This window comes from Lacisediminimonas sp., assembly GCF_030645335.1.
GTDB lineage: Bacteria > Pseudomonadota > Gammaproteobacteria > Burkholderiales > Burkholderiaceae_D > Lacisediminimonas.
In genome coordinates this window covers 1-48,427 of sequence record NZ_JAUSNH010000047.1, presented here as the reverse complement: position 1 = coordinate 48,427, position 48,427 = coordinate 1, and the positions used below count along the sequence as shown (strand labels likewise).

Genomic DNA, 48,427 nt, shown 5'->3' with positions numbered 1-48,427 from the left:
GTGGTCTGGCCGTAATTGCGGCCTGAAATCGTGTTATCGGCTGGCAGCTTCGTGAATATGATCAGTGCCGCCGTTTCACTGAGCTTGTCAGCGGCCTGGACCAGTTCTGACACCGTCAGGCATTTTTCAATGACCAATTCTTCCAGGTCGAAAAAAAATATCCCGACATCAGACCGGAAACGTTCAATGGCAGGCGTGATCCAGCGATTGCCGGGACCGGCGCCTGGCGTCGGCGAGCGCAAGTCCATCACGGCGACCGCCATGCGGCCAGGCGCGCTCTGGTAGAGCTGGTCTATCAATGCCTCGTCAGGGGACACCACCAGCAGCGTGCCTGTTGCTGCGGCGTGAATGTGATCCACAGTTTTCCGGCTGGCGCCGAACACAAGCAATCGTTGGGACGGATGCTGGTCATTCAGCGTAGCAATGGCTGCAGTCGCACCTGCGCTGAGATCAGCACCGGTTTCGACAGCTGTCCTTGTCATGCGCCGGGCGATGCGTGATCGCATCCGCTGGAGATGCCGGTCCAGCGTGCCCAGATAGGCGGACTTGAGCCTGATTTTCCGGGATGCGGACGCGGTCGGGGTAAAGAGTCGCCATGCCGCCCGGAAAATGAAGGTTTGCAGCCGGATGGCGAGAAATGACAATAGCAGTGCCGGATTTTTCAGAAGCAAAAGCGCCGTATCGGATCCGGGAAGCGGGGTCCAGTCCGTCAGCGCCCGACGAACATAATGCGCCCTGCCCGCTGCCGACAGCGCAACGACGTTGAGGAAAAATGCGTTGAATACGCTGCTGGCGGGCCAGATGCCGGCGTCCGATTTGGCTGACCAATGCAGGCCGGTACCGGCTACGTTGAATGCCCCCATATCGACGATATAAGGCGTTCCCTCATCAAAAAGAATATTCCACGGGTGGGGGTCGTCAACGGTCATTCCCTGTGCGCACAGCGCCTGCTCTGCCCTCAATATCAACAGTGCGGCATCGGCGAACATCGTCGGCGACCATTCAGACGGGACGATGGCCGGCCGTATTCTCTTTTGAACCAGGAATACATAGTTGTCCTGCCTGCCGCGCACGACCCTGGGTGGAAGGATGGCTTGCGCGGCGACCAGGATATCCAGCAGGTCGGACTCGATCAGGCGGCGCACAAGTTCATCGCCGCTGCGCCTGATCGCCCGGATTGCCCGTGAGCGCGACAAGACCGTGTAGCCGTATCGGTCCCGGCGATCGGGGTAAACCCTCTCCAGGTGTTCTGGCAATGACACTTTATCGGTCAAGTGGCGAGCTTTTTTGCAGCACGAGGACCATGGAAATGTGGCAGCCGGATTCGCCCATCAAGTGTGCATTGTCCCGGAAGTCAAAGCTGTCCTTCATGTGAAAGCCATGCTGCGCAAAGGTGGAAAGAATGCGCGACAAGGGGTGGGCGTAAGTCACGTCACAAAACGTGTTTTGCTTGTGCTGGTTGGCGGGAGCGGCCTTCTTGGGACCGATCAGTGCAGCCCCCAGCGCTCTCATGGTGCGATAGACGTACTTCAACTTCCTGACAACGCCGATTTCGCCTGAGCCGAGCGCATGCAGCACGCGCCCTGCGACCCGCCCGGGATTGAAATCCTTGACGTTAAATACCTGCAAGAAAATGGTTTGCGAAGGTATCGCAGCCAGCCCTTTCACGACGCCGTTCAGGTTGCTGTCGGAAATCAGATGCAGTAGCCGGAAACAGATCAATGCTTTTGCAAGCGCTTGCTCCAAGCCCATGCCGGAAGCGTCAGCCTGGATCAATTCGACCCGCCCCGTCAAACCCGCGGCTGCCACTTTCTTGCTGGCCTCATCGAGCATGTCACGGGAGATGTCGATGCCCGCGACGCGCAGGCCATGCCGCGCGTAGATGTCCATGAACCGTCCCGTTCCAACCGGGCAGTCCGCAATTTGATCACCGACCTGGAACGTGCGCAGGCAATGGTCGACGATTTCATTCTCCCAGGCCCAATACCGGTCGTTCTGCCGCAGCGCTTCGTACTGCGCCGCTACTTCGCGCGTGTAGAACTTTTCGCCGGGGCTGTGTTCCCGCTCGCTTTCTGTTTTCACCAGCTTATCGCTCATCGATTGGCATCCTATTGTTTCTTTGACTTGCCAATTGCCCGGTCAGGATGCTCCTGACAAATGCCTTGGCACTACTTTCGAACATCTGTGCCCCCTGCCAACTCCGCGTAGAGCTGCATGTAACGAGCCGATACGACGTCGATGGCAAACTCCCTTTCGACTTTTTCACGGGCATTTTTCCCTGGCGAGAAATCCGGACCGGACTGCTCCAATGTCCATGTGATTCCGCGGGCCAGGTCCGCCGTGTCGAACCGCTCGGCCAGATAGCCGGTCCGGCGATGCTCGACCAGGTCGGGAATGCCGCCGGTGCGAAATGCCACCACCGGCGTGCCGCATGACATCGGCTCCATGATCGTGTTGGGCAAGTTTTCCTGCATGGAGGGAACCACCATCACATCGGCGGCGCAATACAGCACCGACAGTGCGATATCGTCAGTCAGTGTGCCAATGAAGCGCACTTCGATATCCAGGTCCGGCAGGTCGAGTCGCTGCGCGCCGAATACCACCAGCATGCAGTCCTTGCCGGCTACCTGTCGCGGCAGTGCGGCCAGTGCCTGGCGCAGCAGGGCAAAGCCCTTGTTTTCGTCCGTGATGGCGCCCATTGCCCCGAACAGGATCAGGTGCTTGTCGGAAGGCAGGTTCATCATCTGCCGGCACACTGCGCGGTCCGCCGGCTTGAAGACATCGGTATCGATGCCGTTGGGTATGACTTCGACGCGGCGGCCGGCAAGCAGGCTGCTGCTGCGCGCGCTCTCTGCCATCCAGTTGCTCGGCGTGACGAAGATGATGTCCAGGTCTTTCCACGCGTGCTGCTTGCGATGCCAGTTCAGGCGAGTCAGGTCGACTTCGCGCCTGGACGCCAATTGCGGGCAACTGCCGCAGGCCTGCTGGTAACGGCGGCAATCCGCCGGCAGATGGCAGCCGCCCGTGAAGGTCCAGGAGTCATGCATGGTCCAGACGATAGGACGGCGCGCCTTGCGCAGGAACTGGATATTGATGAAGCCGTGGACGACCCAGTGCAAATGCAGCACATCGGCTTGCGCTACGGCGTCCTTGACGCGACGCGCCACGGGTACGTAGGCGGTCGAAAAAGGCAGCCGCATATCCCGGCGCCGGTACATCTTCATCGGAATCATGTCGGCCAGCGGGCGCAGCAGCGCCAGCAGCTTCTGGAAGCGCGTGGTGCCGCAAACGATATCGGGGTTGCGCTGCTGGTTGTACTGGGTCACGAAGCGTGACGCCACCCCTTTTCGCAAGAGTCCCTGGTGCAGGCGATAGGCAGAGCGGGCTGCGCCGCCGCCACTGTCGAAGGTGTTGAGCATCGCAATTTTCATACGGTGACCACGCGCCCGCGCGAGAAGCGCCTGAGCGACTGCCGGCGAAAGCCGTTCCAGTCAAATGCATTGGTCAGCGGAACCCGCGGCAGTCCATGCAGGTGCTTGCGGTGCCTGGGGAAAATATTGCCCCAGCGGGTCGTGGTGGCCGTCTTGAAGCCAAGCTGCCGCGCCAGTTCGAATTCCCTGGCGCCGACTTCGTTGCGGCTGCCGAACGGGTAGCAGAAGTGCGTGACGGGGGCGCCGATATGGGCCTCGATGCGCTCCCGGCCATCGCGCATTTCAGCGCGGACCTGTTCCTCGGGGAGCGCGCACAGCACCGGGTGGCTTACCGTATGCGCACCAATCGACACCAGAGGATCGCTGGCCAACTCGTCGATATCGGTCCAGCGCAATGCCTGCGCTGCGCAAATATTTCGCCAGTCGAAACTGGCGTGCTCGAACAGGGCATTGACGCGATCGCCGAGCCGGTCGACGGGCAGCGCCATGATCAACTGCCTTAATGAGACAAAGGCGTCTAGTTTTTCCTGGCTGGACCGGCAGGGCAGCACGCTGCCATCCGCCAGGGCGATCTCGTCTTGCTGCTGCAGCATCTGTTCGATCGCATACCACCACAGGATTGCTTCGTCGTCCGGAAACGAGGTGGTGACATAGACCGTGAAGGGTATGCCCAGTCGTTTGAGCATGGGGTAGGCAAGCGTGAAGTTATCCCGATAACCGTCGTCGAATGTCAGCGCCAGCAGCTGTCTTCCTGTACCTGCTTGCAATGCATCGCAGATCCGGTCAAGACTGACAAATGTATGGCCGCGCTGCTGCGCATCAGCGATGAAGCGCTCCAGAAATTCCGGGCTGACCGCCATGTCGCGGTTCGGGCGGAAGTCCTCCCTGGAATCGGCTTGTACCCGATGCAGCATCAGTACGCTGCCTATGCCGTAAAGAAGGCTCATGGACAGGGCCTGGTCCTGTTTGGCTGGGCCGGGCAAGTCCGCAGCAGTGCTTTACAGGACACTGCGCCCGCCATCCATCACGATGTTCTGGCCATTCATGTAGGCAGACGCATTCGAGCACAGGAACTGCACTGCCGCGTGGTACTCGTCCTTGTCGGCCATCCGCCCCAGCGGAATCAGCGAGGTCAGTCGCTGGACGAATTCTTCCCCCTGGCCGTTGTAGACCCCGCCCGGCGACAGGGCATTGCAGCGCACCCCCTGGGTGGCCCAGTAGGTCGCGAGGTAGCGGGTCAATCCGATCAGCCCGGCCTTGATCACCGAGTAGGTGACCGGCTTGACCGGTTGCAGCTCGTCGGGCAGGCCATCCTTGCGGTAGAGGCGCTGGTCGGGGGCGAACACCGAGAGGTCGGACGCGATGTTCAGGATGACACCACCTTTCCCGTCCGTGGCCATGGCGCTGCCAAACACCTGGCTGCACAGGAACGCGCCAGTGAGGCCGACAGCGACCTGCAAATTCCATTGATCCAGCGGAAAGTGTTCTAGGCGCGAAGTTTCCACGATGCCCTGGTCGCCCTGGACCTTGGGATCGATGGCGGCGTTATTGACCAGGATGTCGACCCGGAAGCCCTGCTTGGCAAGCGTTGCCGACACCGTGGCCAGGCTCGCCGGATCGGTGACGTCCATCACTGCCGTCAGAATGCGGGCCGGTTCGTGATGCTCGCTCAAACGCTGCTCTGCCTTTGAAAGCGCATCTGGATTCATGTCGGTCAGCACCACGGTCGCGCCGCATTCCAGCAAGGCGGCTGCATGTTCCATTCCAAGCAGCCCGGCCGCGCCGGTGATCAGGGCGGTCTTGCCGGCGAGATCGAATTTTTTCAACAGGTCGCTCATGTGTCTATCCAGGCAATCAGGGTGTCGCAACGGCCCTGGCTGGCCAGCGACGCAGCATAAGCTTCATTCAAGGCGGGTGAGTCGAGGAAGGACCAGGCAGCGTGGCCACCGGGGCGATTTTCAGCCAGCCACATCAGGTGGTTCGACAAGGGATAGCGCTGAAACTGGGAAATGGAGAAACGCCCCCGCGCAAGCCCGGCCTTTTCCAGCAGGCGCGCCAGGGTGCCGGGGTTATACAGGAACAGGTGCGGGCTCCAGTACGTGAATTCTGAAAATGCCTTGTTTCGGTACAGGCTCAGCAATGCGTCGTCGGCATTGGGCACCTCGATCAGGATGCGGCCGCCCGCTGCGGATTTGCTCACCAATTCGCGCAGGAATGGCACCGGATCCGGAATGTGCTCAAGCACATGAAACAGCGAAATGACGTCCTGGCTGGCATCCGGCACATCCGCCAGTGAGGCAACTGTGCTGACGCCGGCATCGGTGAGCACACCGCGCCATCGCGACTGGGGCTCAACACCCATTGCCTGCTTGCTGTGTTCGCGCGCCAGCAGGAGAACGCCGCCGGCGCCACAGCCGACATCCAGGAAATTCCGGTTGGCGATCAGTGGACGCAACTGGCCGAATCGCCGCTCGTCATCCTGGCGGCAATCGTTGAGGAAAGCGCGCCAATCATGTTCTGCGTGGTTCTCGTCGGTGTAGTCGGTGTCATAAAAAGACTCGTGCACATGCGAGAAGCTGCCTAAAAATACCAATCCACACGAAACACAACGCAAGATGGGAATCTCGGGACGATCCCGAACCTTGCCGGGAACGGACTCGATATTCTCGCCGTCACAAAGCTGACATTTCATTCTGATTTTTCCTTACGAGCGGACCTGACCGCCATCGGTTACAAAAATACTGCCCGTAGTAAAGTTCGCCGCCGGCGAAGCCAGCCAGATTGCCAGGTTGGCGACATCTTGCGGCGTCCCCAATCGTGCCAGCGCGACATCGCGTTCGAGGATGCCTGCAACGGAGGCGGCATCTTCATTGAGTTTGCGGTCCCAGACAGAACCTTCGAACAGAATGTTGCCCGGTGCAATTGCGTTGATGCGAATCCCCAGTTTGCCCAAGGGGCGCGCCGAGCCGCGCACATAGGCGTTGAGTGCGGCCTTGGCGGCAGAGTAGGTGACCGGGGCACCCGGCACCACTTCCTGGCCGCAGATCGACGACACACAGACGATTGCCCCTTGCGTGCGGGCCAGGGCCTGGCGGCAGGTTTCGACCATGGTGGTCGCGCTCCACAGGTTCAGCTCGAATACCCGTCGCCATTCATCGAGGTCTTCCTGTCCGGGCGGGACGGAGCGCCCGCTGCCGACGTTGCACACCAGGATGTCGAGCTTGCCGAAAGCCTTGAGCACCTGGTCAAGCATGGCTTGGGCCTCAGTGGGCTGGCTGGCATCACCGGCAACCGCAATCACATTGTCGCCACGGATGTCGGCGATGGCCTGCTCAAGTTGATCGGGGTTGCGGCCATTGAACGCCACCTTGCATCCCTCGGCAAGGAATGACTCGGCGATCGCCCGGCCAATGCCGCGCGATGAACCCGTGACCAGGACCGACTTGTTCGCCAGGTTCAGTTGCATATCAAGCAGCCTTCGAAATCCAGGACTCGATCTGTTGCATGTAGGCCTTCAGCGCGCCTGCATGGTCGTCGTCGCGTGCACGGGCTGTCTGCATGATGTAGTTGCCCTGGTAGCCCTGTTTGCGCAGCAGGGAAAAAACGGTGGGGAAGTCGGCGTTGCCGGTGCCCAATGGCACGGTGGTGCCGCCCAGGACGCGGTCTTTTACATGGACATTGACGATGCGCGCTGCGTAGGCCGCAAATTCTTCAACCGGATCGAAACCGCATCCGGCGCTATTGCCGATGTCGTAATTGATGCCAAACAGAGCCGGATCGAGGCGGTCGATGAAGCGTGCAAGTTCGGGCGGCTCAAAATCGCTTTCGAACACAATCCGGATCCCGAGTCCGCGCAGCAAGCCGGATTGCGCGGTGAGGTATTCCACCAGGATATCTTCCTGCTCGACGCTGTCGATCCGGCCATTGTCGACCAAGGGCACGACCACCATCCCGATACCGACTGCGGCGCAGGCACGGACGATGGCGATGAAGTCGGCCTCCAGGGCTGCCCTGGTTTCTCCCTCTGCTTTCCAGAATGGCGCCTGCATGAAACAGTCTCCCGTCAGGGAAGGCAGTGTCAGGTCGAACTGCTTGCACAGGGCGATGATTTGCGCCTGGCCTTGAATCGTCATCAGCGGGTTTTCATAGAGACGATCCTGGTCGAGCGTCCATTCCATCAGGTGCAGGCCGATCCGATTGGCAGCAGGGAATTCCTGCTGCCAGGCGTGCCACGGGAAGGCCTGGATTTTCCCGTCTACCATTGGCGATAAACGTCCCTGCATGAAACCGATTCGATGGCTGGTTGACTTCATTTGAGTTCGGCTTCTGGGGTGACGGGTTTGCGGGAGCTGGAAATCAGCATGATCTCCTTGGAGAATCGTACCCACTTGCTGTGCGGCTTCAAGAACTCGGGCGTGAGTAGCCGGGTCAGTTCGCAGGCGGGCATCAGCCACGGATTTTTCCACACGATGGGCAACTGCCTGAATAAACCGACTTCGATCTGCTCGAACCCGACCATGCGCTGGATGTCGCGCAGCGACGATTGCATGAATGGCGTACGGTGGGTGAAGTCCTCGAAGTAGATTCGATAGTTGTAATACCAGTCAGGGCACAGCGTAATGGCCAGTCCGCCCGGTTTCAGGACGCGGTACATTTCCGCTGCCAGCGTTTCCGGTTTATGGAAATGCTCGATCACGGATTTCGAGTAAACGACATCGAAGCTGTTGTCATCGTAGGGAATCGGCTGGTTTTCCAGGTCCGCTGTTTTCAGCACGGCTTGTGGACAATAATTTTCCGCAGCACGTGACTGGTCGACGCCGTAACCCTCGACGCCGCATTCGATGAAGCCGCGCAGGAATTCACCGCGGCCGCAACCGATGTCGAGCAGCTTGGTACCCTTTTGCAGCCCGTATTTTTCAAACAGATATTGCGCCAGCTTTTGCGGATACTGCGTCAGGGGCCTGTGGGCTTCGTCATAAATCACGCTCACATAATCGCGGCTCTTGGGATTCATCGTTTCAGTACCTCAACCAGCTCAAGTAACACGCCCTCGGGACCTTTGGCATAAATCACCTTGACGCCACCGTCAGGGGAATATTGCGGCGGCGCCGGGAAAGTGACGCCCAGGGGCGCAAGTTTACCGACCAATGCGTCGAGGTCATCAACCGTCAGGGCGATATGGGTGAACCCGGTCGAATAAGGCGCGCCATCCCACTGCGGCCGATCGGGATGGGAGTGAAACTGCAACAGCTCGATCAGGTTGCCGTCTGGCGCCGCCAGTTTGGCGGTGGTCACACGGACATCGTGCAGGCCCATCATGGCGTCGATATGGGGTCCTGACTCTTCCATCTGCCTGACCACCCTGAAGCCGAGCGCATCGCACCAGAAGTGCAGCGCCCGTTCAAGATCGGCTACCACCAGGCCGGTATGCCGGATCGCACTGATCATTCTGCGTTCACTTCCGCGATCACTTCGGCGATTGCCTCGCCCAGTACGTCGACGCCTTCCATCAATGCCTGGTCCGAGATGGTCAGCGGCGGGCCGATCTTGATCGATTCCCGTCCGGTATGCACCACCAGCAGGCCCTTCTGCATGCAGCGCTCGGCGACCCGGCTGGTGAAGGCGCCATCGGCGGCGCCGGTGACCGGGGAACGGAACAGCACGGCCGCAATCAGGCCCTTGCCCAGCAAAGTGGAAATGCGGTCGGGGAAGCGCTGTTGCAGGGCGTTCAAGCCATTGAACAGCAGTTCTCCCTTACGGGCCGCTTCGCTGACGAGCGACCGCTGCTCCAGTTCCTCGATCACTGCCAGGCCGGCGGCGCACACCAGCGGATTGGCCGAGTGGGTGCTGCTCATGTTGCCAACGTCCGGCAAGTCCATGATCTCGGCCCGACCCAGCACGCCGGAAAGGGAAACACCGCCGCCCATGCCCTTGCCGCAAGCGATCAGGTCCGGCGTGACTTCGTAATGCTCAAACCCGAAGCGGCGGCCGGTGCGGCCGAATCCCGCCTGCATTTCATCGAAGGCGAGCAGGATATTGTTCTTGCGGCACAGCTTTTCGATCGCCTGGACAAACTCTTTCGGATAGAACACCGCGCCCCAGCCCTGGAATGTTTCCAGCATGAAGCCGCACACATCGTTCTCGATGTCGATGCCGGATGCGGCCAGCCGCGCCAGGCCGGCTTCGAGGAAGGCTTCAGGACTGGCGCCATTCAGGGCCCAGGCATACGGGAACGGAATGTGATGGATGTCGCTGTCCTGGAAACCGATCCATTCGCGCTGGGCCAGGTTGCTGCTCATCATTTGCGCGCCCATGGTGCGGCCATGCCAGTTGCCCTCGATGCAGACGATGCCGCGGCGGCGCTTGCCGATTTTTTGGCCATGCATGCGCATCAGTTTCAGCGCGGCTTCGGTGGCCTCGGTGCCGGCCGACAGCAGGAAAGCCTTTTCGAAGGGCGGGCCGGCGAATTCGATCAGCTTCTTCAGGTATTCGGCGCGCTTGGTGTTCGGGTAGGCATAGCAACTGTAGATCGGGGCGTCCATCATCGCCTGCATGGCGGCCGTTACCCTGGGGTTGGAATGGCCGACATTGGCGACGAATATCGTCGACGTGAAATCGATCCAGCGATTGCCGGCGATATCGAACACGCTGGAATCCACGGCCCGGTCCCAGATCAAGGGAAACTGGCCATGCATGGAACGCGATTCGTAGCGATCCAGGGTGGCGAGTATCTGCTCGGTGCCGGGCGCAGGAATCGCGGTCTTGATGGTGCGATGTTCGGTGCTTACAAACGGAACCTGCTGTGGGCTCCGGGAAAATTCATGTCCAGCCATAAATTACCTCAGGCAAATAGTTTGTCGAAGAATGCGCGATTGCGGTCAAGCAAGAATTCAAGATGAACAAAGTCGTCGATCGTGTCCACTTCAATCACGGTGGGGGTGATGAAGGGCATGACCCAGTCGCCATGGATCAGGCCGTTGCTCCTGATGAAACGGGAAGAAAGCACGTCCACGTAGCCGTTGGCCTGGTAGGTGGCTGGAAATTGCTGGCGGGCGTTATTGGCGGCGTCGAGCGCAGTACTGTCGCTGCCCAGGCGCTTGAGCTGGCCTGCCGGCGCGATTTCGAAGGTCTTGTAGGCCGACTCGGACATTTCGTGCACCGAGCGCAGGGCCGTGGCCCTGGGTTCGCTACGGAAGGCATTGATCGCCTGGTCGACCAGGGCCGGATCGCGGTACGGCGTCGTGGGACGGATGTGCACCACATGCTGCGGTTCTCCGCCGTTGGCAGCGAGCCAGTCCAGTGCGTGCACAATGAAATCGTAATCAGTCGAACGGTCGGCGGAAATTTCCGCGGGCCTCAAGAAAGGCGCCTCCGCCCCCAGCTTGATCGCCAGTTCGGCGTACTCGGGTGAATCCGTGGAGACAATGACGCGGTCGATCAATCGGGATTTCAGGCAAGCCTTGATCGACCATTCAATCAGCGGACGTCCGCCCAGGGGCTTGATATTTTTATGGGGAACCCCCTTGGAGCCGGCACGGGCGGGGATCAGGGCGACGATACTGCTCATGGGGCATTTTTCCCTTCTGGAAAATAAATCTGCTCGACGAGGCCGCAAATAATGTGGCCGACAGTGATATGGGCTTCCTGGATGCGCGCTGTGTCATCGGACGGCATGCGCAGGCAATTGCACAAGGCGAGCAGCTTGCCGCCGGAGCGGCCAGTCAGGCACGTCGTGGCGATGCCCAGCGCTGTGGCCTTGTTGACGGCAGCAAGGATATTCGGGCTGTTGCCGCTGGTGCTGATGCCGATGAACACGTCGCCCGCCTTGGCGACGGCTTCCAGCTCGCGTGAAAATACCTGGTCATAGCCATAGTCGTTACCGATTGCGCTGATGGCGGAATTATTGGTGCCCAGCGTCAGCGAAGCCAGCGGCGCGCGGTCGAATTTGAAGCGCGACACGAATTCGGCGGACAAGTGCTGCGCGTCGGCGAAACTGCCGCCGTTGCCGGCAAAAATGATTTTGCCGCCGGCGCGCAGCGCAGCCACGCACTGCCTGGCCAAGGCCTCGACCTGTGTCAACAGCGCCTCGTCCTGCAGCAGCGCCTGCTTGACGGCGATGGACGCCGCCACTTCGGCGCGGATAGTCGAAAGCAGGGACATTACAGCCTGCCCTCCAGCCGCTCCATGGCGATCCAGAATCCCTCGCCGCTGTTTTTATGGCCCTGCCAGATCTCCGGGATGAATGACGCGTCGGGGCAACCCTGGCGCAGGATCGCGCCCAGGCGGTCGAAGTCGATGGTGCCTTCGCCGACCTGCAAGCCTTCGCCATTGAGTCCCTTTGCATCACCAAGATGGAGATGGGCGGTCCACGGCGCGACCAGCTGGCTGAACTGGTAGAAATCGTAGTTCAGGTGATTGCAGGTCAGCGCGCTGTGCGACACGTCGTAGCACATGCGCAGCTTGAGCCGCTGGCACCATTCGACGATTTCCTCGATCTTGACGAACAGGTTCTGATAGCGCTGGCCGCCAAAATGCCACGGGAATGGCGCCATGGTCTGCGGAATCAATTCCACGCCGTCCAGGTCCAGTTCGGCCAGGCTGCCGGCAAAGCGCTCGTAATAGCTTTGAATCACGTTGGCCGGAAGCGGCTCGTCCATGGTGAAGCCGCCGATGTTGGCAACGATCAGGGGCCTTTTGGTGCGCGGGAAAAACCGTTTGAGTCCGCGCGTGATATCGATCACGCGCTGCGTTTCGCGCAAGGATTCCCGACGATAGCTTTCGTCGGGGCTGGCCAGGTCCATCAGGCGGCTGCCGGCGAACAGTTCGGGGGCATGGACAACGAAATCACCGGGATGGCTGCCCTGCAGAAAGTCGGCCGGGTTGAGTTCCATGTCGGAATAGGACAGGTGAAACTCCCACACGTCCGGCTGGATGCGCGCATTGTATTCGGCGAAGTCGTGATACCGCACCGGGACGCCCCACGGCCGGGCAAACTTGTAGGGCCGGGGTTCGACCCGTGTATCGCGCAGGTCGGACGGGTAGAAAAAATCTTCCTCTGCCATGTCGTGCTGCAGCGTGCGCCCCAGCAGTTCCTCGTAGCGCTGCGGGGAAAGGCCTTGTCCCGGGCTGCGGACCTTGACGTTGTCCGGCGTGAGCACCGTGCCTTTGGTCAGGGCGGTCGCGGCCACCAGGCTCTTGCCCAGGTTTTCGCGATTGATCATTTCACCCTGGGAGACGACACGAACCTGGCCATCGCCAAGCGCTTCTTCGATCTCGCGGATGCCTTCGATCAGGCGCGCAAGTTCCGGGAAGGTCAGGCTGGCCGCATGGTCAGGGCCTTCCATCCCGCGATCAAGCGTGAAATGGCGCTCGATGATGCTGGCGCCCAAAGCAACTGCGGCCAGCGAAACATTGATTCCCCGCTCGTGGCCGGAATAGCCAACCAGCGGATGTATCTCGCGCAGCCGGTCGATCCACTTCAGGTTGATGTCGTGGAGCGGGGCGGGATAGGTGCTATTGCAATGCAGCATGGCGAACTGCACATTGCGCTTGTTCAGGAAGGCTGCCGTGGCCCGCACCTCGTCTGGGGTACTCATTCCAGTGGACAGGATAAGCGGCTTCCCGGTCTGCGCCAGGCGGTCGAGCAGCGGGAGATTGGTCAGGTCGGCGGACGCAACCTTGTAGGCCGGCACGCCCATCGACTCCAGCACTTCGACACTGCGCCCATCCCATGGCGTGCAAAGGTAGAGCGCGCCCTTCGAGCGACAATAGTCGGCCAGTTCGCGGTGCTGGTCGATGCTCAGTTCAAATCGAAGCAGCAGGTCCAGCACGTACTCGGTGCCGAGGTCTTCGCCATCCTTGCGCAGCGTTCGCTGCCGATAGATCTGGTCGAGATGCCGCATCTGGAACTTGACGGCGTCAGCGCCGGCTGCGAAAGCCTGGTCGATGAGCTGGATGGCCCGCTCCATGCTGCCATTGTGGTTGTTGCCTATCTCGGCGATGAAATAGGTGCGGCCCTTGCCGATTTCATGTTGCCCGATCTTCATCGTCATGCGCTCTCGATTTTGATGTTGTTCTTACGCTCGCGCACGGTCCACGCACGCAAACCTTCCTGTTCAAAGCGGAACGGCCGGACCTGGAGTTTCGACGCTTCCAGATGCTGGATCAATTCATATTTCCGGAACGGCGGGACGTAGAACAGGAAAAAGCCGCCGCCCCCCGCACCCAGCAGTTTTCCGCCAAGCGCGCCATGCGCGCGGGCCTCGTCATAAATCTGGTCGAGGCGCGCGCTTGAAATCTTGCTGCTGAACTGGCGCTTGTACTGCCAGGCTTCATGCAGCGAATGGCCAAAATCGTGCAGCTTGCCGCGCAGCAGCTGGTTGCGGATCCGGTAGGACAATTCCACATTGGTGTTCACGCTCTGGCGAATGGCAATATCCTCCATCTGGACTCGCTGGTCCTGGTGGATATTGCCCGAATCATGGGTGGTCCCGGTGTCGCACAGGAGCAGGCTTTCTTCCAGCTCAAGCAGGATGTTGGCGTGGATACGCAGCGGATGGACGATGTTTTGTTCCATCCGGAATTCCATGAAGTTGAAGCCGCCAAAAACCGTCGCGTACTGGTCCTGCCATCCGCCGGCGACGCCGAGATAGAAGCGCTCGGCCTGGAAGGCCAGCTCTGCCAATTCATGCAAGTCCCACTGGTCCCGGCGGAACTGGTTGAAGCAGCCAAGAATGGCGGCAGAGACGACGGCCGAGCCGCCGAGACCGGAATTCATCGGAAAATCGGAATGCAGGTAAAGCTCGAAGCCGAAGTCCGGCTGGACCGCCCGCAGCAGGGCCCTGATCAATCCGAAACGATCCTGCATGCCCAATGCATGTTGCAGGTTATCCGCAACCAGGGTGTCTTTCAGGTCCAGCGAGTGGATGATGATTTTTTCATCATCCCGGACCCGCAGCGTGGCATGGCTATACAGGGAAATGGTGGTGTTGATGACTGCGCCGTCCTGGCCGGAAAAATAATGCGTCAGGTCAGAGCCGCCACCGCCAAAGCTGATGCGCACGGGTGATCGGGCGCGGGCAAAAACCGCTTCCTCGGCCTGCACCGGCAGATGGTCGCGGCTGACCACGCCAACCAGTCGCCGGTCGGCGTCGAGCAGGGGAATGACGCGAATGCGCTGGTCAAGTTTCTTGAGCAGGACTTCACGCGGCGTACTGGCGTCTTCCGCAATGAAATCGGCATTGACGCAGCTGGAAATCGGCGACTCCAGCGCATAGCCATCCAGCAGTTTGCGGCGGATATCGCCGTCCGTTGCCAGCCCGGTGACCCGCCCGGCTTCATCGACCGACAGGATGATCCCGTGGTGGTTCAGCTCGATGTGGTTCAGCGCCTCGCGCAGGCTGGCGGTCTGGGAAATAATGAATTTGTCTAATTGCATAATGCACTCGCTCGGTTCTCTTTGATCCACCGGCAAAATCGCTGATAGTCCGCGGGAATGCCGATATCGATGAAATCGGCTTTCAGCTCAATCGCCTGCAGTTCACCCTTCCGGACCAAGTCCGGATATGTCTGTCGCTCAAGGGAAAATTTCTGCCCGTCCCAATCACTGAACAAGCTGGCTGGCAGGCGGCAAAGCCCGGCGTTGATCCAGCCGGCACCGCCATCAGCTTTCTTTTCCGCGAAGGCGGTCACCCTGTGTTTGTCGTCAAATTGCACCTGGCCATAGCGGCTGGCGTCAGCCAGCCGGAGCACCGCTATCGCGGGCCCCGTGGATGCCGCGAGTTCCCGTACTCCCGAGCCCAGCCAGGTGTCGGCATTGGCGACCAGGAATTCACCTTCCAGGCCGAAGGTCCTGACCGCATAGGCCACGGCGCCGCCAGTGTCCAGCGCTTGCGGCTCGATCACGCTGTTGACCTCGCAATCCTTGAGCATTCCGGATTTCATGCCCTCCAGGAAATCCAGGATCTGGTCAGCCTGGTGGTGAAGAAGGAAAGTAAAGGAATCGACCCCTTGGGCAATCCAGTTCTCCAGTTGCAACGCAAGGAACGGTGTGTCGCCAATCGGCGCCAGGGCCTTGGGGGTTGTCGGCAGCACGGATTGCAGCCGTGTGCCGAAACCTCCGGCCAGGACCAGCAATTTCATTGGGAACACCTTTGATGATGACCTGCCAGGAGTGGCAGTGCCTCGCGCAGCGCCCTGATCCGCAAATAGTCGCCGGCGTCGGGCGAGATTCCCCCGGTTTCTGCTTGCACGAGTATGTTGGTGCCGACGCCGGCGGCGAGCCCGGCCTGGATATCGCTGTGCTTGTCGCCGATCAGGATCGAGCCCCGCAAATCGATGTCGAGTTCGCGCTGGGCCTGGAGAATCATGCCTGGATGCGGCTTTCGCGAGATATGGTCCAGCTTGTAAATACCCACTCCCTCAGTCGGATGGTAAGGCGAAAAATAAACACGATCGATCGGCGCCTGCTCTTTCACAAATCGTTCGCACATCCAGTCGGTCAGCCCAAGGAACTGCTTCTCGGTGTAATAGCCACGCGCGATGCCGGCCTGGTTGGTAATCACCACCAAGCGATAGCCGAGCCTGCGGGCCTCGCGGGCAATATCGAAAATACCGTCGACGTAATGAAAGTCCTCAGGCCGGTGCACATATCCGGAGTCGACGTTGATAACGCCATCGCGATCGAGAAAAAGGGCCGCTTGCATCTGGTTCCAAAAAACAGGCGCTAACTGGCCCGACTTTCAATAATGTCGGCATACGTCCCGACTCTTGCAATTTCGCCGTTATCGAGTTCGACAATCCGGGTGCAGTTTCTGAGTGTTGTCAGGCGATGCGCAATCATGATGACCGTTACCTCATTCCCGAGATTTTCTATTGCCTGCATGACCGCCTGTTCAGTCTCATTGTCGAGCGCACTGGTGGCCTCGTCAAAGATGATCACATCTGCCTGTTTGTACAGAGCGCGCGCAATGCCGATGCGCTGACGTTGCCCGCCGGAAAGCTTGACGCCCCGTTCGCCGACCATAGTATCGTATCGCCCCGTCCACGACTCGATGTCGTCCGCAATCTGAGCTTTGCGGGCGGCCGACTTGACGCGATCCAGGTCGACTTCGTGGCGAGGCAAGCCAAAAGCGATGTTTTCCGCAATCGTTGCATCCGACAGGAAAATCGCCTGGGGAACGTGCGCAATGTGCGCCTGCCAGGCCGGCTGGTTGGCCGCTGTCAATGCCGCATCATCGATGACCAGGCTCCCCGTCGTGGGAGACAGCAGCCCCATCAGGATATCGAGCAAGGTGCTTTTGCCGCTGCCGGTGGTGCCGATAAAGCCGATTCGCCCGCCCTTGGGCAGGGACAAACAGATATTGCGCAGCACGTAAGGCGACTGCGGGTTGTATTGGAATGCGATATTTTCAAGCCGGATTTCACGCTGGTACGAAATTTCTGAAAACCTGCGTGGCAAACCGATTGATTCGGGAAGTGGCTGGTCGAGCAGGTCCAGGATATCCCTGAGCGACTCGCGCGCGCCCTGGATCAGCGCCCAGCTTGAGTATGCCTGTTGCAGAACGGGCAATAACTTTTGCGCGCCGATCGCCAGCGCGCCAAGGATAGGAATGACGGTGACAATCCCGCCGGGCCGGGTGGAAAGCGAATAGGCAATCGCCGCAATCACCACGATGCCGAGTGCTTCGATCGTGAACTTGGGCGCCGTGCTGATTATCTGGATGCTTGCCTGCGCGCTTCTTAACCGGACTTCAGCATTGCGATAGGCCGTGGTGTAAGTCTGTTGGGTGCCGTCAAGAAGGACATCGCGAATGCCGCCGAGCCCCTCTTGCAAGACTTTGACAACTTCATTGGAAGACTGGCTGATCCGCAAGCTGTCGCGGGCGAGGCGCTTTTTGGTAACGAATACAATCAGCGCGTAAATGGTGCCGAAGCCAAGGAATGAAGACAAGGCGACCACCGGATCGAACATGATCAGTGCGACCAGGATCGTCGCCGTGATGAGGGTCGAACTGACCACCAGCAAAAGCGGGCCGATGGTGGCGCCGATACCGCCGTTTACTTTGGTCAATATGCTCGAAATGATCTCGCTGCTATTCCTGGCAATGTGGGCAGCATACGGCTGGTGAAGTGTCCTCCAATAGGTGTCCACTGCCATTTCCGTCACGATTCCCATACTGATCCGTGTTTGCAGCCAGACCAGCGAAAAACGGACAATCGCCGAAAGAATGACCGCCGTAACGAAGACCAGCGTTGTCGGCAACAGTAAATCCCGCGGGCTATTCAGATTAAAAAAGACCGCCAGGGGCTGGACAAACTTGTGCGCGTAGATGACCTCGGGGGTCGTGAGAACGCCAAGGAACGGGATCACCATGCCGATACTGAATAGTTCAGCAAACGAGGCGGCAAACATCACGCAAAGGAGCGCGCCCAGTTGTATGCGCCTGGCCGGCGCAATGTGACGCCATAAGCGCTTCAGTAATATGAGCATTCTGTGTGCGCGGACTATTCGTTATAGTCCATCGTCTTGAATCCATGCTGCTTGACGAGTTCGTCGCGCTCAGCGGCCTTCAAGTCTTCCCGCACCATTTCACAGACCAGTTCATTGAAGCTGATCTTCGGCGTCCAGCCGAGCTTCTTCCTGGCTTTGCTCGCATCGCCCAGCAAGGACTCGACTTCGGTCGGGCGGAAGTATTTGGGGTCGATGGCGATGATGGTCTTGCCGCTGGCGTCGATGCCGGTTTCGGCTATGCCGGCCCCTTCCCAGCGGATCTTGATGCCGATTTCCTCGGCCGCAGCATTGACGAAGTCGCGCACGCTGTATTGCACACCCGTGGCAATCACGAAGTCTTCAGGCTGCGCTTGCTGCAGCATCAGCCACTGCATTTCCACATAATCCTTGGCGTGGCCCCAGTCGCGCCTGGCGTCCAGGTTGCCCAGGTACAGGCGGTCTTGCAGGCCGAGCTTGATCCGGGCCAGCGCCCGGGTGATCTTGCGGGTGACGAATGTCTCGCCGCGGATCGGACTTTCATGGTTGAAGAGGATACCGTTGCAGGCATACATGCCATACGCTTCGCGGTAGTTCACGACGATCCAGTAGCCGTACAGCTTGGCGACCGCATACGGGCTGCGCGGATAGAACGGGGTCGTCTCTTTTTGCGGCGTTTCCTGCACCAGTCCATACAGTTCGCTGGTCGACGCCTGGTAGAAGCGCGTCTTTTTCTCCAGGCCGAGGATGCGAATTGCTTCAAGCACGCGCAAAACGCCCAGTGCATCCGAGTTCGCGGTGTACTCGGGCTCTTCAAAGCTGACAGCCACATGCGACTGGGCTGCGAGATTGTAAATTTCGTCCGGCTGGGTTTGCTGGATGATGCGTATCAGGCTGGATGAATCAGTCATGTCGCCGTGATGCAGGAAGAAACGCACATGCTGTTCATGCGGATCCTGGTACAGGTGGTCGATCCGGGCCGTATTGATCAGCGAGGTCCGGCGCTTGATGCCATGAACGATATAGCCCTTGTCGAGCAAGAGTTCGGCAAGATAGGCGCCGTCCTGTCCGGTTACGCCAGTGATCAGTGCGACTTTTTGCGGATTCTGGCTCATTGGACAATGTCTCGTTGTGAATTTTGCAGGAAGTCGCGGTAGGCGTCGGCCAGGCCCGGTTCGAGCGCGATCGTGGCGTGCCAGCCGAGATTATTGAGACGGGTGCTGTCCATCAGCTTGCGCGGTGCGCCGTCCGGTTTGCTGGTGTCGAAATCGATCCGCCCTTCGTAGCCGACCACGCGCGCAACCGTTGCGGCGAGTTCGCCGATGGTGACGTCGACACCGGACCCGACATTCAGGTGGCTTTGCATCGGACTGGTGTTGGCGGCATGGATGGCAAGGTCGAGGTTCATGGTGTGCACGCAGGCCGCCGCCATGTCGTCGACATGCAGGAATTCCCTTCTTGGCGTTCCGGTACCCCAGATCGCGACCGACGCCGCCCGCGCCGCTTTGGCTTCATGGAAGCGGCGGATCAAGGCCGGTATCACGTGTGAATTTTCAGGATGGTAGGAGTCGCCCGGGCCATAAAGGTTCGTCGGCATGACACTTCGGTAATCCACGCCATGGGTGGCGCCGTACTGACGGTTGTAACTTTCACACAGCTTGATGCCGGCGATTTTTGCGATCGCGTATGGCTCATTGGTCGGTTCAAGTACGCCCGTGAGCAGTGCGGACTCCTGCATCGGCTGCGCTGCCAGGCGCGGATAAATGCAGCTGGAGCCGAGGAACAGAAGCTTTTTGACGCCATTCCGGAAAGCGGCCTCGATCACATTGGCCTGGATCATCAGGTTCTGGTAAATGAATTGCGCCGGGTAGGTGTCGTTGGCATGGATGCCGCCGACTTTTGCCGCAGCCAGGTAAACCTGGGTGGGTCGCTCTGCCGCAAAGAAGCGATTGACGGCGTCCTGGCTGCAGAGATCGAGTTCGGCATGTGTGCGCGTGAGCAGGGTGGTTGGCGCACCCGCCTGCAGGCGACGGACAATTGCCGATCCCACCATGCCGCGATGGCCGGCCACGAAAATCCTGTCACCCATTGCGCTTGTCCCCGTTTTTGTCGTTGTCCTTGCCATTGCCATTGCCAATGCCATTCCCGGCGCGTCCGTAATGGTCTTCAAGACGCACGATGTCATCCTCACCCAGGTAGGTGCCGGACTGCACCTCGATCATTTCCAGCATGGTCTTGCCGGGATTGCGCAGGCGGTGCACTTCGCCGACCGGGATGTAGGTTGACTGGTTTTCCGTCAGCAGGAAAGTTTCCTCGCCGCGGGTTACCTCGGCAGTGCCGCACACCACGATCCAGTGTTCGGCGCGGTGATGGTGCATCTGCAAGCTCAGGCTGGCGCCCGGCTTGACGGCGATGCGCTTGACCTGGAAGCGCTCGCCTGCGTCGATGCTGTCGTACCAGCCCCAGGGGCGCCCGACCTTGCGGTGCATGCCGGCCTCTGGTTGTTGCCGTGATTCGAGCGTGCCGACGACGTGCTTGACCTGTTCGGCATGGTCCTGATCGGCAATCAGCACCGCATCGGGCGTGTCGATGATCAGCAGGTTGGTGGTGCCCAGGGCGACCACGGTGCGGTGCGGTGCATGGATGAAGGTATTGCGCGCGCCCAGCACGACGCCGCGGCCCTCGACGCGGTTGCCGTCGCCGTCGGCCGGCGTCAATCCGGCAACGGCGTTCCAGCTGCCGACGTCGCTCCAGATGCCCGCGAACGGCACCACGGCGATGTTGTCGTTGTGCTCCAGGACCGCGTAATCGATGCTCTCTGCCCGGCATGCTGAAAACAGCGCAGCTTGCGGGCGGATAAAGTGGTGGCCGTCGCGCTTGTCGGTGTCGCAATCGGCCATCGCCGCAACGCATTGATCCAGGATGTCCGGCGCATGCTTGCGCAATGCGTCCAGCAGAACGTCGGCCCGGGCCAGGAAAATGCCGGCATTCCACAGCACGTTCCCGGCCAGCAGCAGGGCCGTGGCCTTGTCCGCGGACGGCTTTTCAATAAAGCGCAGGACAGCGCGTACATCCTTGTCCGCGCCGAGGGCGTTGCCGGCTTCGATATAGCCGTAGGCGGTGCTCGGGAACGTCGGCACCACGCCGAAGGTGACGATCGATCCGGCCAGTGCTGCGGGCATTCCTTGCTCGATCACGCGCCGGAATACGGCGCTGTCCGGTATGTGGTGATCCGCAGGGCACACCAGCAGCAGGCCATCGTCGCCCACTTCAATCGCAGCCAGTGCGATGGCGGCAGCCGTATTGCGCGCCTGCGGTTCTAGTATCACCCGGCCCTGCAGCCCGGCGTCATCCATTGCATCGGTGATCAGGAATCGATGATCTTCAGCGGCTACGCAGATCAGATTGGGGCCAAGCATCCCGACCCGCTCAAGCGTCAGGGTCAACAGGCTCTTGTCACCGATAAGCGGTACAAACTGCTTTGGAAAGCTCTTGCGGCTGAGCGGCCACAAGCGCGTGCCGGAGCCGCCGCAAAGTATCACCGGTGTCATCTTGTCTGATAGGTATCCTGCCTGGTTCATCCGGGGGTGTCCTGCCCGGGCGCATGCCGGGAATGATCGCTGGTGTTCAACATGGAGGGCAATCCACTGGGAATGACGGGGTGGCTGGTCAGTGCATTGCCAGGGGGGCTTGCTGGTATTGCATGGTGGCGGTGTTCTTTCCACGCTACCGCCATGCTGTATTGCGATCAGCAAGCGCGGGCAGGGCCAGCAGGCCGAAAAAAGGAGAGCAAAACCTGCCGAACTTTACCACAGCGCAAGGGCGGGAAAAAGGCTTGCCCCAGTCTTGCACGGCCCATTCTGGCAGTGATCGGCCATCGCCCTGATGGGTGCTAATGGATTCTGATGAGGAGTTCGCGCCGATCATGTCCGGCGCGCACGCCGGGCCAGCGCTTGGCCCTAGGCATCGTCATGCACGGTATTTTCCAGCGTTCCGATCGACTCGATCTCAATCCTCACTACATCCCCATCCTGCAAGGGGCGCGGTGGCTGCATCGCGTAGCCGACGCCGGACGGTGTTCCGGTGGCAATGATGTCACCCGGCTCCAGCGTCAGCCCGGCAGAAAGCTGGTTGATGATGGTTGCGATGTTGAAGATCATCGTTGCCGTATTGCTGTCCTGCCGGATTGCGCCATTGACCCACAGCCGTATCGCCAGCGCGTCCGGGTCGGGCACGACCGACTTGTGGGCGACCCAAGGCCCCATCGGGCAAGTCCGGTCCAGGCTCTTGCCCTTGAACCACTGGCCGTGCTTGCGCTGCAGGTCGCGCGCCGTCACGTCATTGACGATGGTGTAGCCGAATATGGCGTCAAAGGCATCTGCCACTGCAATGTCGCGGCCGCCAGCACCGACCACGATCGCCAGTTCGGCTTCGTAGTCGAGCATTTTGGTCAGGCCGGCGTAGGACGGAATGGTCGCGCCATGGCCGATCACCGTCGTTACCGCCTTGCTGAAGAACTCGATATGCTCGGGGAAGGTATTGGGGGCGATCCCTTTGGCGATATTGCCTTCGATGATGTGTTCCCGATAATTGCGCCCGACGCAAAATACATTCTTGCCCGGTCGCGGGACGGGCGCCAGCAGGCGGACATCCTCGACCGGAACGCTGGCCAGTCCGCTGTGCAGTAGTTCCCTGGCGATGGCCAAGCCCGATTCGCCCATCCGCGCCAGCTCGGCCACGTCACGCGGCGCCGATTCCGGTCCGGTGGGCCAGGCGTCGGTGAGATTGATGACCCGGGTGCAATCGGTGTCTGTTGCGCAGCCAAGTTTGGCCGAACCGTTGTGTTCAAAAACGCAGAAGTACATGGCAGCTTACCGGTGGGTTGGTGGAATGCGGCTTATTGGTGGCGCCGTGAGCATGGCTGGCCAGGCACCTTCCTGTCGTGCGCCGCGTCGGTGCGCCTTGGATATTATCGCGAGATCGCCGGCCTTGTCTGCGCACCGATGCGGCCATGCCGGGAATCGGGCATCAGTCAGGCACTGGCCGGTCCGCTTCAAACAGCTTGTCATAGGCCGCCAGCAGTGTCTGGTGCATCGCACTTCCCTGCATGTCGACGCCCAGGGGATCCAGCCCGAAGAAGCGCTCGCTGCGGGCCAGCAAGGCCTCGGCCTGGCGCACGGATTCGCTGCCGTACAGCAGCACCAGCGACCGGCGGTAGTTGTCGACATTGTCCAGGTTGAGCATGCTGGCTATGCAGCGATAGACCAGCGCCCGCGCCGGCAGCAAGTCATTGAAGTGATGCAGCCAGTCGCAGCCTTCACGCACCGCGTCCTCGTCGCCGATGGCCAGCGCCAGCAAGGTTTTCAGTTCGCCGATGCGCAATTGCTTCCATGGCGTACCGACCGGAACGGCCAGGCCGAGGATTTCCCAAAGCGGCCGTTCGTCATTCAGGTTCATGGTCTGCAGGTCGGCCAGCAAGCTCGCCGCTTCGTCGTCGCTCAGGTCGGACAGTCGCAGCAACGCCGGGCGAATCGCGTTGCCCACGCTATTGTTTTCCCACTCAAGATCCTCGACCGGATAAATCTCGGACATGCCGGGCACCAGGATGCGGCAGCTATAAGCGCCCTGCTCGCTGAAGTCGGATACATAAATATCGCGGCCTTCGCCGTGAATGCAGTCGACCAGCCAGTGATAGTCCTCTTCGGTGGTGTTGCTGAAGTTCCAGTCGGCAAACGGGAAATCCGGCGTGTCGCCCATGAAGTTCCAGCTGATCACGCCGCTGGAATCGACAAAGTGGATTTCCAGGTTGGCCACGGCATTGATTTCGCTCATGTCAAAACCGGGTTCGGGGAAGCCTTCCAGCGAATCGAGCGCGCGCCCTTGCAGCAGCTCCGTCATGGCCCGTTCCAGCGCAATCTCCAGCCGCGGGTGCGCGCCATAGCTGGAAAACACGCCTTGGTCTTTCGGGTGTACCAGCGTGACGTTCATCACCGGATACAGTCCGCCCAGCGACGCGTCCTTGACCAGTATGCCGAAACCGGCCTTGCGCAGGCCGCTGATGCCGGCCTGGATATTCGGAAAGCGCGCGATCACCTCGTCGGGTACTTCGGGCAGGCACAGTCCCTCGCTGATGACGCGGTACTTGATGTGGCGCTCGAAGATTTCCGACAGCGCCTGGGTCCTTGCTTCCATCATCGTATTGCCAGCGGCCATGCCATTGCTGACGTACAGGTTGCCAATGATATTGACCGGGATGTAGCACTGCGAGTCGTCGCGCAGGCAGGTGTAGGGCAGGGCACAGATGCCGCGCGCTACATTGCCGGAGTTCAGGTCGACCAGCACTTCGCCATCGATTTCGCCATCCGGATTGTAGAAGTCATGCAAGGCTGGATTAAGCATCTCTTCGGGCCACTTGCCATCCGCGGTGGGGGCAAACCAGCGCTCTTGCGGATAGTGCACGAAAGGACGGTTGGCGCGCGTTTCGCCGAGATAGAAATGGGTCCAGAAATAATGGGTGTTCAGGCGCTCGAAAAATTCGCCATAGGCACTGGCCCGCGCCGCCAGTTCGGTTGCGCCTTTGCCATTGGAAAACAGCATCGGGCAGTCGTTATCTTTCATGTGGGTTGACCAGATGCTGTCGACTTCATGCAGCAAGGATGACTCGTTGAGTTTGAAGCCCCGCGCCGCCAGCTTTTTTTGCATGGTGGCGATGGTCGATTCCAGCGAAGCGTCTTTTCCGGGGATGAAGCTTTCGGTCGGCATGAAAGGGTCTTTGGGTGAGGTAATGGGACGGCCGCGCGCAGGAGGCGCGAATGGCGGGACGGACATGATACCGGGAGTCGGGCCGGCTGACTGCACCCGGCTGCAGCTTGTCAGGAAGCCTGGCCTGGCGAGTCGCGGCAGCCCGGCACTCGGGCTCTCTACAACATCGGGCGCAGCACAGGCAGATGGGACTTCAACAACTGGGACTTCAACAAGTGGTGCAGGCGATGGACTGGGCGTCCAGGCACGGTTCGCCTTCGCAGCAATTAGCCGTCAGGAAGCGGAGCAAATCATTCATGTGCCCGAGCTGGGCGCGACAAATCAGATGACGTCCATCCCGTTCCTGGGTCACCAGGTCGGCGCTCATCAACTCCTTCAGATGAAAGGACAGGGAGGATGCCGGAATATCCAGGGCCACGCTGAGCTGTGACGGCGTGACGCCTTTTCGCCCCGCCACCACCAGCAGTTTGAACACATGCAAGCGCGCTGGCTGGGCAAGGGCCGCCAGCGCCCGGACCGCCTGGACATCGTTCATGGCCGCACTCCATTGGCCAGGCGATCGCCAGGATTGACCGGCAGGGCCAAGGTGACCAGCCAGCATGTGACCAGCATGGCCGCTGATCCGATCAATGCATACAGCAGGCCGCCCCACTGGTACAGCAGGCCTGAAAGCAGGGTGCCAAAGAAACGGCCCAAGGCATTGGCTGCATAGTAAAAGCCGACATCTTCGGCGGCCTTTTCACTGCCTGCATAAGCCAGGATCAGGTAGGAATGCACCGACGAGTTGATTGCGAAGGCGAAGCCGAACAGGCCAAGGCCGGTGACAACGACCCACTCCAGATGGGGCACATCAAGCGCCACGGCCATCGCCAGGCCCATTGTTACCAATGCCAGGATAGCCGACCACCGGCGCGCGGCGGGTACTTCCGCGCTCAAGCCATCACTGCTGCGCCTGACCATCTGCGGCGCCATTGCCTGCACCATACCGTAGCCGATGGTCCACACGGCGAGGAAGGTGCCCACCATCGTGAAGTTCCAGCCCACCGAATAGAGGAAGACCGGCAAGCCAACGACAAACCAGACGTCGCGCGCACCGAACAGGACCACGCGCGCCGCAGCCAATGTATTGATGCCGGGATTCTTGGCGAACAGCTCTTTGGCTGATTTGGACGCCCGGCTTTTGCCCATCATCCTGGGCAGGGAGGAAACGACACCCAGCAGAACCAGGGCCAGCACCGCGGCCATGGCCCAGAGCGAGGCCTGGAATCCGAGCGTCTGCAACAGCAGGCCGCCGACGAAAAATCCGATCCCCTTCATGGCGTTTTTGCTGCCAGTGAACCAGGCCACCCATTTGAAAAGCTGACCGCTGTCCTCCTCTTTGGCGGCCGCCTGTGTCACCTTGATTGCCGACTTGCTGGCCGTCTTGGTCAGGTCCTTGGCCACGCCGCATATCCCCTGCGCTGCCACCACCCAGGCAATCGACATCGCGGCAGTCCACGCCGGATTGAGCAGGGACAGCAGGGTGAATCCTGCGATCTGCGTGATCAGGCCCACCGTCAACATGCGCGTTATCCCGTAGCGCGTGGCCAGCCAGCCGCCAATCAGGTTGGCCAGCACGCCGGCGGCCTCGTACAGCAGGAACAGGAAAGCCAGCGTGATCGATGAGTATCCCAGGCGGTAAAAGTGCAACAGCACCAACATCCGCAGGGCGCCATCCGTTAGCGTGAAGCCCCAGTAGGCTGCCGTGACGATGGCGTAGTTGCGCGCGGCGTGCTGCATGGTCAGATGCCTGCTTTGTGCAGGTGGCAAGCCAGGTCGACCATGCGGCAAGCGTAGCCCATTTCATTGTCGTACCAGGCGTACACCTTGAGCATGGTGCCGTCCGTGACCATGGTCGACAAGGCGTCCACGATGGCGCTGCGCGTATCGCGGGCGTAGTCCGCGCTGACCAGCGGGCGTTCTTCGTAGCCCAGGATGCCCGCCAGTGCGCCTTCGGAGGCGGCCTTGAACAGGGCGTTGACTTCGTCGGCGGTGGTCGGACGCGCAAGTTCAAACACGCAGTCGGTCAGCGATGCATTGAGCACCGGGGCCCGGATAGCATGGCCGTTGAGCTTGCCCTTGAGCTCAGGGTAAATCAGTGCGATGGCCGTCGCGCTGCCGGTGGTTGTGGGCGCAAGGCTCAACATCGCGCTGCGCGCACGGCGCAAGTCCTTGTGGGGCGCATCCACCACCAGATTGGTATTGGTGGGATCGTGGATGGTCGTGATCTGTCCGTGCCTGATGCCCAGGTTTTCGTGCACCACCTTCACCACCGGCGCCAGGCAGTTGGTGGTGCAGGAGGCTGCTGTAACGATCCTGTTTTTTGCCGGGTCGTAGAGATGCTCGTTGATGCCGACCACGATGTTTAGGACATCGCCGGTCTTGACCGGGGCGGCAACGATGACGCGTTTGGCACCCCGGTCAAGGTGGCCCTGGATCGTCTCTGGCGTCAGGAACTTGCCGGTGCACTCCAGAACCAGGTCCACTCCCAGGTCGCCCCAGGGGATATCGGCCGCCTGCGCGTGGCTGCTGAAGGAAAGCTTGCGCTCGCCGATGCGGATGCGGTCCTCGCCCTCGGCGGCAATATCGGCACGCCATTTACCCTGGACACTGTCGAATGCCAGCAGATGGGCCGTGGCGGCGGCCCCGCCCTTGAGTTCGTTCAAGTGGACGACTTCGAGGCGATTGCCTGCGCGTGGATCGTCCGGCTGGCGCTCCGCCGCCCCCATTGCAGCGCGGAGCGCCAAGCGGCCGATACGGCCCATGCCATTGATGCCGACTTTCATAAGGCTCCTGAGTATTTTATATTTCGAGAATTATCGAATTATCTCAGGTGATTGTGACTGTCGTGTGACGCAGGCCGGATTGAAGCGCCGGAATTGCGGGCAAGCTGAACTCCCGCGCTGGCTCGCTGCGCCGGTGGCGGTATCCCCGACGCTGCCGGAAAAAGCATGGTACTTCCACGAGCTTTCTCATTGAGTTGAATCAGTGGTAACTTCTTGTATTGAAGGGGCGATTCCCGGGCCGAAGTCACGGCTTGGCAGTCTTCGCCGTTTGACGATTCACAGGGCAGCTTTGCCGACATGGTGCAGGTCAAAAATTTTGCAGGGCTTGGGATGGACGATTCGGAGATGAAATTGTCGCCGTCTGATCGTAGCGCCAATGGCGCAGGGGCTGCATTTGTCTGACTCGAAGAGTGTGGAGCAGCCAGGCGATTCCGACCGGCCTCCCGCCAAACCGGACCTGGCTTTTGCCGCGGCATCCGGTTATCCGATCCGGCTGGCCTTGCTGGGGCTGGTCGCCATACCCATGTTCGCCTTGATTGCGGTGCTGGCGTATGACACCTATCGCCAATATACAAGCGACGTCGCCAAAGCCTATCAGACTGCGCGGACAATCCGTTCCTTGTCCGGGGCGAAGACCGAGCAATTCCTGGCCAACGCCGAAGTGCTCCTTTCAAAACTCGCGCAGCGCCCCCGGATCCGGGGATTGGACGCAACCCGGTGTGATCCCCTGCTTGCGGAATTAAGGGAGCTGCAGACGGCTTACGCCAACATACTGACGCTGGACGCAAAAGGAAGCCTGGTCTGCAGCGCCGTTGGCAGGATGCCGGGGCCGGGTGCGGGACCTGATCCAAAGTATTACTTCTCCGAAGTCATGCGGACCGGAAAATTTACGATCGGCAAACCGGCCAGAGGATTTATCACGGACCGATGGGTCGTGACGCTGGCCTATCCGATCCGGGACGACGCCGGGAAACTCAATGGTGCCGTGGCGATCTCGATCGACCTGACCAGCTACCAGCTGGTGTTTTCCTCAAAAGATATGCCGCCCCGGACGGTGATCGGCATTCTGAACAGCGATGGAACCATCATTGCCCGTTCGGAGCATGCGGATCAGCGCGTAGGAAAACAGGCGGCCAATCCCGAAACAACAAAGAGCGTGCTGAGATTGCGGGAAGGGGACTTGCGCGTACGCGATTTCCAGGGCGTTGAACGTTTTTACAGCTTCGCTCCCATCGCCAATTCGGATTGGTTCATCTATGTCGGCCTGGACGAGGCCGCTGCAATCGCGCCGGTGATGCAGTTGGCATTGGAGCATATTGCCTTGGTCATCTCGCTGCTGCTGGCGCTGACGGCAATCACGGCCATGGTGGCACGGCGCCTGGCACGGCCAGTCGAGGAAATTTCGAAGACGATGGAGAATGTCGGCGCGGGCGCCATCCATGAGCGCGCCGCCCTGGCCGGCCCGGCCGAGCTTCGCCAGATAGCCGCGCGACTCAATGCGATGCTGGATGCGCGGGCACAGGCAGAGGCAACATTGCGCCAGAGCGAGGAGCGCTTTCGTACGGCTTTCCGTACCAGCCCGGACTCGCTCGTTATTACGACCACCCATGATGGACGCTACCTGGAGGTCAATGACGGACAAACGCTGATGGTCGGCTGGTCACGTGAAGAGCTCATCGGCAAGACCGAGCGGGACATTAAAGTCTGGCGCCATGCGGAGGACCGGCAAAAGCTGGTAGAGGCCATGAAGCGGGATGGTTCTTGCACGAACCTGGAAGCCGAATTCGTCCGCAAGGATGGCAGCATGTTCACGGGACTGGTCTCTTCGCATGCGATCACCCTGGATGGGCTGCCGTGCATATTATCGATCACCAGGGACATCAGCGTACGCAAGGCCGCCGAGGAGCAGATTCACAATTTATCGTTCTTCGATCCGCTGACGATGCTGCCCAATCGCCGTCTGTTCATGGATCGGCTTGAACAGGCGCGGATTTCAAGACTGCGTCACCGGCGGGAAGGCGCGCTCTTGTTCGTCGACCTGGACGACTTCAGGATGACCAATGAAACGCTCGGTCATGAGCAGGGTGACATTTTCCTGCAGGAGGTCAGCAGACGCCTGAAAAACTGTGTTCGCCTGGGGAATACCGTGGGCCGTCTCGGGGGCGATGATTTTGTGATCCTGCTGGAAGACCTGGGCGCCACTCCCCAGGAGGCGGCCTCGCAAGCCGAAGCAATGAGCGAAAAAATCCTGTTTGCACTTGCGCAGCCCTATCTGTTCGCCAATGTGGCGCATCACCGAACCGCCAGTATTGGTATCGCCTTGTTCGGCAACCAGGTCGAGGGTTCAGATGAACCGCTGAAACGGGCAGAACTGGCCATGTATCAAGCCAAGGCCGCGGGGCGCAACACTTTGCGGTTTTTCGACCCGGAAATGCAGGCTGCGGTCAGTACACGCGTCGCCATGGAGGATGGGCTGCACGAGGCTATCGAAAATAATCAGCTCGTCCTGCATTACCAGGTCCAGGTAACGGATCCAGGCCAGGTGACTGGAGTTGAAGCGCTCGTACGTTGGCGCGATCCCGTGCGCGGAATGATCTTTCCAGCGGATTTCATCCCGTTGGCGGAGAAATCCGGCCTGATCCTTCCGCTTGGCCGGTGGGTGCTGGAAGCTGCCTGCGCACAACTCGCACTTTGGGCTGGCCGGCCTGGACTGGCGCACCTCTGCGTGGCCGTCAACGTTAGCGCGCGTCAGTTCCATCAGGACGATTTTGTCGATCAGGTCCTGTCCGTACTCAAGCGCAGCGGAGCCGACCCCCATCGGCTGAAGCTGGAAATGACGGAAAGCACGCTGATCGACAGCGTCGAGAAGGTGATTGCGAAGATGAGCGTACTGAAAGAAATTGGCGTTGGTTTTTCGCTCGATGATTTCGGCACCGGTTATTCGTCACTTTCGTACCTGAAGCGCCTGCCGCTGGATCAACTCAAGATTGACCAGGGGTTCGTCAGGGACATACTGATCGATCCGAACGATGCGGCCATTGCCAGGATGATCATCGCGCTGGCTGCAAGCATGGGCTTGACGGTGATCGCCGAGGGTGTGGAAACCGCTGCGCAGCGCGACGTCCTGGCAGATCTGGGCTGCAGCACTTATCAGGGATTTTTCTTTGGCCGGCCGATGCCAGCGCAAGATTTTGAAGCGTTCATGCAAGGGAGCGGATCGCGTTCGTGAGCGTCCAAGGTAACTGCTGCGCGGGCACCAGGCAGATCAAATCAGCGTTGGTTCTGGCCCCGGCCTGCCGCAACGTATTTTTGGCTGCGCACTATGCTTGGCTTTTCCAGGTCCGCCATATCTTCCGCGCCGCCGGTTGGCAGCAACTTGGCCAGGGCATCGGCGGGCATGGGGCGGCCGAAATGGTAGCCCTGGCCCTCGTCGCAATTCTGGGCCAGCAGAAACGTGCTCTGCTCCAGCGTTTCAACCCCCTCCGCGATGACCCGTTTCTTGAGGCTTTTACCCATGCTGATCACTGCACTCACGATGGTGGCGTCGTCCTCGTTGCTGGTCATATGCTGGACGAAGGACTGGTCGATCTTCAGGGTATCGATTGGAAATCGCGTCAGGTAACTCAGACTGGAATAACCGGTGCCGAAGTCGTCGATCACAAGCTTTACGCCCAGGCTTGCAAGCGCCTGTAGCTCGGAATTGGTCACCTCACCATCAGACATGAGCACGCTTTCAGTCAATTCGAGTTCCAGGTACCGGGATTCGAGGCCTGTATCCTCGAGCGTTGCGCGTATGTTTTCGATAAAATCCTTGGCCCTGAATTCGAGCGCGGAAGTGTTGACCGCAACCGCCACGGGCAACAAGCCAGCATCCAGCCAGGCCCGGGTCTGGCGACAGGCTTCGCGCAGTGCCCAGCGGCCGATCGGCACGATCAGTCCACAGTCTTCGGCGATAGGTATGAATTGCGCTGGCAACTGCATTCCGCGCTCCGGGTGCTGCCAACGGATGAGCGCCTCGACACCGACGATCGCGCCATTGCGAAGATTCACTTTCGGCTGGTAATGCAACACAAAGTCCTGCCGGGCCAAGGCGCCGCGCAGGCTGGATTCGATCGATTGCCGATTGACGGCTCGAACATTCATTTCATCTTCGAAGAATTGATAATTGTCACGCCCATTTTCCTTGGCATGGTACATCGCCGTGTCCGCGCTCTTGATCAGGGTGTCCGCATCTTGACCATCGTCCGGGTAAACGCTGATTCCGATACTCATGCTGACATGGAGATCGTGCCCTTCGATGCGGTGAGGCAGCGCGAGGGCGTCGATCATTTTTTGCGCAGAGAGCGCCGCGTCCTCTGCATGCTCGACAGAGGACAGCAGCAACACGAATTCATCCCCTCCCTGGCGGCTGACTGTGTCCGAGTGACGCACGCATGTGATCAGGCGTCGCCCGACCGATTTCAGTAGCTGGTCGCCGACCGCATGCCCCAAGGAATCGTTGATGTGCTTGAACCGGTCCAGGTCCATGAACATCACGGCCAGTTTCTGTCCGCGACGACGGGCCAGCTCAATCGCCTGCCCGAGCCGATCCAGCAGCAGCATTCGGTTGGGCAAATTGGTGAGCACGTCGTGATGCGCAAGATGATCGATCTGGGCCTTCGCCGCTTCGGCTTGTTCAGCCAATTCGTGCGCTTCGATTGCAGCAATAACCAGGCGTGCATTGGCTTGCCGCACCAGTTCCATGCGCTCGTCGGTCGTTGCCAGTGTGGACTCCGCAGTCTGGATTTCCTGCTCACGCGAGATGGCTTTCCCTTCGCGCAGATCAGCGGCGGCGTCGCGTGAAACGGCCTTCCCTTCGCGCAGATCGGCAGCATATTCGCGCGCAGTCGCCAGATTTTCCCGATTCAGAATTGCTTCTTCGCTGTTGCGGAGGGCGCTTTCCTTGCCGGTGACCTGTTGTTTCAAGTCAGCTGGCAACGGGGCCTTTTGCCGGTTTGCTACATCCATTTTGATTGAGTCATTGGTACCAGTAGCATTGTCGTCAGGATTTTTCACTATCGCCCTCCATCGCGTGGCCATTCCAGTCAGCGTCTGAATCTGGACGGGGCGGAAACGATTCCAGCATCATTGAATGCGGTCTCGCAGGATATGGCATGGTGCCATCGTCCTGAACTAGGACATTCGAATGCGGCAAACAATCCGGACGCCGAGTGCTTTATTTTTGAACGCCGGCATGCACAAGGGGTCGGCATTCTTCCAAGGCGACGGACGAAGGCTATGAAACATCGGGATCGAAAGTCTTTATCGGCGAAACCAGTTACCGGTATTCACTGGTTCAGGTACCGCCGGCCGGACGGCCCGACAATACGCCGCGGTACGATCCCAGGGTGCCTTCAATTTCCAGTCTTCCGTCCTTGATATCGTAGAACCGGAGGTCCTTGCTATGGCTGCTGGCCCGGACCTTCACCACTGAAATCACGCGCTTGAACTGCCCGTCCAGTTCGACATAGCGTTGCATGATGATGGCGTCGGCAAGGAAGGCATTGCCGTAGGAACTGAAGCGCAGGTCAGTGTAGCGATCCTCGAGTTCCGACGTCATCATCACCGTGACGCCCATGCCGGTCAGCACGGCAACCAGTCCATAAAGTGACTCCCGGAAATTCTCGCGGAACACGGGAGCCAGCGCCAGCTCGAATCCCGACAGCGAATCGATGACGACCCGCTTTGCCTTCAAGCGCTTGATCATGACAATCAGGTCGTGCAAGGTTTCATCGATTGAAAGGTCGAGTCCACGGGTGTCGATCAGGCCCACCTTCCCGCTATGCACCAACTCATTGAGTTCACGGCTCAGTAGCTGGTTCGGACTTTTTTCGAAGGCTGCAACGACACCTGGCTCGCCAATACGGGCGCCTTCAGAAATAAACTGGGTCGCCAGCACGGTCTTGCCCGATCCGGATGGACCCACCAGCAGCAAGGAGTAGGCTACCGGCAATCCCCCGCCCAACATCTCATCTAATAGCGGGACCCCGATCGACAGCCGTTCATCGCCGGTAAAATGCAGATCAACGTCCGACAGGATGGCACGCGGGAAGATTTCGACGCCCTCGTTGCTGATCCGGAATGTGTGGAGGCCCGGCTTCTGCGCTTGGCCGCGCATCTTGGCGATCTGGATTTTGCGTACAGTCGAATCGCGGTAGACCACCTGCGACATCCACACAATGCCATCGGCTGCCGTAAAAAGCGGGCTTGATTCAGCTTCGTGCGGTGTGTATTCGCCGATCAGGAGCGTGGTCGTATTCCAGGTTGTCATGTGCAGCCCCAGTTGCTGGACAAATTGCTGCAGACCGAGAGGTGTCGAGGCGGATGCTGTCGCCGACTCTGCCAGCGAACGAATTGAATCAATGATTACCAGGCTTGGAGAATACTGCCGCACCTCTTTTTCTATACGCGCCAGAACGGTCTTCAAGTCGCCGGCCATCACATCTGCCGCCAGGCTCACAAACCGGATCGACTGGTTCACTTTGTCGATGTCAAAAAACGGGAATTGCTGCTGATACCGGAGCATTTTCAAGGGCGGCTCACCCAGTACTGTAAAAAACAGCGCCCGCCAATCCGGCCTTGCCAGCGAGAACATGATCTGGTGCGCCAGGGTGGTCTTGCCGCTACCAGGCGCGCCCGCAATCAGGTTGAACGAAAATTCCGGAATGCCGCCGCCGAGCAGGTCATCCATTCCTGTGACGCCGCTCGGAAGGCGGCGGATGGCTACTTTGTCACTCATGCTTTAAGCTCCTTCACGGCTGGCTGGAATATCTCGTCGCTCCAGGCGGCGCGCAAGATGTTTGCCGTAAGGGGTTCGCCGATCAGCCGAATGACGATTTCGACAAAAATGCCCAGCAGGGCAATGCTCGCTTCCCCTGCCTTCTCGCAGTCCTCTGCTTGCAGTGCCGCCCGCAAGCCCGCAAAGGACGAGTCGTTCGGTGGCAACTTGCCGGCCGACGCAAGCCAGGGAAACTCGGCGCTACTGAGGTGAATGCTCCGGTGATACAGCGATTCGAAGCCGACTTCGCCGATGATGGGACTGATTTCCCTGGCCAGGTTCTCCCATAGTTTTATCGTATCTTCAACGATCGCCTGGGGCTGTCGCATCACGCCGCGCGTGATGATTTGACGTTGCTGGTCGCTGAGATTAGGCATGATCAGCTTCTACTTGCCTCATGTAACAAGACTGCATGGCTATTGCGGTCCATTTCAGGGAGCCAAGGTCGTAGTGAGCAAATCGAAGCAAAACCGCTGCGTTCCCGGAGGCGATGCTCGTTTGCTCATCCTTGGGAATGGCCGGCACTGGATCAGTTGCCAGCCGTATCTTGTTGCTTGGTGTTGATCGTACCGCTATCGATAATGGTCGCATTGACCATATCGTCCTGATTGAACAGGCATGTCGGCAAGCATTGCTTCCCGCGAGAAAAAGCAAGGGGGAGGGAGAGGTGACGGATATCCTTGAGGCGGCCGCATGCCGGGATTGGGCCGTTCACATGGCGTATTTGTCCCGGAAACAAGAACGCCAACCCGCAAAGGTTGGCGTTCTTGTAAGGAATATCCTTGGTGGCCCGGGGCGGAATCGAACCACCGACACAAGGATTTTCAATCCTCTGCTCTACCGACTGAGCTACCAGGCCAAGGGGCGCAAGTATAGCAAAGGTAATTCATTTGTGCAAAGCGAGATCGGCAGCTGCTTCCTACCGTACCGCTATAATGAGCGCTGGTTTTGATCCATCAATCGGCGCAGTCAATTCAATGAATCTCCAATGCGACGTTTGCATCGTCGGCAACGGTGCAGTCGGCAAGGCCGCCGCTGTCGGTCTGGCGCAAGCCGGCCTGTCTGTCATTCTCCTTTGTCCACCCGGTCAGCACGCGGTGCAAGCGGCGTCCTGGGACGTGCGGGTGTTCGCTTTGAACCGTGTCTCCCGGGACCTGTTGTCGCGCTTGCGCGTCTGGGAGGCGCTGGATCACGCCAGGGTGGCGCCGGTGGAGTCGATGGTGGTGCAGGGCGACCGGGCCCGGGCTGGCAAGATTTCATTCGACGCCTACAGCGCGCGCGCCACGGAATTGGCCTGGATTGTTGAAGACAGTAATCTTGAACATGCGCTTGACGGAGCGCTGCGCTTTACGCCAAACCTGAGCAAGGTCGAGGGCCTGGCAGAGCGTATTGAGCGGGATTCGGCCTCCGTCAGGCTGGTACTGCAGGATGGTCGCTGCATCCAGGCTGGCTTGCTGGTCGGCGCCGATGGCCGCCAGTCGTGGGTGCGGGGACAGTGCGATATCGGCATCACTTATCGTTCCTATGGCCAACAGGCGGTGGTCTGCAACTTTGCTTGCGAGCTGCCGCATCACGGTACTGCCCAACAATGGTTCACCGACAAAGAGGGCGTCATCGCGCTGTTGCCTTTGCCGGGCAACCGGGTGTCGCTGGTCTGGTCCGCGCCCGATGCGCTGGCCGAGCAATTGCTGCGTGATCCGCTGGCACAACTCGCCGATACGCTGTCGGCGTTGCCTGGCCAGATTGCCGGCCGGCTGACGCCGCTGCAGCCGGAATCGGTGCGGGCGATTCCGCTGATCTTCCTGCGTACCGCGTCGATGATTGCGCCGCGCGTCGTTCTTGCAGGTGATGCCGCGCACGCGGTGCATCCGCTTGCCGGCCATGGCATGAACCTGGGATTTGGCGATGTGGCGGCCTTGATCCGGGTCATGTCGGAACGCGGTGCTGCGGCCGATTGCGGCGATGAGCGCCTGCTCAGGCGTTATTCGCGCTCGCGCACCGAAGATGTTTTGTTGATGCAATTGGCCACGGATGGACTGGAACGCTTGTTCTCGACTGACCTGGAACCGGTGCGCCTGGTCCGTAACCTGGGCATGGACTTGCTGGATCGCCTGCCTTTCATTAAACGCCGCCTGATTGCCCACGCCATGGGTTCGCTATGACTTATTACTGGAACATGCAATGACGAAAACAATCCGCTCCCTGCTCGTGCTGCTGCTGGCGCTGGCTGCATTCCCTGTGCTGGCGGAAACTGCGCAGGAGGCTGCCGTGCGCAAGCTGATCCAGCCGCGCATCGGCGATGAAGCGAAGATCGATACGGTGACCAGGACGCCATACTCCGGCCTGTTCGAGGTCCGGGTAGGCAACGATATTTTCTATACCGATGCGCAGGCAAAGTATTTGTTCGTGGGCCGAATCCTCGATTCGAAGACGACCCGGGACTTCACGCGGGAGCGGGTGGAAGAGATCAGCAAGGTGAAGTTTTCCGAGCTGCCGCTGGAGTCTGCGCTAAAGACGGTGAAGGGTAACGGCAAGCGCGTGATCGCAGTGTTCGAAGATCCGAACTGTGGCTATTGCAAGCGCTTCCGCCGTACCTTGCAGGACGTAGACAATGTGACGATCTATACCTTCCTGTACAACATCCTGTCTGAGGATTCGGCCGTCAAGTCGCGCAATGTCTGGTGCAGCAAGGACCGCAACAAGGCGTGGGATGACTGGATGTTGTCCGGCAAGGCAGCGCCCGATGCGCCCGAGGGATGCACAACGCCCAATGAGCGGATTTTTGACCTGGGCCGCAAACTGAAGGTCACGGGTACGCCGACGACGTTCTTTGCAGACGGGACTCGCACCGCTGGCGCGATGGACGCCAAGGCTTTGGAAAGCAAGTTCGCCACCATCAAATAATGGCGAAGATGACGACGATGGCGAACACGCTAGCGACGAAGAAGGCGACGACGCCAGCGAACAAGGCCAAGGCAGCTCTGAAGAATGCGGTGCGCTATTCCATCGTCCCCGGCGATCCGGCTGCGCACCTTTTCTTCGTCACGCTGACGGTGGATCGTCCGGCGCCAGAGGGGCAGCAGTTTTCGCTGCCGGCGTGGATTCCCGGTAGCTACATGATCCGCGAATTTTCGCGCAATATCGTGCGTATCCAGGGGCAGTGCGATGGGCGTCGTGTGGCTTTGCGCAAGACCGACAAGCACACCTGGCAGGCCGCGCCCTGTGGCGGGCCGCTGGTGGTTCAGTATGAGGTCTATGCCTGGGACCTGTCGGTGCGTGCGGCACACCTGGACCAGACCCACGGATTTTTTAATGGCACCAGTGTTTTCCTGCAGGTGTGCGGGCAGGAAAATGAAAAGCACCTGGTCGATATCCTGCCGCCCGAGGGCGAGCAGTATGCGCACTGGCGGGTAGCCACCTCGCTGCCGGAGGCCAAGGCCAGGCGCTATGGCTTTGGCAGCTATCTGGCGGCCAACTATGATGATCTGATCGACCATCCGGTCGAGATGGGCGAGTTCGCGCTCATGACATTCAAGGCGCACGGCGTTGCGCACGATATTGTGATCACGGGCCAGGTCCCGAACCTGGACCTGGCACGGCTGGCTGGCGATTTGCGCAAAATCTGCGAGGCGCAGATTACCTTGTTCGAGCCGCTCACCCGGCGTGCGCCGATGAAGCGTTTTGTATTCATGACCCTGGTCGTGGGCGATGGATACGGCGGCCTGGAGCATCGCGCGTCGACCGCCTTGATCTGCGCGCGCAGCGACTTGCCGGTCAAGGGCCAGTCGGAGATGAGCGATGGCTACCGTGGCTTCCTCGGACTATGCAGCCACGAGTATTTCCATGCCTGGAACGTAAAGCGCATCAAGCCGGCGGCGTTTGCCCCCTATGATCTCCGGGTCGAAAGCTATACGTCCTTGTTGTGGCTGTTCGAGGGCGTTACCAGTTATTACGATGACCTGATGCTGGTACGCAGCGGCGTGATCGACGAGGACGCGTATTGCAAACTGTTGGCCAAAACCGTCAACAATGTCTTGAAGGGCAGCGGCCGCAAAAAGCAAAGCGTGGCTGAATCGAGTTTCGATGCGTGGGTGAAGTATTACCGCCAGGACGAAAACGCCGGCAATGCCATCGTCAGCTATTACGCCAAAGGTTCGCTGGTCGGCCTGGCGCTGGACCTGACGATCCGTACTGGTACACGCGGCAAGAAGTCATTGGACGATGTGATGCGTGCATTGTGGGTTCGGTATGGGCGTGACTTCTATACTCCTGAAGGCGGACAGGGCGTATCGGAGCCGGCGCTGGAGGCCTTGCTTGATGAGGTAGCCGGGTTCTCGCTGAAGCGCTTCCTGGCGCGCTTTGTGAATGGCACTGATGACGTGCCGCTTGCTGACCTGCTGGCGCCGTTCGGCATCGACGTGCAGTCCAATGGCAAGAAGGCGAAGCCGGGCCTGGGTGCGCGGACATCCAGGGATGGCCAGGATTGCAAGCTGTCTGCGATTGTCGAAGGCGGCGCCGCGCACAAGGCGGGTTTGTCAGCGGGCGATATGCTGGTGGCAATCGATGGCTTGCGTGTTACCGCGACTAACCTGGATGCGCTGCTTGGGCGCTATCGCTCGGGTGATCAGGTGGCCGTGCATGTTTTCCGGCGCGATGAATTGATGCAGCGGCAACTGGTGCTGGCCGTGGATGACGCGCCGCAACTGAAATTGTCGCCATCTGCCAAACCCGCGCGGGCGGCAAAATTGCGTGCGGATTGGCTTTCGCAGCCTGGCTGAGCCAGGCCGGCCCGGCCTGCGTACGTGGCTGGATGGGCTGGATCAGTTGAACAGTCGCGCAAGTTCCGCGCCCGGATCTTCGGCCCGCATTAATGCTTCGCCGACCAGAAATGCATGCACGCCAGCCTGGCGCATCAGGTCCACGTCGTCCCTGTGCAGGATTCCAGATTCCGTCACGACCAGTTTTTCGGGGCCGATCTGCGGCAGCAGCCCGATCGTGTTTTGTAGCGACGTTTCGAAGGTGCGCAGGTTGCGGTTGTTGACGCCCAGTAGCGCGGTCTGCAGGCGCAGCGCCGATTCGAGTTCCTCGCCGTCATGTACTTCGACCAGCACGGCCATGCCCAATTCATGGGCGCAGGCTTCGAGTTCGGCCATCAGGCCGTGGTCGAGTGCGGACACGATCAGCAGTATGCAATCGGCGCCCCAGGATCTTGCTTCGTAGACCTGGTACATGTCGATGATGAAATCCGTGCGCAAGGCCGGTACGGTGCAGGCTGCGCGGGCTTGCTTCAGGTAGTCGGGCGAACCCTGGAAAAAATGCACGTCGGTGAGGACGGACAGGCAGGCCGCGCCGTTGCTGGCGTAGCTGGCGGCGATCTCGCCGGGGCGGAAGTCAGCGCGCAGCACGCCTTTTGACGGCGATGCTTTCTTGACCTCGGCAATGACGCCAGCCTTGCCGGCGGCGATCTTGCTGCGCAACGCGGCTTCAAAGTTGCGCACAGCCTGTTGCGCTTCGCGGTTGCTTTCGACGTCACGCCGCAGGCTGGCCAGGTCCTGGCGTTTCTTGGCGGTTCGTACCTCGTCGGCTTTTACGTCGAGGATTTTTTGCAGGATATCGGACATGTCAGGCCGCCGCCCCGAGTTGTTGGGTGGTCCGCACGAACTGCTCGATTTTCTTGAGTGCCGCGCCGGAAGCGATCATCTCCCGCGCCGTCAGCAGACCTGCTTCGATAGAGGGTGCGATGTTGGCTGCATACAGTGCGGTAGCAGCGTTCAGGGCGACGATATCGCGTGCCGGTCCCGGCTCGTCGTTCAGGGCGCGCAGGATCGTGGCTTTGGATTCTTCTGCGCCGCTGACCCTGAAGTTGCGGGTCGATACCATCTGCAGGCCGTAATCTTCGGGATGGATTTCGTATTCGCGGATTTCGCCGTCGACCAGTTCGCCCACCATCGTTGACGCGCCGAGCGATACCTCGTCCATATTGTCGCGGCCCCACACGACGATGGCATGTCGGGTGCCCAGGCGCTGCAACACACGGACCTGGATGCCGACCAGGTCGGGGTGGAATACGCCCATCAATATGTTGGCTGCGCCAGCGGGATTGGTGAGCGGACCGAGTATGTTGAAGATCGTGCGAACGCCCAGTTCCTTGCGCACTGGCCCGGCATGCTTCATGGCGGCATGGTGATTGGGCGCGAACATGAATCCGATGCCGGTTTCTTCGATCGAGCGGGCGACTTGTTCCGGCTTCAGGTTGATGTTGGCGCCGAACGCTTCCAGCACGTCGGCACTGCCGGAGGATGAAGAGACACTGCGCCCGCCATGCTTGGCAACCCGCGCGCCGGCTGCGGCGGCGACGAACATCGATGCCGTCGAGATGTTGAAGGTGTGCGCGCCGTCACCGCCGGTGCCGACGATGTCGAGCAGGGTCTCGCTGTTTGCGACGGGCACCTTGGTGGCAAACTCACGCATGACCTGTGCGGCTGCGGCGATTTCGCCGACGGTTTCTTTCTTGACGCGCAGGCCCATCGTCAGCGCGGCGATCATGACCGGCGACATTTCTCCGCTCATGATCTTGCGGAACAGGGACAGCATCTCATCGTGGAATATTTCACGATGGTCAATGCAGCGCAGCAGGGCTTCTTGTGGTGTGATGGACATCGCGTTCTCGCAAATCTTGTTGAAGCGGTGAATCTTGTTTAGCCCCTGGATGTTGTTGAGTCCAGGTGCGACCGTCGGGCTTGGGGTATCAGGAATCAAACTCCGTCATCAGCAGCGGGCCAGGGAATCAGGCGCCCTTGATGAAATTGTCGAGCAGCGCGTGGCCATGCTCGGTCAGGATCGACTCCGGATGGAACTGCACGCCCTGGACGTTGAATTCGCGGTGCCGTACGCCCATGATCTCGCCGTCCTCGGTCCATGCCGTGATTTCAAGGCAGTCCGGCAGCGTTTCGCGTTCGATCGCCAGCGAGTGATAGCGGATAACGGTGTAGGGACTGGGCAGGTTCTTGAATACGCCCGCGCCGGTGTGCTGGATCGGCGAAGTCTTGCCATGCATGACCTGTCGTGCGCGGATGACTTTGCCGCCAAACGCCGCGCCTATGCTCTGGTGGCCCAGGCATACGCCCAGGATCGGGATCTTGCCGCCGAATTGTTGCAGGACCGGCACGGAAACGCCTGCTTCATGCGGCGTGCAGGGGCCGGGCGATATGCAGATCCGGTCCGGGTTCATTTCAGCGATCTGTTGCAGCGTAATTTCATCGTTGCGGAATGTGCGCACGTCTTCACCGAGTTCGCCGAAGTACTGGACCAGGTTATAGGTGAACGAATCGTAGTTGTCGATCATCAGCAGCATGTCAGATCTCCCCGTCCAGGCCGTCTTGCACTTGCTCGGCAGCGCGCAGCACTGCGCGCGCCTTGTTTTCGGTTTCCTGCCATTCCATTTCCGGGACGGAGTCGGCCACGATGCCCGCGGCCGCCTGTACATAGAGTTCGCCGTCCTTGAGCACGCCGGTCCGTATGGCAATCGCCAGGTCCATTTCGCCGCCGAAGGACAGGTAGCCGCATGCGCCACCGTAGATGCCGCGCTTGACCGGTTCGAGTTCGTCGATGATTTCCATGGCGCGTACTTTTGGCGCGCCAGACAGCGTTCCAGCCGGGAAGGTAGCGCGCAGGACGTCCAGGTTGGACATGTCCTCTTTGAGCGTGCCCTCCACATTGGAGACGATGTGCTGCACGTGCGAATATTTTTCTATGGCGAACTTGTCGGTGACCTTGACGCTGCCGATCTCGGCAATGCGGCCAATATCATTGCGCGCGAGGTCGATCAGCATGACGTGTTCTGCAATTTCCTTGGGGTCTGCCAGCAGTTCGGTTGCGAGCGCGGCATCGCGCTCGGGTGTCTCGCCCCTGGGCCGCGTGCCGGCCAGCGGCCGTATGGTGACTTTTTTGTGACCGTCGGGCAGCGCTTCATTGCGCACCAGGATTTCGGGGGAAGATCCGATGATCTGCATGTCGCCGAAGTTGTAGAAATACATGTAGGGCGACGGATTGAGCGAACGCAGCGCCCGGTATAGCGACAGTGGCGAATCGACATAGGGCTTGCGCAGGCGCTGACCGATCTGTACCTGCATCAGGTCGCCGGCCATGATGTATTCCTTGGCTTTAGCAACCGCCTTCAGGTAGTCGACCTTCGCGAAATCGCGGACGGTGTCGGTGCGCACTGACGCCGAGGTGACTGGCGCCTCGACTGCGCGGCGCAGCATGCCGCGCAAGTCGCGCAAGCGCTGGCGGGATTTCGAGAATGATTCGGGCAGTGTCGGATCTGCGTAGACGATCAGGTAAAGCTTGCCGGACAGGTTGTCGATGACGGCGAGCTCTTCGGTCAGCAATAGCTGTATTTCGGGAAGCCGCAGGTCGTCCAGCGGGGCGGTGTGAGCCAGCCGTTTTTCCACATGGCGCACAGTGTCGTAACCGAAGTAGCCGGCCAGGCCGCCGCAAAAACGCGGCATTCCGGGCCGGATGGCGACGCGGTAGCGTGCCATGAATTCTTCGATGAAGTCGAGCGGATTGCCTTCGTGGCTCTCGATCACTTTGCCGTGTTTTACCACATCGGTCTTGTTGCCAACGCTGCGCAGCAGCGTACTGGCGGGAAGGCCGATGAACGAGTAACGGCCAAAGCGCTCGCCGCCGACTACCGATTCCAGCAGGAACGTGTTTTTCCCGGCATTTTGCGATTGGGCCAGCTTCAGGTACAGGCTGAGCGGGGTTTCCAGATCGGCAAATGCTTCGGCGATCAGCGGAATGCGGTTATAGCCTTGCGAGGCCAGCGATTTGAATTCGAGTTCAGTCATACTTTTCTCCGGGGCCGCTATTTTAAGGGAGGCGGCTGGTTTCCAAGAAAAACTGCCCGCGCGTACGCGAGACAGCAAGCAAATCGGTCAATAGGACCAGGAGTGCCTGCGTCGCCATAGCCAGGCCCCCGGGGCCGGCAGAAGACGTTCTTTGGAAAAGGAGAACATGAGAAATCGTATGGTCTTGTTTGCGCTGCAATGGCGCAGCGGCTGTTTATTGCAAAGCCTGGCGGGCGAGCAAGCCGGCTGCCTGATACAAGGTTTCGACTATACCATCGGCATCAATCGTTTGTACAGGCAGCCCATGGTTGTAGCCGTAGGGGACGACCACGACCTTGCATCCGGCAGCCCTGGCCGCGAGGGCATCGTTGCTGGAATCGCCGATGGCCAGCAGCTCGTTGGGGGCGAGGCTGAAATCCCGGCATACCTGCTGCATCGGATAGGGATCCGGCTTTTTCAGGGGCAGCGAGTCGCCGCCATAGACGACTTCAAAGAAGCTGAGCAACCCGGTCTTTTCCAGCAGCGGCCGGGCAAAGGCAATCGGCTTGTTGGTGACGCACGCCAGCCGCAATCCCTGCCCGCGCATGGCTGCCAGCCCGGACTCGACCCCCGGATAGACTTGGCTGTGATCGCCGTTGATGGCGTGATAGTGATGGTGATACCGCGACAGTGCTTGCGGGAATATTGTTTCAAGTTTGTCGGCGGGCAGTTCCAGGGCGAGGATGCTCCTTACCAGGTTGTCCGTGCCCTTGCCGACGTAGCGGATGACCAGGTGTTTCGATATCGGGGCCAGGTCGATCTCGGCGCGCATTCGGTTGATGGCGATGTGGAAGTCCGGTGCGGTGTCGATCATCGTCCCGTCGAGGTCGATCGCCACGCCCCGGATGGCAGCGAGCTCAGGGCTGGCTTTGAGGCTCACACTGCGGCCAGCGACCTGCGCATCGCGTCGATCACCGCCTTGTAGTCGGGCTTTCCAAAAATGGCGGATCCGGCAACGAAGGTGTCCGCCCCCGCTGCTGCCGCCTCTGCAATGTTCTCGACCTTGATGCCGCCGTCCACCTCCAGCAGTATCTCGCGTCCGGAGGCTTCAATCCTTTGCCGTACGGCGGCAATTTTTTGCAGCGCCCCGGGAATGAACGATTGGCCGCCAAAGCCCGGATTGACCGACATGATCAACACGATGTCGAGCTTGTCCATGACGTGGTCGAGATAATGCAGCGGTGTACCGGGGTTGAACACCAGTCCGGCTTTGCAGCCGTGATCACGGATCAGTTGCAGGCTGCGGTCGATATGGTCGGAGGCCTCCGGATGAAAGGTGATGATGTTGGCGCCTGCCTTGGCAAAGTCGGGAATGATCCGGTCCACCGGCTTGACCATCAGGTGGACGTCGATTGGCACCTGTACATGGGGCCGGATCGCTTCGCAAACCAACGGACCGATCGTCAGGTTGGGCACATAATGGTTGTCCATTACGTCGAAGTGAATAAAGTCGGCGCCTGCAGCGACGACATTGCGCACTTCTTCGCCGAGTCGGGCAAAATCGGCGGACAGTATGCTTGGGGCGATGCGGTAGGTTGTCATGGGGAGCGATGATTCGGAAGATCGGGTATTTTACCGCCGGGCCGCAATGATAGCTTGTCAGTGAAACCGATTTCGTGTGCAATCGGCCCCGATGTGACATTCAGAACTTAGCGGAGAGCGAGATGGCAGCATACGAATTCAAGGTATCGGTGGTCAGTCGCTACATCGAGGAACAATCAGATGCGGACAAGTCGCAATATGTCTTCGCCTACACAATCACAATCCGCAATACGGGTACTATTGCCGCCCAGTTGATTTCCCGGCATTGGGTGATTACCAACGCCAGCAATCAAATCCAGGAAATACATGGACTCGGCGTGGTCGGACACCAGCCCTTGCTTCAGCCGGGCGAGCAGTTCGAATACACCAGTGGCGCAACGCTGACCACGCCGCAAGGCACGATGTACGGCGAATATTTTTGTGTCGCCGAAGATGGCACCCGGTTCGAGGCGGAAATTCCCGAATTCGTGCTGACCCTGCCGCGCACACTTCACTAGCTAAGGCGATTCGTCCTTTTGCCCGGCCTGATCTTTGGTCTTGCCTTGGGTCGGGTCCGGCTTCTTGCCAGAAAACATGGTCCACCAAACGATAAATACAAACAGGAATAGCGCAACAAGCGCTTCCACGATTAATAGCCACATGAGTGCCGCCTATGGTTTGTCACGAGTGGCGAGTTTACTCGCATTGGCCGTCGCAATCAGTCTTGGCGGGTGTGCAGTCACGCCGCCAGCAAAGGTGGAGCCGTCTGCGCCGACAGCGGCCCCGCTGCCGCCAACCCTTCAGCCAGTTACATTTGCCGACATACCGGGTTGGAACACAGACGACCTGCGGGAGGCATGGCGCCCTTTTCTTGCTTCCTGCACGGTACTGGTGCGCAAGCCCGAGTGGAAAGAGTCGTGTTCTGTTGCAAGCAGCGTGGATGGCGCGGATAGCAAGGGCGTACGATTGTTTTTCGAATCTTTCTTCACGCCGCACAAGGTGAACAACCCGGATGGCAGTGACCGCGGCCTGATCACCGGCTATTACGAACCACTGTTGAGCGGTGCACGCAAGCGTGGAGGTCCGTACCAGATTCCGCTATTCCGGGTGCCGGACGATATGCTTGTAGTCGATCTGTCATCGGTCTATCCAGAACTGAAGGGGATGCGATTGCGGGGCAGGGTGGCGGGAAACAAGGTCATTCCGTATCCGACCCGCGCACAGATGGCACAGTCGAATTCCCTGGCCGGCAAGGAATTGCTGTGGGTAGACAATGCGATCGATGCTTTCTTTCTTGAGGTGCAGGGTAGCGGCCGCGTCCAGCTGGCCGATACGCGGGAGACAGTACGGGTGGCTTATGCCGATCAAAACGGCCACCCCTACAAGTCTATAGGCCGCTATCTGGTCGACAAGGGCGAAATGACGCTGGACCAAGCATCAGCAGGGTCGATCAAGGCCTGGTTCCAGGCGAATCCCGCCCGTCGACAGGAGCTGTTGAACGCGAATCCAAGCGTTGTATTCTTCCGCGAAGAGAAGTTGCCTTCCGTAGAACAAGGGCCAAATGGCTCGCTCGGTGTACCGTTGACGCCAAACCGATCCATGGCAATTGACCCGCGCGTCCTGACACTTGGCGCGCCGGTTTTCCTTTCCACTACGCAGCCCAACAGCGCGATACCACTACAGCGACTGATGCTGGCACAAGATACCGGCGGGGCAATTCGCGGCGCAGTCCGTGGAGATTTTTTCTGGGGCTTCGGCTCCGAAGCGGGGGAGCTTGCCGGACGGATGAAGCAGCCGGGCTATATGTGGCTGTTGCTGCCCAAACGCCCGGGATCATGAAACGCTGATGCAGGGATTTCTTGTACTGGCGTTGTCGTTTCCGTAATGCATCGTTGCCTTGGCCAGTGGAATATCCATCGCCGCGATATGCCAGCCGAGCCAGCGTGGCAGTAGTTCAATTGCAATCTCCCGACCAAGCGCAATGTCTCCGTCCAATACCTGTGTGTGGGCGCAGTGCAAGCCGCGCAACACGCGCGCGTGCTGTTCCCGATGGCTCTTTACCAAGGCCGGGTCTGCGTCGTCCATCCGCTTTTCCTCTTCCCGGAATGCCAACTCGATATCCGCAACAAGGCTTGTGTAGGCGGCCGGGAATGCGCGGTCGTGCGCTTGTCCAGCGCGTCGTAGCGATATGGCAATGCCGTAGTGCAATTCGTCCAGCCATGCCGCCCCGCTCGTCAATTCTGGCGTCCAAATTTCTCGCATCATCTTATGGTCTCCTCACTAGTCCAGCCGGTGTATGTTAGGCAGCCAGGGCATGCAAGGTTTGATGGAAATCAAGGCTTGCATCTTGGAGGGCGCAACCACCGCCTGTCGGTAAAATATGAACCGAACAAAATTGAACGGTTCCCTTAAAGGAGATGGAGATGCAGTACGAAACAATTGTGGTGGAGACTAAAGAGCGGGTCGGCCTGATTCGACTGAACCGTCCCAAGGCGCTAAACGCATTGAACGATCAGTTGATGGACGAGTTGGGTCAAGCGCTTCAAGCCTTCGATTCGGATCCCGAAATAGGTTGCATCGTCCTCACCGGAAGCGAACGCGCCTTCGCCGCCGGGGCGGATGTCAGTGCGATGGCGGGTTACTCGTTCATGGACGTCTACAAGGGCGACTACATCACCCGCAACTGGGAGCATGTGCTGCGGGTTCGCAAGCCGGTAATCGCGGCGGTCGCCGGTTACGCATTTGGCGGCGGGTGCGAACTGGCCATGATGTGCGACTTCATTATTGCCGCAGACAATGCGAAGTTCAGCCAGCCGGAAATCAAGCTCGGCATCACGCCTGGTGCGGGGGGCACACAGCGGCTCCCTCGGGCTGTATCAAAGTCGAAGGCAATGGACATGTGCCTGACCGCTCGCATCATGGATGCAGTCGAAGCAGAACGGGCCGGGCTGGTGTCGCGTGTTGTGGCTGCCGAGCGCCTGATGGACGAAGCGATGGAGGCAGCGCAGACAATTGCATCGATGTCCCTCCCAGTGGCCATGATGATCAAGGAATCCGTGAATCGCGCCTATGAAACGCCGTTGGCCGATGGCGTCCTGTTCGAGCGCCGATTATTCCATTGCACCTTCGGAACCGAGGATCAAAAGGAGGGCATGAAAGCTTTTTTAGAAAAGCGCTTGCCACGATTCCAGAACCTTTGATATAGTTCGCCTCCCGTCGCGAAACGGCGCTTAGAAGCACTGCGAAAAACGGTGCGAAACGCTTGATGCGGGACGGGAGTCGGTGGGTTGCCAGAAGCACTTTGTAGAGCAGAAAAGCAAAACAAAGTGGTTGACGGGAAAAACAAAACGCCGCATAATCTCATCTCTGTGCTGCTGACGAACAAAACGATTCGACAGCGAGGCCAGGAGCTCGAAAGAGCTGAAGTAAAGCAAGAGTTCTTTAAAAATTAACAACCGATAAGTGTGGGCGCTTGATGGAAGTGCGCCGGACGAGCGAAAGCGGATCTGGATTACTTAAAACATGAAGTGCTCACAAAGAAATATAGGAAAGTTCGCAAGAACATTCCTGTCAGTATTTTGAGTGAGCGACGGTTCTTCGGAACCTGCCAGAAATGGCACAAAACAGAGATTAAACTGAAGAGTTTGATCCTGGCTCAGATTGAACGCTGGCGGCATGCCTTACACATGCAA

43 protein-coding genes and 1 tRNA gene are annotated in these 48,427 nt (G+C 59.6%); 7 read left to right on the top strand and 37 right to left on the bottom strand.

The window, feature by feature from the left end:
• The 26 genes from Q7T64_RS03875 to Q7T64_RS03750 form a co-directional block, all read right to left on the bottom strand.
• A partial coding sequence (locus tag Q7T64_RS03875; protein WP_304791466.1) for a hypothetical protein occupies positions 1-1,262 on the bottom strand: 1,262 nt, incomplete at its 3' end.
• Between the two features lies 1 nt (position 1,263).
• Positions 1,264-2,097, bottom strand: a complete 834-nt coding sequence (locus tag Q7T64_RS03870) for a class I SAM-dependent methyltransferase (protein WP_304791463.1) — start codon at positions 2,095-2,097, stop codon at positions 1,264-1,266.
• Between the two features lie 71 nt (positions 2,098-2,168).
• The gene (locus tag Q7T64_RS03865) at positions 2,169-3,431 is read right to left on the bottom strand and encodes a glycosyltransferase family 4 protein (protein ID WP_304791460.1); all 1,263 of its coding nucleotides are present in this window, start codon (positions 3,429-3,431) and stop codon (positions 2,169-2,171) included.
• Positions 3,428-4,378: a polysaccharide deacetylase family protein gene (locus tag Q7T64_RS03860; RefSeq protein WP_304791457.1), complete on the bottom strand. Its 951-nt coding sequence runs from the start codon at positions 4,376-4,378 to the stop codon at positions 3,428-3,430. Before Q7T64_RS03860 ends, Q7T64_RS03865 begins: the two co-directional genes overlap by 4 nt.
• Positions 4,379-4,429: 51 nt before the next feature.
• Positions 4,430-5,269: an SDR family oxidoreductase gene (locus Q7T64_RS03855; protein ID WP_304791454.1), complete on the bottom strand. Its 840-nt coding sequence runs from the start codon at positions 5,267-5,269 to the stop codon at positions 4,430-4,432.
• Positions 5,266-6,024 carry a class I SAM-dependent methyltransferase gene (locus Q7T64_RS03850; RefSeq protein WP_304791451.1) on the bottom strand — a complete coding sequence of 253 codons (759 nt, stop codon included), beginning with the start codon at positions 6,022-6,024 and terminating at the stop codon, positions 5,266-5,268. The genes Q7T64_RS03855 and Q7T64_RS03850 overlap by 4 nt, the downstream gene beginning before the upstream one ends.
• A 111-nt stretch (positions 6,025-6,135) precedes the next feature.
• The gene (locus Q7T64_RS03845; RefSeq protein WP_304791448.1) at positions 6,136-6,897 is read right to left on the bottom strand and encodes an SDR family NAD(P)-dependent oxidoreductase; all 762 of its coding nucleotides are present in this window, start codon (positions 6,895-6,897) and stop codon (positions 6,136-6,138) included.
• Position 6,898: 1 nt separating this feature from the next.
• Positions 6,899-7,714: a sugar phosphate isomerase/epimerase gene (locus tag Q7T64_RS03840; RefSeq protein WP_304791445.1), complete on the bottom strand. Its 816-nt coding sequence runs from the start codon at positions 7,712-7,714 to the stop codon at positions 6,899-6,901.
• Between the two features lie 26 nt (positions 7,715-7,740).
• Entirely contained in the window at positions 7,741-8,445 is a 705-nt protein-coding gene (locus Q7T64_RS03835) for a class I SAM-dependent methyltransferase (protein WP_304791442.1), read from the bottom strand.
• Complete coding sequence (locus tag Q7T64_RS03830; protein ID WP_304791439.1) at positions 8,442-8,879, bottom strand: VOC family protein; 438 nt, start codon at positions 8,877-8,879, stop codon at positions 8,442-8,444. The genes Q7T64_RS03835 and Q7T64_RS03830 overlap by 4 nt, the downstream gene beginning before the upstream one ends.
• Positions 8,876-10,264 (bottom strand): aspartate aminotransferase family protein, encoded by a 1,389-nt coding sequence (locus Q7T64_RS03825; protein ID WP_304791436.1) that lies wholly within the window; start codon positions 10,262-10,264, stop codon positions 8,876-8,878. The genes Q7T64_RS03830 and Q7T64_RS03825 overlap by 4 nt, the downstream gene beginning before the upstream one ends.
• Before the next feature lie 8 nt (positions 10,265-10,272).
• Entirely contained in the window at positions 10,273-10,998 is a 726-nt protein-coding gene (locus Q7T64_RS03820; RefSeq protein ID WP_304791433.1) for a cytidylyltransferase domain-containing protein, read from the bottom strand.
• The gene (locus Q7T64_RS03815) at positions 10,995-11,591 is read right to left on the bottom strand and encodes an SIS domain-containing protein (RefSeq protein WP_304791429.1); all 597 of its coding nucleotides are present in this window, start codon (positions 11,589-11,591) and stop codon (positions 10,995-10,997) included. Before Q7T64_RS03815 ends, Q7T64_RS03820 begins: the two co-directional genes overlap by 4 nt.
• A complete protein-coding gene (locus Q7T64_RS03810; RefSeq protein ID WP_304791426.1) occupies positions 11,591-13,483 on the bottom strand; it encodes an N-acetylneuraminate synthase family protein in 1,893 nt (630 codons plus the stop codon). The genes Q7T64_RS03815 and Q7T64_RS03810 overlap by 1 nt, the downstream gene beginning before the upstream one ends.
• On the bottom strand, positions 13,480-14,868 hold the full coding sequence (locus tag Q7T64_RS03805) for a CBS domain-containing protein (protein WP_304791423.1): 1,389 nt from the start codon (positions 14,866-14,868) through the stop codon (positions 13,480-13,482). The genes Q7T64_RS03810 and Q7T64_RS03805 overlap by 4 nt, the downstream gene beginning before the upstream one ends.
• Positions 14,859-15,572, bottom strand: coding sequence for a sugar phosphate nucleotidyltransferase (locus Q7T64_RS03800; RefSeq protein ID WP_304791420.1), 714 nt, complete (start codon positions 15,570-15,572; stop codon positions 14,859-14,861). The genes Q7T64_RS03805 and Q7T64_RS03800 overlap by 10 nt, the downstream gene beginning before the upstream one ends.
• The gene (locus Q7T64_RS03795) at positions 15,569-16,135 is read right to left on the bottom strand and encodes a D-glycero-beta-D-manno-heptose 1,7-bisphosphate 7-phosphatase (protein WP_304791417.1); all 567 of its coding nucleotides are present in this window, start codon (positions 16,133-16,135) and stop codon (positions 15,569-15,571) included. The genes Q7T64_RS03800 and Q7T64_RS03795 overlap by 4 nt, the downstream gene beginning before the upstream one ends.
• A 20-nt stretch (positions 16,136-16,155) precedes the next feature.
• On the bottom strand, positions 16,156-17,844 hold the full coding sequence (locus Q7T64_RS03790; protein ID WP_304791473.1) for an ABC transporter ATP-binding protein: 1,689 nt from the start codon (positions 17,842-17,844) through the stop codon (positions 16,156-16,158).
• A gap of 92 nt (positions 17,845-17,936) precedes the next feature.
• Entirely contained in the window at positions 17,937-19,034 is a 1,098-nt protein-coding gene (gmd, locus tag Q7T64_RS03785) for a GDP-mannose 4,6-dehydratase (RefSeq protein WP_304791414.1), read from the bottom strand.
• Positions 19,031-20,008 (bottom strand): GDP-L-fucose synthase, encoded by a 978-nt coding sequence (locus Q7T64_RS03780; protein ID WP_304791411.1) that lies wholly within the window; start codon positions 20,006-20,008, stop codon positions 19,031-19,033. The genes gmd and Q7T64_RS03780 overlap by 4 nt, the downstream gene beginning before the upstream one ends.
• Positions 20,001-21,500: a mannose-1-phosphate guanylyltransferase/mannose-6-phosphate isomerase gene (locus Q7T64_RS03775; protein ID WP_304791407.1), complete on the bottom strand. Its 1,500-nt coding sequence runs from the start codon at positions 21,498-21,500 to the stop codon at positions 20,001-20,003. Before Q7T64_RS03775 ends, Q7T64_RS03780 begins: the two co-directional genes overlap by 8 nt.
• A 378-nt stretch (positions 21,501-21,878) precedes the next feature.
• Positions 21,879-22,784, bottom strand: coding sequence for a fumarylacetoacetate hydrolase family protein (locus Q7T64_RS03770; protein WP_304791404.1), 906 nt, complete (start codon positions 22,782-22,784; stop codon positions 21,879-21,881).
• 163 nt (positions 22,785-22,947) lie between these two features.
• Entirely contained in the window at positions 22,948-24,681 is a 1,734-nt protein-coding gene (gene ycaO, locus Q7T64_RS03765) for a 30S ribosomal protein S12 methylthiotransferase accessory factor YcaO (RefSeq protein ID WP_304791401.1), read from the bottom strand.
• A gap of 208 nt (positions 24,682-24,889) precedes the next feature.
• Positions 24,890-25,216 (bottom strand): helix-turn-helix transcriptional regulator, encoded by a 327-nt coding sequence (locus Q7T64_RS03760; protein WP_304791398.1) that lies wholly within the window; start codon positions 25,214-25,216, stop codon positions 24,890-24,892.
• Positions 25,213-26,460 carry an organoarsenical effux MFS transporter ArsJ gene (arsJ, locus tag Q7T64_RS03755; RefSeq protein ID WP_304791395.1) on the bottom strand — a complete coding sequence of 416 codons (1,248 nt, stop codon included), beginning with the start codon at positions 26,458-26,460 and terminating at the stop codon, positions 25,213-25,215. Before arsJ ends, Q7T64_RS03760 begins: the two co-directional genes overlap by 4 nt.
• A 2-nt stretch (positions 26,461-26,462) precedes the next feature.
• Complete coding sequence (locus tag Q7T64_RS03750; protein WP_304791392.1) at positions 26,463-27,506, bottom strand: ArsJ-associated glyceraldehyde-3-phosphate dehydrogenase; 1,044 nt, start codon at positions 27,504-27,506, stop codon at positions 26,463-26,465.
• Between the two features lie 499 nt (positions 27,507-28,005).
• Here Q7T64_RS03750 and Q7T64_RS03745 point away from each other — a divergent pair, with 499 nt between their 5' ends.
• Positions 28,006-30,735 (top strand): EAL domain-containing protein, encoded by a 2,730-nt coding sequence (locus tag Q7T64_RS03745; protein ID WP_304791388.1) that lies wholly within the window; start codon positions 28,006-28,008, stop codon positions 30,733-30,735.
• A gap of 41 nt (positions 30,736-30,776) precedes the next feature.
• Here Q7T64_RS03745 and Q7T64_RS03740 read toward each other — a convergent pair whose 3' ends face one another.
• From Q7T64_RS03740 to Q7T64_RS03725, 4 genes are all read right to left on the bottom strand, one after another.
• Positions 30,777-32,561 (bottom strand): bifunctional diguanylate cyclase/phosphodiesterase, encoded by a 1,785-nt coding sequence (locus Q7T64_RS03740; protein WP_304791385.1) that lies wholly within the window; start codon positions 32,559-32,561, stop codon positions 30,777-30,779.
• 280 nt (positions 32,562-32,841) lie between these two features.
• On the bottom strand, positions 32,842-34,284 hold the full coding sequence (locus Q7T64_RS03735; RefSeq protein ID WP_304791381.1) for an ATPase domain-containing protein: 1,443 nt from the start codon (positions 34,282-34,284) through the stop codon (positions 32,842-32,844).
• Positions 34,281-34,700, bottom strand: coding sequence for a hypothetical protein (locus tag Q7T64_RS03730; protein WP_304791378.1), 420 nt, complete (start codon positions 34,698-34,700; stop codon positions 34,281-34,283). Before Q7T64_RS03730 ends, Q7T64_RS03735 begins: the two co-directional genes overlap by 4 nt.
• A gap of 406 nt (positions 34,701-35,106) precedes the next feature.
• Positions 35,107-35,182 (bottom strand) — tRNA-Phe (locus tag Q7T64_RS03725).
• Between the two features lie 118 nt (positions 35,183-35,300).
• On the opposite strand from Q7T64_RS03725, the gene Q7T64_RS03720 reads away from it, so the two are divergent.
• The 3 genes from Q7T64_RS03720 to Q7T64_RS03710 all read left to right on the top strand — a co-directional run bounded on the left by Q7T64_RS03720 (position 35,301) and on the right by Q7T64_RS03710 (position 39,101).
• Entirely contained in the window at positions 35,301-36,485 is a 1,185-nt protein-coding gene (locus Q7T64_RS03720; protein WP_304791374.1) for an FAD-dependent monooxygenase, read from the top strand.
• A gap of 19 nt (positions 36,486-36,504) precedes the next feature.
• Positions 36,505-37,227 carry a DsbC family protein gene (locus Q7T64_RS03715; RefSeq protein ID WP_304791371.1) on the top strand — a complete coding sequence of 241 codons (723 nt, stop codon included), beginning with the start codon at positions 36,505-36,507 and terminating at the stop codon, positions 37,225-37,227.
• Between the two features lie 77 nt (positions 37,228-37,304).
• On the top strand, positions 37,305-39,101 hold the full coding sequence (locus Q7T64_RS03710) for a M61 family metallopeptidase (RefSeq protein WP_304791469.1): 1,797 nt from the start codon (positions 37,305-37,307) through the stop codon (positions 39,099-39,101).
• A 42-nt stretch (positions 39,102-39,143) separates the two neighbouring features.
• Here Q7T64_RS03710 and trpC read toward each other — a convergent pair whose 3' ends face one another.
• The 6 genes from trpC to rpe all read right to left on the bottom strand — a co-directional run bounded on the left by trpC (position 39,144) and on the right by rpe (position 44,756).
• A complete protein-coding gene (gene trpC / locus Q7T64_RS03705; RefSeq protein ID WP_304791369.1) occupies positions 39,144-39,944 on the bottom strand; it encodes an indole-3-glycerol phosphate synthase TrpC in 801 nt (266 codons plus the stop codon).
• A 1-nt stretch (position 39,945) separates the two neighbouring features.
• Entirely contained in the window at positions 39,946-40,983 is a 1,038-nt protein-coding gene (gene trpD / locus Q7T64_RS03700) for an anthranilate phosphoribosyltransferase (RefSeq protein WP_304791365.1), read from the bottom strand.
• Between the two features lie 127 nt (positions 40,984-41,110).
• Positions 41,111-41,677, bottom strand: a complete 567-nt coding sequence (locus Q7T64_RS03695; protein ID WP_304791361.1) for an aminodeoxychorismate/anthranilate synthase component II — start codon at positions 41,675-41,677, stop codon at positions 41,111-41,113.
• Position 41,678: 1 nt separating this feature from the next.
• Positions 41,679-43,175, bottom strand: a complete 1,497-nt coding sequence (gene trpE / locus Q7T64_RS03690) for an anthranilate synthase component I (RefSeq protein ID WP_304791358.1) — start codon at positions 43,173-43,175, stop codon at positions 41,679-41,681.
• A gap of 214 nt (positions 43,176-43,389) precedes the next feature.
• Complete coding sequence (locus Q7T64_RS03685; RefSeq protein WP_304791355.1) at positions 43,390-44,094, bottom strand: phosphoglycolate phosphatase; 705 nt, start codon at positions 44,092-44,094, stop codon at positions 43,390-43,392.
• Complete coding sequence (rpe, locus tag Q7T64_RS03680) at positions 44,091-44,756, bottom strand: ribulose-phosphate 3-epimerase (protein WP_304791352.1); 666 nt, start codon at positions 44,754-44,756, stop codon at positions 44,091-44,093. The genes Q7T64_RS03685 and rpe overlap by 4 nt, the downstream gene beginning before the upstream one ends.
• Before the next feature lie 122 nt (positions 44,757-44,878).
• Here rpe and apaG point away from each other — a divergent pair, with 122 nt between their 5' ends.
• Both apaG and Q7T64_RS03670 read left to right on the top strand, forming a co-directional pair.
• A complete protein-coding gene (gene apaG, locus Q7T64_RS03675; RefSeq protein ID WP_304791348.1) occupies positions 44,879-45,253 on the top strand; it encodes a Co2+/Mg2+ efflux protein ApaG in 375 nt (124 codons plus the stop codon).
• A gap of 142 nt (positions 45,254-45,395) precedes the next feature.
• A complete protein-coding gene (locus Q7T64_RS03670) occupies positions 45,396-46,574 on the top strand; it encodes a murein transglycosylase A (protein WP_304791344.1) in 1,179 nt (392 codons plus the stop codon).
• On the opposite strand, the gene Q7T64_RS03665 is transcribed toward Q7T64_RS03670, so the two are convergent.
• Positions 46,569-47,000 carry a hypothetical protein gene (locus Q7T64_RS03665; protein ID WP_304791340.1) on the bottom strand — a complete coding sequence of 144 codons (432 nt, stop codon included), beginning with the start codon at positions 46,998-47,000 and terminating at the stop codon, positions 46,569-46,571. The genes Q7T64_RS03670 and Q7T64_RS03665 overlap by 6 nt on opposite strands.
• 158 nt (positions 47,001-47,158) lie before the next feature.
• Between Q7T64_RS03665 and Q7T64_RS03660 the strand changes: the two genes are divergently transcribed.
• Positions 47,159-47,935 carry an enoyl-CoA hydratase gene (locus tag Q7T64_RS03660; RefSeq protein WP_304791337.1) on the top strand — a complete coding sequence of 259 codons (777 nt, stop codon included), beginning with the start codon at positions 47,159-47,161 and terminating at the stop codon, positions 47,933-47,935.
• The last annotated feature ends 492 nt before the right edge of the window (positions 47,936-48,427 follow it).

Excerpts from the sequence above, each read along its gene's own strand:
- trpC (WP_304791369.1), bottom strand. The coding sequence starts at position 39,944 with ATGTCCGATATCCTGCAAAAAATCCTCGACGTAAAAGCCGACGAGGTA.
- Q7T64_RS03760 (WP_304791398.1), bottom strand. The coding sequence starts at position 25,216 with ATGAACGATGTCCAGGCGGTCCGGGCGCTGGCGGCCCTTGCCCAGCCA.
- Q7T64_RS03825 (WP_304791436.1), bottom strand. The coding sequence starts at position 10,264 with ATGGCTGGACATGAATTTTCCCGGAGCCCACAGCAGGTTCCGTTTGTA.
- arsJ (WP_304791395.1), bottom strand. The coding sequence starts at position 26,460 with ATGCAGCACGCCGCGCGCAACTACGCCATCGTCACGGCAGCCTACTGG.
- trpD (WP_304791365.1), bottom strand. The coding sequence starts at position 40,983 with ATGTCCATCACACCACAAGAAGCCCTGCTGCGCTGCATTGACCATCGT.
- Q7T64_RS03660 (WP_304791337.1), top strand. The coding sequence starts at position 47,159 with ATGCAGTACGAAACAATTGTGGTGGAGACTAAAGAGCGGGTCGGCCTG.
- Q7T64_RS03840 (WP_304791445.1), bottom strand. The coding sequence starts at position 7,714 with ATGCAGGGACGTTTATCGCCAATGGTAGACGGGAAAATCCAGGCCTTC.
- ycaO (WP_304791401.1), bottom strand. The coding sequence starts at position 24,681 with ATGCCGACCGAAAGCTTCATCCCCGGAAAAGACGCTTCGCTGGAATCG.
- Q7T64_RS03795 (WP_304791417.1), bottom strand. The coding sequence starts at position 16,135 with ATGCAAGCGGCCCTTTTTCTCGATCGCGATGGCGTTATCAACGTCGAC.
- Q7T64_RS03790 (WP_304791473.1), bottom strand. The coding sequence starts at position 17,844 with ATGTTTGCCGCCTCGTTTGCTGAACTATTCAGTATCGGCATGGTGATC.
- Q7T64_RS03865 (WP_304791460.1), bottom strand. The coding sequence starts at position 3,431 with ATGAAAATTGCGATGCTCAACACCTTCGACAGTGGCGGCGGCGCAGCC.
- apaG (WP_304791348.1), top strand. The coding sequence starts at position 44,879 with ATGGCAGCATACGAATTCAAGGTATCGGTGGTCAGTCGCTACATCGAG.
- Q7T64_RS03670 (WP_304791344.1), top strand. The coding sequence starts at position 45,396 with ATGAGTGCCGCCTATGGTTTGTCACGAGTGGCGAGTTTACTCGCATTG.
- Q7T64_RS03715 (WP_304791371.1), top strand. The coding sequence starts at position 36,505 with ATGACGAAAACAATCCGCTCCCTGCTCGTGCTGCTGCTGGCGCTGGCT.
- Q7T64_RS03835 (WP_304791442.1), bottom strand. The coding sequence starts at position 8,445 with ATGAATCCCAAGAGCCGCGATTATGTGAGCGTGATTTATGACGAAGCC.
- Q7T64_RS03730 (WP_304791378.1), bottom strand. The coding sequence starts at position 34,700 with ATGCCTAATCTCAGCGACCAGCAACGTCAAATCATCACGCGCGGCGTG.
- Q7T64_RS03720 (WP_304791374.1), top strand. The coding sequence starts at position 35,301 with ATGAATCTCCAATGCGACGTTTGCATCGTCGGCAACGGTGCAGTCGGC.
- Q7T64_RS03820 (WP_304791433.1), bottom strand. The coding sequence starts at position 10,998 with ATGAGCAGTATCGTCGCCCTGATCCCCGCCCGTGCCGGCTCCAAGGGG.
- Q7T64_RS03780 (WP_304791411.1), bottom strand. The coding sequence starts at position 20,008 with ATGGGTGACAGGATTTTCGTGGCCGGCCATCGCGGCATGGTGGGATCG.
- trpE (WP_304791358.1), bottom strand. The coding sequence starts at position 43,175 with ATGACTGAACTCGAATTCAAATCGCTGGCCTCGCAAGGCTATAACCGC.
- gmd (WP_304791414.1), bottom strand. The coding sequence starts at position 19,034 with ATGAGCCAGAATCCGCAAAAAGTCGCACTGATCACTGGCGTAACCGGA.
- Q7T64_RS03845 (WP_304791448.1), bottom strand. The coding sequence starts at position 6,897 with ATGCAACTGAACCTGGCGAACAAGTCGGTCCTGGTCACGGGTTCATCG.
- Q7T64_RS03695 (WP_304791361.1), bottom strand. The coding sequence starts at position 41,677 with ATGCTGCTGATGATCGACAACTACGATTCGTTCACCTATAACCTGGTC.
- Q7T64_RS03810 (WP_304791426.1), bottom strand. The coding sequence starts at position 13,483 with ATGACGATGAAGATCGGGCAACATGAAATCGGCAAGGGCCGCACCTAT.
- Q7T64_RS03800 (WP_304791420.1), bottom strand. The coding sequence starts at position 15,572 with ATGAAATTGCTGGTCCTGGCCGGAGGTTTCGGCACACGGCTGCAATCC.
- Q7T64_RS03860 (WP_304791457.1), bottom strand. The coding sequence starts at position 4,378 with ATGAGCCTTCTTTACGGCATAGGCAGCGTACTGATGCTGCATCGGGTA.
- Q7T64_RS03770 (WP_304791404.1), bottom strand. The coding sequence starts at position 22,784 with ATGTACTTCTGCGTTTTTGAACACAACGGTTCGGCCAAACTTGGCTGC.
- rpe (WP_304791352.1), bottom strand. The coding sequence starts at position 44,756 with ATGACAACCTACCGCATCGCCCCAAGCATACTGTCCGCCGATTTTGCC.
- Q7T64_RS03870 (WP_304791463.1), bottom strand. The coding sequence starts at position 2,097 with ATGAGCGATAAGCTGGTGAAAACAGAAAGCGAGCGGGAACACAGCCCC.
- Q7T64_RS03815 (WP_304791429.1), bottom strand. The coding sequence starts at position 11,591 with ATGTCCCTGCTTTCGACTATCCGCGCCGAAGTGGCGGCGTCCATCGCC.
- Q7T64_RS03775 (WP_304791407.1), bottom strand. The coding sequence starts at position 21,500 with ATGAACCAGGCAGGATACCTATCAGACAAGATGACACCGGTGATACTT.
- Q7T64_RS03750 (WP_304791392.1), bottom strand. The coding sequence starts at position 27,506 with ATGAAAGTCGGCATCAATGGCATGGGCCGTATCGGCCGCTTGGCGCTC.
- Q7T64_RS03735 (WP_304791381.1), bottom strand. The coding sequence starts at position 34,284 with ATGAGTGACAAAGTAGCCATCCGCCGCCTTCCGAGCGGCGTCACAGGA.
- Q7T64_RS03805 (WP_304791423.1), bottom strand. The coding sequence starts at position 14,868 with ATGCAATTAGACAAATTCATTATTTCCCAGACCGCCAGCCTGCGCGAG.
- Q7T64_RS03665 (WP_304791340.1), bottom strand. The coding sequence starts at position 47,000 with ATGATGCGAGAAATTTGGACGCCAGAATTGACGAGCGGGGCGGCATGG.
- Q7T64_RS03855 (WP_304791454.1), bottom strand. The coding sequence starts at position 5,269 with ATGAGCGACCTGTTGAAAAAATTCGATCTCGCCGGCAAGACCGCCCTG.
- Q7T64_RS03830 (WP_304791439.1), bottom strand. The coding sequence starts at position 8,879 with ATGATCAGTGCGATCCGGCATACCGGCCTGGTGGTAGCCGATCTTGAA.